Consider the following 57,671-nt stretch of genomic DNA (forward strand, 5'->3'; position numbering starts at 1 on the left):
TGGGGGCTGCGTCCCGGATGTCAAGCCCGGCCTTGCGGCCGCCCCTTCGGGGTTTGCAGGCTTGACATCCGGTCCGCAACCCCGTTTCGGCTTCATGTCACGGGGATGACCCGGTGTGGAATGGCCGCCTGCTGTGAGCCATCGGGTCGCCTTTCTCTCGGGTGGCTGGGGCTGATTTCGGTTCTGTCGTCTGGTGTTTGGTTTGGTCCGGCCGTCGAGTTCGTGTTGTTGGTCTGGGCTCGTTGGGTTGGGTTTGTGGGCGCGTTGGGGTTGCGCCCGGGCTTTCGTGCGCGGGCGTCATCGGGTGACCTCCGGGGTTCTTGGGGTGGGGATCAGTTCCCGGAGGTTGTCCCAGTAGGCGGCTGGTAGGGCTTTGCCGCCGGGTTGTGGTGTTCTTGTCTTGTCCATGTTGGACGGTGGGGTGAACATCGGGCGTCCTCGGCGCATGGTGATCGACCAGTGCTGGTCGTGGATCCTTCGGTGGTGGTGCGGGCAGAGCATCACCATGTTGTTGATCTCGGTGGGGCCACCGTCGACCCAGTGCTCGATGTGGTGGGCTTGCGGGGTGCCCGGCGGGCGGTCGCAGCTAGGGAACGCGCACACGCCGTCTCGTTGGAGGAGCGCTGCGCGGATGTGGGTGGGGGCGGTTCGTTGCGCGGTTCCCACGTCGAGGGGGAGGCTGTCGCTTCCGAGGACCATGGGCAGGACCTCGGCGTCGCAGGCGATGCGGCGGATGTTCTCGGGGGTGATGGACTGCTCGGTGGTCGTCAGGAGGCCGGGCATTTCGCTGGTCAGGCGGTTCTTGAGGTCGTCGAAGTCGATGGTGACCGTCAGGTGGGGGCGCTGGCCGCCGGTGCGCGGCATCTGGTCGGAGTCGAGGGCGAGGTCGACCATTGCCGCGAATCCGTCCGCGTTGCGCTGGCCGACCGTGCGGGGGTCCTTCTCGCCGTTGGTTTCCGGGCGCGGTGCGGCCAGGGGGCGGAGGGCCTCCACGAACTTCGCGCCGGTCTCGCGGTCCAGGCGGGCTTTGATGACCAGCATGCCGTCGCGGGCAGTTGCGTAGTGGAGTTCGCGAGCCTCGTGCTGGGCGCGTTCGTCCTGCAGCACTCCCTCGTGGTCGAACACGTACTTGATTCGTTCGGCCAGTTTTGCCAGGTCGCGCGGGCACATTCGGCGTGCGTTCTGGACCAGCAGCGCCTCGACCTCGTGCGCGCGGTGCTGGGCGGATTCAGGCAGTGCTCGAATGCAGCGCGTGATAATAGTCGCGTGTTCGATTCCCATCGTTCCTTCGGTCAAAGACTTGGCCGTGATGGGCAATTCAGCCGGCGACGGTTCGCTGTGCTCGTCCGAGCATGTGGTCACGCCGTTGGCGACTTGGATGCGGTTCTTGGCCTCGCGGGAATCGATGCGGAGCAAACCCTGCAGCCAGGCTTGAGTGGACCGTGCGCCCTGCTCGGCGAACAGGCGGCGACGGTCCGCTTCGGCGATGAGCGCCAGCTGCTCCATCCTCGCCTGCCGGATGGAGCGCTCGATCTCAGCAATCCGTGCAGTGAGCTCGACGTTGGAGTACGACGCCGCCTGCGATGACTCCACCCACGGTCCAACGACCGCAGCACCAGGCACGGACGCATCCGTGGGCGCGGTCGCAGCCACAACTGCCTCGGCGTTCGCGCCGGGAGTCGTGGTGAAGGTGGTCATCGGTTCCATGACTCAAGTATCCCAAGCATCGAACACAATTTCGAGCACTTAAGGGTCGCACGATCCGGTGATCCACGAGCGTCAGGCGGTTCACGCTGTGGCGAACCGCGCTGGTCAGATCTGAAAGTTCTTTCAGTGGGCCAGAATCAGCCGCGCGGAAACTGAAAGCGACACCAAACGACGGTCCGCCTAAGAACGACCCCGATCAGCCCAGCCTCGCTCCGGCCGGTCCTGCTCCAGCCGCCAACTCGCCGAACGCGCCCAACCACCAACAACGAAACCAAAACCAGCCTCAACCGCCCCGAAAACGGCCACCGCGAAGTCGAAGACGAGCAAAGCCGATCCCACACCAGGCCATCCCCGTGACATAAAGCCAAAACGGGGCTGCGGCCCGGATGTCAAGCCTGAAACCCCGAAGGGGCGGCCGCCAGGCCGGGCTTGACCTCCGGGACGCAGCCCCCACAATCCACCAAACACGGGGATGGCCCCACTGACAACGGAACACCCAAAAGTCCCAGCCACAACGGCAACAGAAAAGCAAACGACGAAAAGCCTTGCAGCCACGACCAAACCACGCTAGCCTCGCAACCGAGCCCCGGATGGGCCTACACATGGAGGTAGCGGCTTCTAAAGCCACCATCGAGCTGCGACACGAGTAAGTGTCCCGCATCTGGTTACGTCGGACTGCAAAGACGTGCGGTCCAACGTGCCTGCCTCCACGTCCCTGGCCCGCGGGGCTCCAGTGTGTCTGCATCTCGGTGCAAAACCTCCGATCGCTCAAGATCAGGAAAGGTGTGCATGACCGAGAAAGAGACAACCGACAACTTCGACGTCCGAGCCTTCAACAACCAGGTGATGGCGGAGTTCCGAAGGAACGAAGGAAAGCTGACCGGCTGGATGGAGGGCTGGTCGGTGTGCATCCTGACGACAACGGGTGCCCGCACCGGCAAGCGCAGGGAAACCCCGCTCGGCTACTTCGAGATCGAAGGTCAACCGCTGGTCGTGGCCTCGGTGATGGGTGGCCCGAAGAACCCGGCCTGGTACCACAACATCCGCAAGAACCCGCAGGTCACGGTCGAGACCGGCGCTGAAACCTACGAGGCGATCGCAACCATCGAGACCGGTGCGCGACGCGATCACCTCTTCGCCGCGGTGGCGGAGCAGAACGAGGGAATGCGCGAGTACCAGAGGAAGACGACGAGAGTCCTCCCGGTGGTCACCCTGCGCCGAATCGACCCGATGTCCACTCAGGACTCCCCGGGTGAGGAACGAGTCCGAGGTCTGGGCGATTTCCTGGTAGAAGCCCACGACTGGCTGCGCACGGAACTAGCGGAACTCCACCGCCAACTGGACGAGATCATCGAGGGCAACACCGACCCCGATCTCGTCCGCCCGAAGCCGAGCCTGGCCCAGCAACTGCGAACGCACTGCACGGAGTTCTGCGCAGCCCTGAAGCAGCACCACACCGGCGAAGACCAGGGCGCCTTCCCCATGCTGACCCAGCAGTTCCCAGACCTAGCCCCAGTGCTGGAAAGGCTCGGCGAGGAGCACGCCGTCGTATCCAGGCTGCAGAACGAGATCCGCCAGCTCGTCGACGAGTACGTACCGGGCAAGACCAACCCGGCGAAGCTGAAGAGCCACCTCGAGACCCTGACCCAAGACCTCGAAGCCCACTTCACCTACGAGGAGAAAACGATCGTCACCGCCCTCAACACCCTCGGCCCAGCCCCGAACATCCCGTGAGCCGGCCGAGGAATTGAGCGAAACGGCTCTGGCCGTCCCGGCGCTGCGCTAGGTTCGCCCGGCAGCTGATCTTGGGGGTTGATGGGCATGGGGGCAGGCGACCTGTCGGGAGCGGATTCCTCATCTGTCGAGGAGTTGCTCAACCGGGCGTTCGAGCGTCGTGAGCCGCTCTTGCTGGAAAACGACCAGGTGGTCCGAGCGTCGTTCATCGCCGAACTCGTGGTTGCGTCTTCTGAGCGCGGACCTGGCCCGGCTCTGGAGTTGATCGGCGCTCGGATCACCGGCGATGTGGATCTGTCGGACTGCTCGGTGTCCGTCCCGATGGTTTTCCGGAACTGCCGGTTCGAAGGCGATCTGGTGCTCGACGATGCCAGCACATCGCGGATCCACCTGGAGAACTGCGAGATCGGCACGGTTCGGGCCGCCCGGCTTCGATGCGAAGGGCCGCTGTGGCTTCGCAGACTGCGCAAGGCTGTTCACGTCGATCTGGAAGACGCGCGCATCGCTGGAGAAGTGGACCTGCAGGGCAGCAGGGTCAACAACACCAGCGGTATCGCGGTGAACCTCACGACCGCGCACATCGATGGTGATCTGGTCGTGAAGAACACCGATCTGCGCGGCACACTTCATCTCCCCGGGGCAGTGGTGAGCGGTGCCCTGCTGCTGGAGCTCGCGATAGCCGCCAATCCGGGCGGTGTCGCGGTCGATGGCACGTCAGCGAGCCTCTTTGGGATTGGACGCGAGAGGGGCCAGGTTCAACGGGAAGGTTCGGTTCGCCGGGGCACGGCTGGGCGGTGATCTGAACCTGCAGAGCGCGCAGCACGACCACCCCGATGCTTGCGCGATCGACTTCAGCGGTGCGGAGATTCGCGGTTCTGCCCATCTGCGTTCGGGTTTCTCCTGCCGCGGCGTTCTGGACTACCGGCACGCCACGATCACCGGTCAGCTCCGGCTGGACAGAGCGGCGATCACCTCCCCGCATTCGAGCTCGGGCATGGTGATCGCCCTGGACTGGGCGGGCATCGCTGGTGGGGTCGAGGCGACCGAACCCGTTGTGGTCGACGGGGTGATCAACCTCGTCGGTACTCGCGTCGGCGGTGTCTTCAGAATCCGGGACGGCCAGTTGACCGGGAGGGGAGGACGCGCGATCAACGCCGTCGCCGCATCGTTCGGTGCCGGTTTCCGGTTGGAAGGCGGGTCCAGGCTTTCGGGTGCGGTGCGCGTCGCGACCTGCACGATCAGCGGTGACGTGGTGCTCGACGGTGTCGAAGGCACGTCCTTCGACCTTTCGAACAGCACGGTCAGCGGTCTCGTGTCGATCTGCAACGGCAAGCTGATGTCCCAGGGCGGCGACGCCTTGCGCATCGCGACCAGCGAAGTGTCCGGCGACTTGAAGCTCGCCGGCTTGGAGCTGGCAGGGGATGGTTGCGAGCCCGAGGACGGTGGCGATGCGGGGAAGTCTTCGGTCGATCTGCTCGTTGCGACCGCGCACCTGTCCGACACGACGATCCGGGGTCGTCTGCATGCGGGGACGGGTTTTCGCTGTTCGGGTGAGGTTCGCCTCGTCAACCTGGTGGTACCGCACGTCACGTTCCACGGCGCCGTCCTGGAAGCACCTGGCGAGCTCGTGATCAGTGCTTCGAATCTGACGGTGGACACCGTGGTTCTCTCGAAGATCTCCGCGGACGGCGGCGTTGTGCTCGCGTCGTCGGAGATCAGGCACGTTCTGCGAATCACCGAAGCGGCGGTCACCGGTGGTGCGCGGAGGATGGACCTGGAGGAAGTGGGTTCGTTCTCGCTCGATCTGACCGGCACGACGGTCGGTCGGCAGCTGAACATGGCGGAGAGCTCTTTCGCGGACAAGGTCATCCTGGCGGATGCGGTGATCGGCCAGGACGTGCGGCTCGACGACGCCCAGCTCGGCGGGCGCAGCGGGTGTGCGCTCGATGCTGTCCGGCTCAAAGCCAGTGTGGTCCGACTGCTGCCCGCGGAAATGCCCGGAGGGGCGATTCGCTTGGCCAACGCGCAAGTCGGCTTGTTGGTGGATCGAGCGGCGGCGTGGCCACGAGAGCACGAGGTCGATCTGGCCGGGTTCAGCTACGAGCGGCTCACCGCAGAGGTGACGTTGCCGGAGCGTCTTTCGTGGCTCGAGCTCGCCACGCCGCAGTTCGTGCCGGGGCCGTACGAGCAGCTGGCGAACTGCCTGACCGCTGCGGGGGACAAGGATGGTGCGCGGACGGTCCGCTTGGCCGCCGTGAGGCGCTCTTATCGCGAGCCGGGGATGCGCGACACCCGGTCCGTCCGCCGGCGGGTCAGGTACGCGCTTCGCCGGGGATGGGGGTTTCTGCAGGATTCGGTGCTCGGTTACGGATATCGGCCTTCGCGAGCTGTGGTGCTGTTCGTGCTCCTCTGGGGGCTCGGCGGCGCGGCTTTCGCCTTGGGCAGCGGACCGTGTCTTCTCACCGGGGTGCCCGAACTCGGTCCATGCGCGGTCAAGGCCGACGAACACCCGGCGTGGGACCCGTTCTTGTACGCCTTGGACCTGCTCATCCCGCTCCTGGATCTCGGGCACGAGAAGGCGTGGGACGTGATCGGTCCGTCCAAGGCGGTCATGTGGGTGCTGATGGTTTCCGGGTGGGTGCTGGCCACCGCGATCATCGCAGCGGCCAGCAGAACCTTGCGCCGGAACTGATCGTTCGATGAAACCCCTGGGTGCTTAACGGGTCGTTGGGTGGGGTAGTGCGATGGGGGTTTGTCGGCTTTGGGCGGGCGGTGATGATGAAGGCTTTCGTGATGAAGGAGATCGGGCAGGTCGGGTTCGTGGACAAGGCCGTGCCGCGGCCCGGGGCCCGGGATGCTGTTGTGCGGACGACCAGTGCTCTCATCTGCACTTCGGATTCGCACACCGTCAGGGGCGGGATCGGGCCTCGGGAGGACTTGACGCTCGGTCACGAGGCTGTTGGCGTCGTGCACGAGGTCGGTGATGAGGTGCGGGACTTCCAGCCGGGGGATCGCGTTCTGGTCGGTGCGATCACTCCGGACTGGGGGAGTTCGGCGGCGCAGAACGGGCATCCTTCGCAGTCCGGTGAGCCGCTCGGCGGGTTCAAGTTCGCCAACCGCAAGGACGGGGTTTTCGCCGAGTACTTCCACGTCAACGACGCCGATGCGAATCTCGCGCGGATTCCGGCGGAGATTCCCGACGAGGCCGCCGTGTACTGCGCGGACATGCTCTCGACGGGGTTCGCCGGTGCGGAGAAGGGCAACATCCCGATCGGGGGGACCGTCGTCGTGATCGCGCAGGGGCCGGTCGGGTTGATGGCCACGGTGGGGGCGCGGCTCCGCGGGGCCGGGCTCGTCATCGGGGTGGAATCCGTTCCCAACAGGCAAGAACTCGCGCGGACCTACGGTGCCGACGAGATCGTGGACTTCACGAAGGAGGACGTCCTCGAGCGCGTCCAGGAGCTGACCGGGGGCGACGGGGCGGACACCGCGGTGGAGGCGCTCGGTGCCGACGCGACGTTCCAAACCGCTGTGAAGATCACCAAACCCGGCGGGACGATCTCCAACATCGGCTACTTCGGCGAAGGCGAGTTCGTGCGCATTCCCCGCGTCGAGTGGGGAGTGGGCATGGCGGAGAAGACGATCGCCACCGCGCTGTGCCCGGGCGGCAGGTTGCGCATGGAGCGGTTGCTGCGGGTGCTGCGGACCAACCGGGTCGATCCCACGCCCATGACCACCCACAAGTTCCGGTTCGACGAGATGGAACGGGCTTTCGAGGTCTCCGATCAGAAGATCGAGGACACCATCAAGGTCCTGGTCACCTTCTAGGCGCACGCCATGCTGGATCTCGACCCACCGCTCAGGCCGGTCCGCAGACCCGGAGGTTACCTGCCGCTCGAGGACCTCGGTCTCATCGGCGACGGTGCGGCGGCAGCGCTCGTCGGCCTCGACGGGTCGATCCCGTGGATGTGCGTTCCCCGCTTCGACTCCGACCCGCTGTTCTGCGGTCTGCTGGACCACGCGCGGGGCGGCCACTTCACCGTCCAGCCGGAGGGCCTGGTCCAGGCCAGGCAGCGGTACGAGCCGGACACCGCGGTGTTGACCACCGACCTGGCCAGCACCACGGGCGCGGTCCGCGTCACCGACGCGCTCGTGGTGCGGTCAGGGGCCGAGCTCGCCGACGACGCTCCAGCGCAGCGAGCCGAGCTCGTGCGATCCGCCGAGGTCCTGGACGGCGACGTCCGGCTGCGCGCGACCCTGCAACCCCGCGGCGGTGCGCAGGTCCGTCCGCTGTTCAGCGGCCTGGAACTGCACGTTCCCGGCCGGTCGGACCTGCGCCTGCACCTGCGTTCGAACCGCCCGCTCAACGGCCTGGACAGCACCCACGAGCTCCACCGCGGCGACCGGCTCGACCTGGTGCTGTCCTGGGGACGCATCCACCGCCACCACCGCCTCGACGCCGAGCGAATGCTGCGCGACACCGCCGACGCGTGGCGCAGGTGGATGGCGCACTTCGACTACGACGGCCCGGAAGAACCGCTGGTGCGCCGCGCCGCGATCACCCTGAAGCTGTGCGACGACTGGGTCAACGGTGCGCTGGTCGCCGCCCCGACGTCGTCGTTGCCCGCGCCGATCGGCGGGATCCGCAACTGGGACTACCGCTACACCTGGATCCGGGACGCGGCGTTCACCGTGTTCGCGATGCGCCGCGTCGGCTTCGGCGGCGAAGCCGACGCCTTCCTCGGCTGGGTCCTCGATGCCTTCGAGCAGAGCCGGATGCCGCGGATCATGTACACACTCGACGGCGGCCCGGTACCCGACGAGGTCGAGGACGCCGAGCTGGAGGGCTACCGGCGTTCGGCCCCGGTGAGGTGGGGGAACGGCGCGGCCGACCAGCGCCAGCACGACGTCTACGGCGAGGTGCTGGACTGCGCCGACCAGTGGCTGCGCGCGGGCGGAACGCTGGAGCCGGCGCTCAGAGCCGGTTTGACCCGGCTCGCCGACACCGCGGCGAAGGCGTGGCGGCAGCCGGACCAGGGCATCTGGGAGGTGCGCAGCGAAGGCCGGGTGTTCACCTACTCGGCCGGGATGTGCCAGGTCGCGTTGGATCGAGCCGCCGCGATCGGTGATCGCAACGGGCTGTCCGCGCAGGTCGCGAGCTGGCGGGCCGCGGCGGACAAGCTGCGCCAGCTCATCCTGGACCAGGCGTGGGACGAGCGCGCCCGGACTTTGCGCGAACACCTCGACGGCACCGGCGGTCTGGACGCGAGCTTGCTGGCGCTCCCGCTGCGCCAGGTCGTGCCGGTCGACCACCCGCGCATGATCGCCACCGCGGATGCCATCGCCGAGCGGCTGTCGGCCGGCGGCGGCTTGCTCTACCGGTACTTGCACGACCAGTCGGCGGACGGCTTGCCCGGTGACGAAGGCGCGTTCGTGCTGTGCAGCTTCTGGCTGGTCGACAACCTGGCGGGCCAGGGGCGGATCGAGGAGGCCGAGCAGCTGTACGCCTCGCTGTGCGCCAGGGCGAGCGCTCTCGGCTTGTTCTCGGAGCAGATCGATCCGACCACCGGTGCGTTCATGGGCAACTTCCCGCAGGCGTTCAGCCACATCGGCGTCATCGCCAGCGGGGTGATCCTCTCACGGGTGAAAGCGGGGCTGCGATGATCGATCGGCTCGTCATCTTCGGTGCCACGGGCGACCTCAGCGCCCGGTTCCTGCTGCCGGGACTGGCCGCGCTGCGGGCGGAGGGACACCTCGGGGATCGGTTCCAGCTGGTCGGTTCCGACCGCAGCGACTGGGACGACGGGCAGTTCCAGTCCTGGGCCGCCAGCCAGCTCGAACGTCACGGCGGCGGGTTGCCGACTGACGCGAGGAAGGCGGTCGTCGCTTCAGCCCGGTTCCAGCGGGCCGATGTCACCGACAGCGCCGACGTCGCTTCGGTCGTCGCCGGTGACGACCCCCTGGCCGTCTACCTCGCCCTTCCACCAGCGCTGTTCCCCTCCGCTGTCACCGCGCTGCACCGCGCGGAACTCCCGGCGGGCAGCCGGATCGTGCTCGAGAAGCCGTTCGGCGAAGACCTGGACAGCGCGGTGGAGCTGAACCGGCTGCTCGCCGAGCTCGTGCCTGAGGAGGCGGTGTACCGGGTCGACCACTTCCTGGCCATGACCACCGTCGCGAACGTGCTCAGCGCCCGGCTCGCCAACCGCGTGCTCGAACCGCTCTGGAACAGCACCCACATCGCCGAGGTGGAGATCGTCTGGGACGAGGACCTCGCGCTGGAGGGCAGGGCGGGGTACTACGACAGCGCCGGGGCGCTCAAGGACATGGTGCAGAACCACCTGCTGCAACTGCTCTGCCTGGTCGCGATGGAACCTCCGGTCAGCCTCGGCGAGCGCGATCTGCGCGACCGGAAGGTCGACGTGCTGCGCTCGGTGCGGCCGCTCACCGACGACGACGTCGTCCACCGCACGCGCCGCGCCCGCTACGCGGCCGGCCGGATCGACGACCACGACGTTCCCGCCTACGTCGACGAGGAAGGCGTGGACCCGGGACGCCGCACCGAGACGTTCGCCGAGGTCGAGCTCGAGATCGACAGCTGGCGCTGGTCGGGCACCAAGTTCCTGCTGCGCAGCGGAAAGGCGCTCGGCGCCGACCGCAAGGAGGTCACCGTGCGGTTCCGGCCGGTGCCGCACATCCCCTTCGGGCACGGCGGGGAAGTCCTGCCCAACGTGCTCCGGTTCGGGCTCGAGCCGGAAGGCCTGGCGCTCGACCTGACCGGAATGGGCCCGCACGCGCGCACTTTCGCTCCGTTCACGCTCACCGCGCGCATGGACCCACCCGATCTACCTCCCTACGGCCGGCTCCTGCTCGACGTGCTCACCGGCGATCCCGCCCTGTCCATCCGCGGCGATGAAGCCGAAGAGGCCTGGCGGGTCGTCACCCCCGTCCTGTCGGCCTGGGAACGGGATCTCGTTCCCCTCCAGGAATATCCGGCAGGTTCGCAGGGCCCGTCATGACCGGCACGGGGACGGGGGAGCGGCCCCGGGACCCGTGCCCCAGTCGGTGGGCGAATCGGACAGGCGGTAGTCGATGGTGCCGCCCGCGCGGACGCGCTCGAGGTCGATCCACACCTGCTCCTGCGGGGTGTTCGACGTGCGGACTTCGTCCACGTACTGAAGTTTCGCGCCGTCGGCGTTCGCCGCGGTGATGGTCAACGGCGCTCCACCGGGGATCCGCACCACTGCTTCGGTGAACCTCGGGGCGTTCAGCACGAACTGGCCGGTGCCCGGTGTCGCGGGGTACAGGCCGAGGGCGCTGAAGACGTACCAGGCCGACATCGTGCCCAGGTCGTCGTTGCCGGTCACCCCGTCGGGCGCGTTGGTGAACAACGTTTGCTGGGCGCGGACCACCGCCGAGGTCTTCGCCGGCCGGCCGATCAGCGAGTACATCCACGGCGCGTGCAGGTCCGGTTCGTTGTTGGGGTTGTAGCGGAACTGGCCGTAGTAGTCGTACGGGTCGATCACCCACTCCTCGCGGGCCGTGCGCGCCGGGTCCTGGACCAGCTGGTCGTGGGCGAAGAACGTGTCCAGCCGCTGCTCGGCTTGCTGCGCGCCGCCGACCGCGTCGAGCAGTCCCGGGACGTCCTGCTGCGTCAACCACTGGTACTGCCAAGCGGTTCCTTCGTGGAAACCCTTGTCGGAGACCGGTTCGTAGGGTTCGAACCAGGTCCCGTCGGCGTTCTTCGGGCGCGGGAAACCGGTGAAGCCGCGCTCGGCGTCGTGCACCGCCGGGTCCCAGACGTTGCGCCAGTTGCGTCCGCGTTCCGCCAGCTGCGCGGCGTCCTCCGCGCGTCCCAGCGCCCCGGCCATGACCGACAGCGAGCAGTCGGCCAACGCGTACTCCATGGTCGCCGAGCCGCCGTGCGCCGGGTCGACGTCCTGGCCCTTCTTCGGGAAGTCGGGGTCGTACTGCACGAATCCCTGCGACAGGTACGAGTCGTTGCCGGCCCGGCCTTCGAACTTCGAATCGGCCGGCGGGACCTCGTTGGCGTTGCGCCGCAACGCTTCGTAGGCCTGCTGCTCGCGTCCGTCCAGCGCGCCGAAGCGCCACAGGTCGACCAGGAACGGCGTGACCGGGTCGCCCGTCATGGTGTTCGTCTCGAAGTTCGCGTACGCCCAGCGCGGCAGCCAGCCGCCCTGCTCGTCGATCGCCAGCACGCTGCGCGCGATGTCCCGCGCGCGGTCCGGGGCCAGCAGCGCCAGCAGCTGGTTCTGCGTGCGGTAGGTGTCCCACAGCGAGAAGAACTGGTAGTAGGTCCAGTCCTCGGCCCGGTGGATCGCGTCGTCGAAGCCCCGGTACCGGCCGTCGGCGTCGGTGGCGGTCGACGGTTGCAGCAGGACGTGGTAGAGCGAGGTGTAGAAAACCGCTGTGTCGTCCGGAGTTCCGCCCGCCACCCGGATCCGGTCGAGTTCGCGGCTCCAGCGGTTCTGGGTCTGCTGGCGGATCTGGTCGAAGCCGCGCGAGCCCTCCGCGGCCAGGTTCGCGTCCGCGCCCGCAGCGTCCACATAGGATATCGAGGTTGTCGCGGTGACCTGGTCGTCGCCGAAGGTCAGCCACGCGCCGCGCAGGCCTTCACCGCCGGAGACCGAGCGGCGGTCGAACTGCCCGCCGTCGGGCTGCCACGTGCCGAAGGACTCCACCGGCTTGTCGAAGCGGGTGGTGAACCAGAGCGTGTAGTCCTCGCCGCCGCAGAAACCCTTGCTGCGCACCCAACCCCGCACCGTGCGGTCGTCGACCACCTCCAGCCCGCTGGCCTTGACCGGGTTGCGCACGTTGGCCTGCCCGACGTTGAGGAACACGTTCGCCGGACCGCCGTCGAACGTGTAGCGCTCGGCCCCGACGCGCGTGTCGGCCGTCGCCTCCACGTCGATGCCGCCGCGGTCGGTCAGCCGGGTCCGGTAGTAGCCCGCCTCGCCGACCTCGCCGTCGTGGGTGTAGGCCGAGGCGTACTGGTCCTGGTCGAAAGTGGACGGTGCGGTGATGTCGAAGTCGTGACCGGGGCCGGCGCCGATGCTGCCCGCCGTGGGCAGGGTCGAGACGAGGCCGCCCTGCTCCCAGCACCCCGCGCCGGAGAGGAAGAAGTGGCCGAAGCCCTTGATCCGGGCGTCGTCGTAGCGCCATCCCGCGTAGTGCGTGCCGATCGGGCTGACCTGCGTCATGCCGAACGGGGCGGCGGCGCCGGGGAACGTGTTGCCCTCGTCCTTGGTGCCGATGAAGGTGTTGACCGCGCGGACCGGGTCGGTGGGTTGCGCGGTGGCGGGCAGTGGGGTGGTGGTCAGCGCGGTCAACAGCAGCGCTGCGGTGGTCGCGAGCCGATGGCGGTGTGCTGGCACGAGCCCTCCACGACTTTGACAACGTTGTCAAACTTCGTTCGACCACCAGCCTAGGGCGATATCGGTGGTCCGCGGCAATCGTCCGGGTGAGTGATCCTCTTCGCCGGAGAGCTCTGACCTGCGCTAACGATCCGAATCCCGCGGTGCGTCGGAGCGTTCGCCGCGGAGCACCTCGATGCGGTCCGAGCCGGGGCGGGACATGACCCAGCTCGATCCGGTCAGCGACTTGGCGTGCTTCTTCAGCGGCGCCAAGCGGCTGGACACCTCGTCGTAGCCCGACACGGTGCTCGGCGTGCACACCAGCGTCGCCAGCGACAGGCTCACCGGCACGCCGCCCGCCGAGCGCTCCGGGTCGAGCACCAGCTCGGCCAGCGACACCAGGTCGTCCAGATCGGCCACCAGCAGGAAGTCGTCGCCGCCGACGTGCCCGACCTGCACCGAGCTCAGCGAGGTCGCCGCATCGGTCAGGCTGCGGCCGATGGCGCGGATCAGGTCGTCGCCGGCGGAGAAACCGGCCGTGTCGTTGACCGTCTTGAACCCGTCGATGTCCAGCCAGCTCACCGCGAAGACCTCGTCGGCGGCGATGCGCCGGGTGACGTCGCGGGCGATCGCGTCGCTGCCCGGCAGCCGGGTCAGCGGGTTCAGCGCCGCCGCCTCCTCCACCTTCAGCTCCGCCATGCCGCGGATCAGGTCGCCGGCGCGCACCGCGCCCAGGCAGCGGCCCAGCTCGTCGACCACGATCGCGTCGTCGTACATCCGGTTCTGGGCGGAGCCGGTGACCAGGCTCAGCGCCTCCATCGCGGTGGTCGCGGTGTTGACCACCCGAGGCTCGTCGGCCAGGCGCGAGGCCGGGCGCTTGGCGTGCAGCGCGTGGCCGTACGGGCCGGTCACCGCGAGCAGGAACCGGTTGCGGTCGATGGTCCACTGCGGCCGGTTCCGGTCGTCGACCAGCACCACACCGCTGATCTCCGGGTGGTCGGCCAGCACGCCGCGCACCTTGTCGGCGGTGACGTCGGTGGGCAGGATCGTCGCGGGGGACAGGAACTCGGTGACGCGGGGACCGCTGGCCAGCGAGCTGATCGGCGGACCGTGCGGATCGGTCACCTCCGCGGCCACCCCGGGCACGCTGCTGGCCGTCGGTGGCCGCCGCGCCGCGGGAGCGAGCAGGTTGCCCTGCACCAGGCGGACGCCGTTGCGGCGCAAGGTGGTCAGCTGGCGCTCGTTCTCCACGCCTTCGGCGACCAGCTGGCTGTCGGTGGACTCGCACAGGTGGCGCACCGACTCGACCACCGCGATCCGCGCCGGGCTGTCCGGCAGCTGCTGGACCACCCCGCGGTCCAGCTTGACCACGGCCGGGCCGATGTCGGCGATCAGGTTCAGCGGCACGTCGCCCTCGCCGACGCCGTCCAGCGCGATCTGGAACCCGTCGGCGCGCAGCTTGTCCACCCCGGCCAGCAGGTCGTCGGTGTTCAGCCGGGCGAACGGCGGGCCGATCTCCAGCGTCACCTCCTGCTCGCGGCGGCCGATCTCGCGCAGCCGCTCGCGCAGCAGGTCCAGCCGCTCGAGGTCGTGGATGACCGTGCCGCCGAAGATGTTCAGGTGCAGCGGCAGCAGCGACTCGTGCTCGGCGGCAGCGGTCAGCGCCGCAGTCGCCAACGCCACGTCCAGCTCGGTCAGCCGCCGTTGCCGGGCAGCCTCCTGGAACAGCTCTTGGACGTGCTTGCCAGCCGGTCGGGCCAATGCCTCGATCGCGACGATGGCTCCGGTCTTGATGTTGATCAACGGCTGGAACGCGAAGCGCACTTCGTCAACCAGCGCTAGCACGGAGTCGATGTTGCCCGCACTCATGCTGCTCCATCGACGGTGTTCACGACCTGTTCACCGACATCTCAGTTCCTCCTCCTCGGTGGAGGACCGCCTCTCCCCGCCGACCAACTTAGCGTGCTTGACCAGCACCGAACACGGGTTGCCGCAAGTGGGTGGCGGTTGACACAACAATTCGCAGCGCAACGACCACGGTGGGTGCCCGGTCTGCCGGAAAAGCCCAGGTCTCAGCTGCCGCCGAGGCCGTGGCGGGCGAGGCGGTGGCCGACCGACAACCCGCCCAGCGCCAGCCGGCGGCGGACGCGCCACGGCGCGCTCGCGAACAGGGCGGACATCGCCGCTGCCGTGCCGGCCGGATCGTCGTCGGGGGTCAGGAAGGCAGTGCGGTGGCGCTCGGCGAGCCCGAAGAACAGTTCGAAGAACTCCGGCACCTGCTCGGGCGGGAAGGACAGCAGCGCTTGGAGGGCCCGGTGGCGCAGCACGTGGCCGGTCACAGCGCGCGGTGGCCAGAGGATCGACCAGCCCGCGCGCGCCGCCGCAGCCGGGCCGGACGGCAACGCTGCGCTGATCGCCGCAGCCAACCACGGCGCGCGTTGCAGCGACGCGGCGATGCTGAACCCGCTGGCCGGGTGCACGAAACCGGCGGCCGCGCCGAACGGGATCACCCGCCCCGGCCGGGGCAGCGGGTCGTCGACCGGGAACCGCACCCGCTCCTCGGTGATCCGCTCCGACTCGTCCACCCCGGCGGCCGCGAGCCGCCCGGCCAGCCGCCTACGCAGCTGGGCCAGCGGCAGGGCGGGGCGCCGGGCTAGCGAGGTCTCCTCCAGCAGCACCCGGTCCGGCCCGACGTGCGCGGCGTAGAGGAACGTCGGCCAGCCGCCGCGCGTCTGCGGGGCCGGGCGCCAGTCCATGAACACGCCCGAGTCGCGGCTGCAGAACGGCTCGGCGGCCGCGGCGCTGACCACCCAGCCGACCGCGCTCTGCTGCGCGGGCGTGTGCGCCGGGCGGCCACCGGAGAGCGTGCGGGCCGCGCCGGTCGCGTCGACGACGACGGCCGCGGCGATCCGCCTGCCGTCCTTGAGCACCACCGTCGACCCGGTGGGGCCGTGCTCAGCGGCCTTCGCGCGCCCGGTGACCTCCGCGACGTCGTGGCGCCAGAGGTGCTTCCACAGCGCGGTGTTGTCCAGGACGGCGTACTGCCGGGCCCATTCGTGCCGGTGCGTGCCGTGCAGGGCCATCCGGTCCACGACCGAGGCCAGCGCGGTGCCGGGGACCGACGCGGGCAGCTCATCGCGCCACGAGCCGTAGGTGTGCGGCCACACGCGGCGCGGCGCCGGATCGACCAGCACGACCTCGAGGCCGGTGTCGCTGCAGGCCGCAGCCGCGGCCCGACCCGCCGGACCGCCGCCGACCACCACGACATCTGCCACGGTGGAATCAGATCACGACCGGCGCCACCCCCGCCGCCAGGGCACGGCCTCCGCCGTCGAACATCACACAGATCGAGTTCGGGTACTTCCACCAGCTAACGTGTGGCCATGCAGGATGCGCAGCTTCGGACCGGTCGGCGGAGCGGTCGTTCCGGCCCTCGTCGAGCCCCTGGTGACCTGGCCGCCAGCCCGTTCCGGGCGGATCGCGACCGGGTGTCCAGTTCGGCGTTCTTCGCCCGGCTGGGCGGGGTCACGCAGGTCGTCAGCCCCAGCGGTTCCGGCCTGCTGCTGCACAACCGGCTGACGCACAGCCTGAAGGTCGCCCAGGTCGCCCGCGCCATCGCCGAACGACTGGTCGCCGACCCCGTCGACCTGGCCAAGATGGACCGGCTGGGCGGCTGCGACCTCGACGTGGTGGAGGCCGCCGGGCTCGGGCACGACCTCGGCCACCCGCCGTTCGGGCACCTCGGCGAGAGCGTGCTGGACCGGCTCGCCCGGCAGCGGTTCGCGCTGCCCGACGGCTTCGAGGGCAACGCCCAGAGCTACCGCGTGGTGACCCGCATCGACGTCCGCGGCACCGACGGCGACGGCCTGGACCTGACCGCCGCGGTGCGCGCGGCGCTGCTGAAGTACCCGTGGACCCGGCTCTCCGAGCCCCAGCCGCACCCGCGGCACATGCCGGTGCCCCCGCGCGGTGCCTCCGAACCGGACGAGGCGCCGGGCACCGGGTCGGCGAAGTTCTCCTGCTACCGCACCGAGCTCGACGACATGGTCGACGCGCGGTCGCCGTTCCGGGGGCTGCTGGCGGACTGGCAGCAGACCGTCGAGGCGTCGGTCATGGACACCGCCGACGACATCGCCTACGCGATCCACGACCTGGAGGACTTCCACCGCGTCGGGATCCTGCAGCACACCAGCGTCTCCCACGAGCTGACCGAGTGGCTGGGGCACGCGGTGGAGTTCGCCGGCCGCTCCGACGCCGACCTCGCCGGTGAGGAACTGCGCCCCGGCTGCTCGCTGGAGCGGCTGCGCCGCCGCCTGCACGCCAAGGACGGGTGGATCGCCGACGACGAGGCGTTCGTCAGCGCGGTCAAGAAGGTCGTCGCGAACCTCGTCACCAAGCTGCTGGAAGTGCCCTTCGACCGCTCGCAGCAGGCCGAGCAGGCCGTCGCGGCGTTCTCCGGGGAGTGGACGCAGCGGCTGGTGGAGGGCATCCAGGTCGTCGAGGAGCCGCCGACGCGCTCCGGGCACGTCGCGCTGGCCGTCGAGCAGTGGCACGAGGTGCAGGTGCTGAAGTTCGTGCACCGACGGTTCGTGCTGCAGCGCCCGGACCTCGCGCTGCACCAGCGCGGCCAGGACCGGCTGCTGAGCAAGCTGGTGGAAGCGCTGGACAACTGGCTGATCGACCGCAGCGAGGCCGCCCGGCTGCCGCACCGGTTGCGCGACCTGTTCGACCGGGCCCGCGCCGAGCTCGTCGTGCTGCACCGCGACGCACCGGAACTGCTGGTGCAGCCGGGGGAGCAGGTCGAGCTGGACGCCGCGCACATGGAGCGGATGGCGCGCGGCCGAGCGGTGATCGACTTCGTCGCCTCGCTGACCGACGACCAGGCCGCCGCGCTGCTCGAGGCCCTCTCGGGCCGCACCACGCGGCTGTGGAACGACACGTTCGTGCTGTGAGCAGGGCCCGCGAGCTCCCCGGTGGGGGACGCGCCGTCGAGGTGGTGCCGGAGCGCGTGGCGGGCTGGTTCGACCGCTTCGCGGTGTCGCACGGCGGTGTCGAGCGCACCGTCGTGGAGCCGCGGCGGATCGAGGTGCGCGCGGGCGACGGCGGGCGGGCGGTCGTCGACGTGCCGTTCGGGCCGCTGCCCCCGCCGCACGGCGAGCAACCCGGGCTGGTGGTGCAGCCGCTGGTCGAGCACCTGGAGCAGCCGCGCCGGATCGGGCTGGTGCTGGTGCGGCTCGGCGCGCACAGCGTCGGCATCGCCCGCGGCGGCCGGATCGAGCGGTCCACCACCGGTCGGCACCTGGTGCACGGCCGGAACAAGGCGGGCGGCTGGTCGCAGCAGCGCTTCGCGCGACGCCGCGAAGGCCAGTCGCGGCGGTCGCTGGAGGACGCCGCCGACGCGGTGGCCCGGGTCCTGCTGCCGGTGCGCGACGAGCTCGACGCCGTCGTGCTGGGCGGTGACCGGCAGGCGCTCGACGTGCTGAAGGAGGACCGGCGGCTGGCCGACCTGCTGTCCTCGGCCGAGGACCGGGTGCTGGACGTGCCGGAACCGCGCCGCGCGGTGCTCGACGAAGCGGCCAAGCGCGCCACCGGGGTGGAGATCCAGGTCCACGACGGCGTGTGACCGAGGAGATGTGATCCGCTAATAATTCGGTGGACATCGCCCGTTACACTGGTTTCGTGGTCACCAAGCGTTTCGTGGTTCGCGTTCCCCGCGCCACCCCGTCGCTGATCCGCCCGCTCATCGATTAGCCGGGCCAATCAGCTTCTCCGCCCACCGCGGTTCCTCCCGGTGGGCGCGTTCGTGGAATCGCTCGACCACTACTCCCGGAGTTCCCCTTGATTTCTGCCACCGGCCTGGAGCTGCGCGCCGGTTCCCGCATCCTGCTCTCGGACGCCACGCTGCGCGTCCAGCCCGGCGACCGGATCGGCCTCGTCGGCCGCAACGGCGCGGGCAAGACGACCACCCTGCGAGTGCTGGCGGGGGAGGGCGAGCCCTACGCGGGCGAGGTGATCCGCCGCGGCGAGCTCGGCTACCTGCCGCAGGACCCGCGCGAAGGCGACCTCACCGTCTCGGCCAAGGACCGGGTGCTGTCCGCGCGCGGCCTGGACCAGCTGCTGCGGGACATGGAGAAGGCCCAGACGGCGATGGCCGAGCTGGCCGACGACCGCCAGCGCGACAAGGCGATCGCCCGCTACGGCCGGCTGGAGGAGCGCTTCGGCGCGCGCGGCGGGTACGCCGCGGAGAGCGAGGCCGGGCGGATCTGCAGCAACCTCGGACTGCCCGACCGGGTGCTCGAGCAGCCGCTGAGCACTCTTTCCGGTGGTCAGCGCCGTCGCGTCGAGCTGGCCCGGATCCTGTTCGCGGCCTCCGAGGCCGGTCCGGGCGGCCGTTCGGCCAGCACGCTGCTGCTCGACGAACCGACCAACCACCTCGACGCCGACTCGATCAACTGGCTGCGCGACTTCCTCAAGGCCCACGACGGCGGGCTGGTGGTGATCAGCCACGACGTGGACCTGCTGGCCGCGGTGGTCAACAAGGTGTGGTTCCTGGACGCGATCCGCGGCGAGGCCGACGTCTACAACATGGACTGGGCCCGCTACCAGGACGCCCGCGCGGCCGACGAGAAGCGCCGCCGCCGCGAGCGCGCCAACGCGGAGAAGAAGGCCTCCACGCTGATGGCGCAGGCCGACAAGATGCGCGCCAAGGCCACCAAGGCGGTCGCCGCGCAGAACATGGCCCGCCGCGCGGAGAAGCTGCTGGCCGAGGCCGAGACCGAGCAGGCCCAGGAGAAGGTCGCCAAGATCCGCTTCCCGGATCCGGCGTCGTGCGGGCGAACCCCGCTGACCGCCGACGGCCTGTCGAAGTCCTACGGTTCGCTGGAGATCTTCAGCGGTGTCGACCTCGCGGTGGACCGCGGTTCGCGGGTCGTCGTGCTCGGCCTCAACGGTGCTGGCAAGACCACCCTGCTGCGCCTGCTGGGCGGCGTCGAGAAGCCCGACTCGGGCGCGGTCGTCCCAGGTCACGGGCTGCGCATCGGCTACTTCGCGCAGGAGCACGAAACGCTGGACCACAACGCCTCGGTTTGGGAGAACATCCGCAGCGCCGCCCCGGACGCCCCGGAGCAGCAGCTGCGCACCCTGCTGGGCGCGTTCCTGTTCCAGGGCGAGCAGCTGCAGCAGCCGGCCGGAACGCTCTCCGGTGGTGAGAAGACGCGGTTGGCGCTGGCCGGACTGGTCTCCAGCGCGGCCAACGTGCTGCTGCTGGACGAGCCGACCAACAACCTCGACCCGGCCAGCCGCGAGCAGGTGCTCGACGCGCTGCGCAGCTTCACCGGCGCGGTCGTCCTGGTCACGCACGACCCGGGTGCGGTGCAGGCGTTGGAACCGGAACGGGTCATCCTGCTGCCCGACGGAACCGAAGACCACTGGTCGGAGGACTACCTGGACCTCGTCCAGCTCGCCTAGCAGGCACGGCCGACCAGAGTCGCACTACTGCGGATGGATTAGTGCTTTCCGGTGATCGCCGGGCGGTCATCTCGGCCATTGGCCGATCTTTTTTCCATGATCGCCTGGCGTTCCCGCCTTTCCTGTTCGATCATTGCGCTGACAGGGGTCGCGAGGCCCGACCTGCTCAGAGGGAAGGCGGGGACACCGTGGCTGAGCTGAAGAAAGGTGCGCGCATCACAGGGAGTGCGCGGGACAAGCTTGCCAGTGACCTGAGGAAGAAGTACGAGAAGGGGGCTAGCATCCGCGCGCTCGCGGAAGCGACCGGCCGGTCGTACGGCTTCGTGCACCGGGTGCTGAGCGAATCAGGTGTGCAGCTGCGCGGTCGTGGGGGCGCGACTCGTTCCAAGAAGAAGTGAGCTCGGCGGCCATCGGCCGCAGGGCCTGTCGGTGATCACCTCGCGCAGGTGATCCGAGCGGCTGACGCCGCTTCCGCGGTGCGCGGACGCAGGCTCTCAGCGAGGAGGTCCGCTTGGCGGAGTCGATGGTGGACGCCGACCTGCTGGATCGTGGCGGTGTGGGGCTCACGATCCGAGGTCGGCGGGCCACGATCACCTTGAACCGCCCGGACGTGCTCAACGCGCAGACACCGCACACCTGGCAGGCGCTCCGGGAGATCGGTCGATGCCTGGACGCGGAGGTCCGGGTCGTGGTGCTGCGCGGCGCCGGCCGGGCGTTCTCGGCCGGGCTGGATCGGCGGCTGTTCACCGCCGCCGAGGTCGACGGGGCGCCGGGGCTGGCCGCGCTGGCCCAGCGCCCCACCGAACAAGCCGACGCCGAGATCGCCGGCTTCCAACAGGGGTTCAGCTGGTTGCGCGAACCCGACCGGGTCACCATCGCGGCAGTCCGGGGGCCCGCGATAGGTGCTGGATTCCAGCTGGCGTTGGCGTGCGACCTCAGAGTGGTCGCCGCCGACGTCAGCTTCCGCATGGCCGAGACCGGACTGGGTCTCGTGCCCGATCTGGGCGGCACGCTGCCGCTGGTCAGAACCGTCGGATACGCGCGGGCGGTGGAGATCTGCCTGACCGGGCGCGAAGTGCGCGCCGAGGAGGCGCTGCGGCTCGGACTGGTCAACTCGGTGGTCGAACCGGACCGGCTCGACGCGGCGGTCGACGAACTGGCCGCAGCCGTCGAGCAACCGCCGCTCGGCGCGGTGCGCGAAACGCTGGCGCTGCTGGTGCAGGCCGACGAAGCGGTCGACCCCGAACAACAGCTGGCAGCGGAGCGAGCCGCCCAACTCCGCCGCATCGCGGAAATCGCCGCGCAGTCCGACTGATTCTCAGAACTCGTCTTCGATCCTGGTTTGTGCTCTTTTGCTTGTATTCGCCGCCAGGCGAATAGCCCACTCTCGCTACCCGCGCCCCGCAAAAGGGGTTCAAGGACAGGGCTTGGTTTTTCAGAGCAGGCCTGGGACTCGTTTGCCGTAGTGCTCGAGGTTCGCGGCGTTGGCTTCGTCGCCGCCCACCGTGTTCGAGCTGCGCCAGACCGGGAGGTCGACGCCTTCGGTCGCAGCCTGGTCGAACAGCTCGACCAGCAGCAAGTTCCACAGGAACGCGTTGGCCATCGATGACAGCGGGGCCGTCACCGGGGCGTCGGCCGGGTAGCTGGCGTCGCCGCCCGGCACCAGGGTGTCCAGCACGATCTCGGCCTCTTCGGCCAGCGTGGTCCCGGCGCGCTTGGGGGCTTCGGCGCTCGCCGTCGGCGAGGTGATCGCGATGACCGGCGATCCCGCCGTTCGGGCGATTCGGGCCAGTTCCACCGGATAGGGGTTCACCCCGGAGTTGGAGAACACCACCAGCGCGTCCACTCCGCCCTGGAACCCGGCCCCGGTGAGGATCTCCTCGGCCAGGCCGGTGCGCCGTTCGGTCCGGGTGCTGGGCACCGCGCCGTGCAGCGGCAGCAGGTCGTGGTGGTAGAGCGGCCGGACCGCGGAAAGACCGCCCGCCCGGTAGAAGGTCTCCATCACCCCGGCCAGCGAGTGGCCCGCCCCGGCCGTGCACACCAGGCCGTCCGCGCGGATCGCGGTGAGCAGCCGCTCGGCTGCGGTGCGCAGGTTCTCGGCGTTGTGCGCGCCGATCTTCCGCAGGTGTTCGAGCATGTGCGCGGCGTGGCCGGGCGCGGTTTCCGACATTCGGGGCTCCTGTGGGAGAGCGGAACGGACGTAAGGTCTATACCAATTTGATGACGCGGCGGTCAAGGACCGCTTCCACCACTGGTGTGGTGCGCGGGTAGGGTGTTGATCAGCGACCGAGATCGAGGGGATGCATGCCGCAGCGAGGCAACCGCAGAGAACTGCTCGCCGACGCCGCAATCGAGGTGCTGGCGCGCGAGGGAGGTCGTGGGCTGACCCACCGCGCGATCGATCGCGAGGCGGAAGTTCCCGAGGGCACCACGAAGAACTACTTCCCGACGCGCAGCGCGCTGTTCCTGGCCGTCGCGCGCTACCTGGCCGCTCAGCACACCGCCGCGCTCGAGGCGCTGTGCAGCGAGATTCCCGCCGACGTCAGCTCCGAGGACATCACCGCGCTGTACGCGGCGATGCTGCGCCGGATGGCCACCAGCGCGCGATCGCAGTTCCTGGCGCTGTTCGAGCTGCACCTGGAAGCCGTTCGGAACCCCGAGGTGAGCACCGCGCTGAGTGCGATCACCCAGGCCAATGTCGACACCGCCGTGCAACTGCACAGCGCGGTGGGGCGGCGGATCAGCCGGCGCGGCGCCGGGTTGCTCGACGCCGGGATGCTCGGCGTGGCGCTGTCGATGCTCAGCCTTCCCGAGGACCTGGTCTCCGAGCTCGGACTGGACGACGCCGACGTGGTGGCGCGGGCGTTATTGGCGCTCGGTTCGCCGCAGGGCGGACCGGCGATCGGGGTGCTGCGGGGCGCTGCCGGCTGAGCCGGTGGCGCTTCGAGGCCGCGCGGCGACGCACGGTAGCCTTCTGGGGGACGAGATCTGGGCAGGGGCGTCCTGGGGGTCGCCCACGATCGAAGTGGATGCAGGGAACGCATGTCGAATCCAGCACAAGTCGAGCCCGGCCCGCTAGGAGAACCGCCCGCGGTGGTGTTCGCCCGCCTCGCCGACGTCCCGGTCGACGCCCTGGACAAGCTGATCGAGGCGACCCACGAGGTCTACGACGACCTGAACAAGGTGCTCGGCCATCCCTACTGGGGTGATCTGGTGTACCACCAGGGCGCGGCCATGAAGGCGTTGAAGGAAGCGCGGATCTGCATGGAGGGGCTGCGCGCCGAGGCCGTCGGCGCGCGCAACACCGAACTGGGCGTCACCGTCACCACCGCGGTCGTCGACGGCGAACGGCACTACGCGCAGACCGAGGACGACAAGGCCGAGCTGGTGGACAAGGTGCTGCGCCCGCAGCAGCCGGGTGCCAGCCACCTCTACGTCTGGGACCGGCCGCACCAGGATCCCGAGGCGCCCGGCCCGTACCTGCAGGTGCGGATCGTCACCGACGTCGAGGACGAAGTCGGCGTCCTGAACTTCACCGAGGAGAGCGAGGACGGCGAAATGACGTCCTGGCACACCCTCAACCCGGCGCCTTCGCCGGAAGCCCCCGCACTGCCCTTCGACGCGGGGAGCACGCTGAAGTTCCCGCGCAACGCGGTGCTGCCCTTCCGCGAACTCCGCGCTGCGCTGGACGAATTCACCCGAACTGGGCAGCAGCCGGAGGCCGTGCAGTGGCAGCCCGCGCGCTGGGGCGACCTGTAGCTCAGCCGTAGATCCCCTGGACCGCTCGGCCGGCGATGGTCGTGACGATCTTGAACGCCTTCATCGCCTCGGTCATGCTCGGCGCGTCGAAGCCGACTCGTCGCACGTCCAGCTGATCCACGGTCGGGATCACCGCGGCGGCGGCCGCCAGGTGCGCGGCGTCGAACTCCACCTCTACGCGGTGCGGTCGCACGTCGCCGTCGGTGCGCCCGGCCTGGCGCATGCCCTCGGTCGCCGCGGTGCGGATGTCGGCCGCGGTGCGGGCCGGTGGGCGGCAGATCGCGGCGTAGCGGCTGACGCACTCCTTGATCACCACGCGGTGCGCCGACGGTGCGTAGTCGGCGGCTTCGGCGCAGGCCCGGTCGTCGCCGGTGACCAGCAGGACGGGGACTCCGTGCTCGGCGGCCAGTGCAGCGTTCAGCCCGCCTTCGCCCGCCGGGCGGCCGTCGAGCCAGACGCCGGTGATCGAGTTCTCCAGGTAGGTGTGCGACAGCACGCCCTCCTCGCCCGCCCGCGCGTGGTAGCCGAGGAACACCACACCGTCCACATCGGACTCGATGCCCTGCATCATGGACAGCGGCTTGTGCCGCCCGGTCAGCAGCACCGCGCGCTCGTCGAGGTCCTCCAGCAGCAGGTTGCGCTGCGAGGAGTGCGCTTCGTTGACCAGCACGTCCGTCGCGCCCGCGGCGCACAGGCCTTCGACGCAGGCGTTGACGTCGCCGGTGAACAACCTCCGGAAGCGCTGCCACTGCTCGGTTCCGGGCACCACGTCATCGGTCCAGGTGACTCCGGTGACGCCTTCCATGTCAGCTGAGAGCAAGATCCGCACGACGGCCAATCTAGGCGCGTTGTCCAGGCTTTCGGGGTGTGGCGCGCCGATCGGGTAACGGTTCGGTTCCGCTCGGTGACGCCGGGTGGCGACAACTCGTGGTTAACCATTGACGAACAGTGTCCGAAGGTGGTTCCTTTCTCTCACTCGCCGCGAAGGAGGGGGTCACAAGTGGGCAGACGACTCGTCGCGCTCTGGGCCGTGCTGCTGGTGGGCTTGCTGGCGCCGGTGCCCGCGTCGGCACAGGACGCGAAGCCGCAGGGCGCCACGCTGCGCATCGGGCTGCAGCAGCAGATCGATTCGCTCAACCCGTTCCTGGGCTACACGCTCGCCGCCACCGACATCTTCCGGGCCATCTACCCGACGCTGACCACCTACAGCGCCGACGACTTCTCCGTGCAGCCGGAGCTGGCCGAGAAGTGGGAGACCTCGCCGGACAAGCTCACCTGGACCTTCCACATCCGGCCCGGCGTCAAGTGGTCCGACGGCCAACCGGTGACCGCGCGCGACGCCGCCTACACCTACAACCGGATGATGACCGATCCGGCCGCCAGCACCGCAAACGGCAACTTCGTGGAGAACTTCGACACCGTCACCGCACCGGACGACGGCACGCTGGTGATCCGCACCAAGACGCCGCAGGCGACGATGCTGGCCATCGACGCGCCGATCGTGCCCGAACACGTGTGGTCCAAGGTCACCAACGTCGAGGAGTTCACCAACGACCAGATGCCGGTGGTCGGCAGCGGACCGTTCGTGCTCACCGGCTACCGCACCGAGCAGGACGTCACGCTGACCGCCAACCCGGACTTCTGGCGCGGTGCGCCGAAGGTCGCCGAACTGCAGTTCATCCAGTTCAAGAACAGCGACGCCGCGGTGCAGGCGCTGCGCAAGGGCGACGTCGACCTGGTGCAGAAGCTGACCCCCGCGCAGTTCGACGCGCTGGCCGGCGAGTCCGACATCAAGCAGGTCAAGGGCCAGGGCCGGCGCTTCTTCGAGCTGATCCTCAACCCCGGCGCCAGCAACAGCAACAACGAGCCGATCGGCACCGGGCACCCGGCGCTGAAGGACGTGCGGGTGCGGCAGGCCATCGACCACGCGATCGACCGGCAGGCGCTGGTCGACCGGGTGATGGGCGGCTACGCCGACGTCGGCGGCGGTTACCTGCCGCCGATCTTCAGCGACTACCGCTGGAATCCGCCGCAGCCGCGCGGGTTCGACCTGGCCGAGGCCAACCGGATGCTCGACGAGGCCGGCTACCAGCGCGGCCCGGACGGCGTCCGGCGCACCCCGCAGGGCGAACCGCTCGACTTCGACTTCGTGCTGCACGGCAGCCGTTCGGAGGACAACCAGGTCGGTGAGTTCGTCAAGCGGTGGCTGGACGAGCTGGGCATCCGCGTGGAGCTGCAACCGGTTTCGGACAACCAGCTCAACGACCGCACCACCGCCGGTGACTTCGACATGGTGATCAGCGGCTGGTCGGCCAACCCCGACCCGGACTACGTGCTGCGGCTGCAGACCTGCGGCGCGCGGCCCAGCCCCGACGGCGGCGGGAACACCGACACCTTCCTGTGCGACAAGCAGTACGACGAGCTCTACAACCGGCAGCTCGGCGAGTTCGACAAGGCCGCGCGCGTCGACCTGGTCAACCAGGCGCAGGCCCGGTTCTACGACCAGGCGGCCGGGCTGATCCTCTTCTACCAGAACTCGCTGGAGGCCTACCGCACCGACCGCTACGCCGGTTTCACCCTGCAGCCCAAGGACAACGGGGTCATCGTGGCGCAGCAGGGCTACTGGGGTTACCTCGGCGCGGAGCCCACCGAGGAGGCGATCAGCGGGTCCTCGGGCACCGACTACAGCACCGTCGCGTGGGTGCTCGGCGGGGCCGTGGTGCTGGTCGGCGTCGTGGTGGCGCTGGTGATCGTCCGCCGCCGGGCGACCGCCGACACCAGGGAGTGAACCGTGTCCGATCTGCTTGCCACCGTTCCGGAACAGGACTCGCCCAGCGGCGGCCGCCGCCGGTTCGCCCGCTACCTGGGCGGCAAGGTCGGCGGCGGCCTGGTGAGCCTGTTCCTGGTGGCGGTGCTGGGTTTCTTCCTGTTCCGGGTGATCCCGGGCGACCCGGTGCGCACCATGACGCGCGGGGCACCGGTCAGCGAGCAGCAGATCCAGGTGCTGCGCGAGCGGTTCGGCCTGGACCAGCCGCTGTGGAAGCAGTTCCTGGACTTCATCGGCAACCTGCTGCGCGGTGACCTCGGCACCTCCTACACCTACAGCCGCCCGGTCGGGGACCTGATCGTCGAGCGGATCGGCCCCACCGTGCTGCTGGTGGGCACCGCGACGGCGCTCGCGGTGGTGCTGGGGCTGTGGATGGGTTCCCGCGCGGCGTGGCGGCACGGCGGCGCGTTCGACAAGACCTCGACGTCGGTGGCGCTGACGCTGTGGTCGGTGCCGACGTTCTGGCTCGGGCTGATCGTGCTGATGGCCTTCGGCGTCGGGGTCGGTCCGATCCCGGGGCTGTTCCCGGTCGGCGGGATCTCCTCCCCGGACACCCCGCCCGAGTTCCTGCCGCAGCTGCTCGACGTGGCGCACCACCTGGTGCTGCCGTCGCTGACCATGGTCGCGGTGATCTACGCCGAGTACCTGATGGTGATGCGGTCGTCGCTGCTGGAGGAGATGGGCGAGGACTACCTGACCACTGCCCGCGCCAAGGGGCTCCGAGAGGACCTGGTGCGCCGCAGGCACGCCGTGCCCAACGCGATGCTGCCGACGGTCACGCTGATCTTCCTGCGGCTGGGGCTGGTGGTCGGCGGGGCGATCACGGTGGAGACGGTGTTCTCCTGGCCCGGTCTGGGGCTGCTGACCTTCGAGGCGCTGCGGGTGCCGGATCTGCCGCTGCTGCAAGGGATCTTCATCGTGCTGGCGGGGAGCGTGGTGGTGATGAACGTGCTGGCCGAGCTGCTCTACCGGGTGCTGGACCCGAGGGTGCGGGAATCATGACCGCCACCGCCAACCAGATCGTCCGGGCCCGGCGCCGAGCGCGGCTGGGTGAGGCGTGGCGGGTGTTCCGCGCCGACCGGGCCGGGCTGTTCGGGCTCGTGGTGCTGGTCGTCGCCGCCCTGATGGCGGTGCTCGCGCCGCTGCTCACCGACGCCTCCGGACTCGACGTCACGCGGGTGAGCGGGGAGCCGTTGCAGGCGCCCAGCGGCGATTACTGGCTCGGCACCGATGAATCCGGTCGTTCCGTGCTGCTGCTGACCTGGTGGGGCGCGCGGGTGTCGCTGGTGGTCGGGCTCGCGGCGGCGCTGCTGTCGGTGCTGATCGGTGCGCTGGTCGGGGTCCTCGCGGCGCACTTCGGCGGGTGGACCTCGCGAATCCTGCTGCGGTTCACCGACTTCTTCCTGGTGCTGCCCGCCCTGGTGCTGGCGATCGCGCTGTCCACGGTGCTCGAGCGCGGGTTGTGGACGATCGTGCTGGCGATCGGGGTGACGTCCTGGCCGCCGACGGCGCGCATGGTGCGGGCCCAGACGCTGACGATCGAAACCCGCCCGTACATCGAGCGGGCGCGGGCTCTGGGCGCCGGGCACGGGCACATCATCGGTCGGCACGTGCTGCCTGCCGTGCTGCCGCTGGTGTTCGCCAACACGACGCTGGCGGTGGCCAGCTCGATCATCGCCGAGTCCACGCTGTCGTTCCTGGGGCTCGGCGACCCGAGCCTGGTGTCGTGGGGCTCGATGCTGAAGTCGGCGATGGACACCGGCGCGGTCACCGGCGGCGCCTGGTGGTACCTCCTGCCGCCCGGTGTGGGGATCGTGGTGGTGGTGCTCGCCTTCACGCTGTGCGGGCGGGCGTTGGAGACGGTGTTCAACCCGAGGCTGCGGGGGCGGCGGTGAGTCCGATTCTGCAACTGCGCGACGTGTCGGTGACCTACCCGGGAGCGGGCGAAGCCGCCGTGCGGGGCGTGAGCCTGAGCCTCGGTGAAGGCGAAACCCTCGGTCTGGCGGGCGAATCCGGCTGCGGGAAGACGAGCCTGGCGATGTCGGTGCTGCGGCTGCTGCCGAGCTCGGCGCGCGTCGAGGGGCAGATCCTGCTGGACGGCGAGGACGTGCGCGCGATGACCTTCGGGCAGCTGCGCGCGGTGCGCTGGGCGGATGCCTCGGTGGTGTTCCAGGGCGCGATGCACGCGCTGAACCCGGTGCACACGATCGGCGACCAGATCGCCGAGCCGATCAAGCTGCACGGCAGCGCGGAGGACCCGCAGGCGCGGGTCGCGGAGCTGCTGGCGCAGGTGGAGCTGCCCGCGGACCGGGCGAACGCCTACCCGCACGAGCTCTCCGGTGGGCAGAAGCAGCGGGTCATGATCGCGATGGCGCTGGCGTGCGAGCCGCGGCTGGTGATCGCCGACGAGCCCACCACCGCGCTGGACGTCGTGGTGCAGGCGCAGATCCTGGAGCTGATGCGGCGCCTGGTCGCCGAACGCGGCATCGCGCTGGTGATGATCAGCCACGACCTGTCGGTGCTGTCGGCCAGCTGCTCCCAGCTCGCGGTGATGTACCAGGGGCGCGTGGTGGAGCACGGCCCGTCCCGGCAGGTGATGACGAGGCCGCAGCACGAGCACAGCAAGGCGCTGGCCGACGCGTTCCCGACCGTCGGTGATCCGGACTTCCGGCTGACCGAGAGCGCGTCGCGCGGGTCCGCGCTGCTGGAAGCCGAGGGCGTCGAGGTCGACTTCACGGGCCGGTCGGGACGCGTCGTGCACGCCGTGCGCGGGGTGGACCTGGCGGTGGAGGAGAAGGAGATCGTCGCGCTGGTCGGGCAGTCCGGCTCCGGCAAGACGACGCTCGCGCGGACCCTGCTGGGCTTGCAGCAGCCGACCGGGGGAGCGGTGCGCTACGACGGGGTGCCGCTGCCGACCAGCACCTCGGGACTGCGCGACTACCGCAGGCAGGTGCAGCTGGTGCTGCAGGATCCGACGGGGGCGCTCAACCCGCGGCACACCGTGTACGAGGCGGTGGCCGAAGGTCTGCGCATCCACGGGATCGCCGACGACGAGCGCGGTCGGGTGGCCGCGGCGTTGGAGGCGGCTGAGCTGCGTCCGGCGGAGAAGTTCTTCGGCCGGCTGCCGCAGGAGCTCTCGGGTGGTCAGCGGCAGCGCGTGGTGATCGCGGGCGCGCTGGTGCTGGAGCCGAAGGTGCTGATCGCCGACGAGCCGGTGGCCTCGCTGGACGCGACCGTGCGCGGGGAGATCCTGTCGCTGCTGCTGCGCCTGCGGGTGGAGCGGGACCTGTCGACGCTGGTGATCACCCACGACCTCGGCCTGGCGTGGAACATCGCGGACCGGGTGGCGGTGATGTACCAGGGCGAGCTGGTCGAGGTCGGCCCGGTCGAGCAGGTCCTCCTCGACCCCCAGCACGACTACACCAAGACCCTCCTGGCCGCGGTGCCCTCCGTCGAACGCCGCGTGGCGTAGGGCCTGCAGGAGGTCCGGTTTCCGCTGGTCAGGTCCCGTGAGTACTTTCTGGTGCCATAGCCCCACAAAGTGCTCACGGGGCCTGACCAGGTGCTGCTGAGGTCAATCCAGGCTTTCCACCACTGCTGGGTGGCCTGGGCGGTCGGCTTTGACGACGTAGTCCGCGAGGTGTTCCGGGGCGACTTCGCCGGTGTAGCGGTGGAAGGCCAGGAGGGTCCAGCGGTCCGGTTCCGGGGTTCGGCGGTGGAGGGCCGCTTCCGGGAGCCAGAGGTGGACGGTGAAGTCGAAGGGCAGGCCCGCGCCGAGCAGGAGCGGTCCGTCCACAATGGCCACTGCTCGGTCCGGGAGCTGGACGCGGGGCAGGCGCGGGGAGCGGTCCGCCTCGGCGTCCCAGAGCGCGGGGAGGACTCGGCCGTTCCCGCTGTCGGACAACGGATCCAGCACTTCCCGGGTCAGGCCGCGCAGGTCGTACCAGCTCTCGTAGTACGAGTCCGGGTCGTGGTGGCCGTGCTCCAGGCGCAGCGACGCCGGGCGGAGGTAGTCCGCCATGCGCACCCGGACCACTTCGCGGCCCCGGGTGCGCAGCGGCTCGACCAGGGCGTCGGCGAGGTCGCCGGTGCCGGCGGCCGGGGCGCCGTCCACCGCGATCCGCGCCCAGCGGCGGGGGAGCGCGTCGATGCGGTCGACCACTTCCGCCGCCAGCAGCTCGGGCGTCACGGGTCGAACTCGCACGTGCACTCCTCCTGTCCAGCCGCTGACGCTATCAACTACGCAGCTGCGGCCAGGAATTCCCGCAGGTGCGCCAGGACCTGCTCGGGGCGCTCCTCGGGCAGGAAGTGCCCGCAGTCGGCGATCTCGGCGCAGGTCGGGTTCTCCGCGTAGTCGCGCCAGATCTCGCGCATCGGCAGCTTCGCGGGCAGACCCGCCGATCCCCACAGCGCCAGCACCGGCATGGTCAGCTTGCGGCCCGCGTCGGCGTTGTCGTGCTCGTCGTCGAGCGGGGCGGCGCGGTAGTCGTCGAACCCGGCGCGCAGCGCTCCCGGTGCGGAGAACGCGCGCACGTACTCGTCGATCGCCGCGGGCTCCAGACCGTGCCGGTTCACCGTCCAGCGCTCGAAGAAGTAGCCGAGGTAGCCCGCGATGTCGTTGCCGGCCAGGCGTTCCGGCAGGTCGGGCTGCAGGTGGAAGAACCAGTGCCAGTACGCCGTCGCGGCTTCGGCGTTCACCCGCCGCCACATCTCGCGGGTCGGCACGATGTCCAGCACCGCCAACCGGTCGACCTGGTCCGGCCGGTCCAGGCCCCAGCGGTGCGCCACCCGCGCGCCGCGGTCGTGGCCGACGACGCTGACCGACTCGAAGCCCAGCGCCGACACCAGCTCGGCCATGTCGGTGGCCATCGTGCGCTTGTCGTAGCCGTCGCGCGGCTTGTCGGTAAGGCCGTATCCGCGCAGGTCGGGTGCGATCACGGTGTGCGTGCGGGCCAGCTCCGGGATCACCTTGCGCCAGCAGTGGCTGGTCTGCGGCCAGCCGTGCAGCAGCACCAGGCCCGGCCCGCTGCCCGCGCTCGTGTAGTGCACACGTAGGCCGTTGACCAGGGCAACTCCGTCGGAGGGCATCGATCGACTCCATTTCTAACTGCCTAAGGGGGTTAGAATTAGGATGCTAGATCGACGACGGCGGGAGGGGCAAGGGTGAGCGACTGGATCTGGGACGGCGGGCGGCTCTGCCTCGACCTGGTCAACACGCTGCGCGACCGCTACCGCGAAGGCCGGGAACTGCTGGTGGCACCGGACCTGCTGGCCGAATGGCTGCGCGAAGTCGGCCTCGGCACGTCCGCTCCGACGGACGAGCACGTGTCGACCGCGCGGGAGCTCCGCGAGGCGATCGATCGCGCCGTGCACGCCCGCGCCCAGGGTTCGCCCATCGCGGCACCCGATGTGGAGCTGATCAACGAGGTCGCCCGAGGTGAGAACCCCGCGATCCAGCTGCGCGTGAGCTCGGACGGATCAGTGGCGGCATTCCGCCCCGCCCCGCAGGATCCGGTGAGCGCGGCGCTGGCGGCGGTGGCCGTCGACGCGATCGAACTGCTCGCGGCGGAGCCGTTCCCCCGAGTCGCGGTCTGCGCGTACCACCGCTGCGGACTCCGCTTCCTGGACACCTCCCCGGCGCGAAACCGCCAGTGGTGCTCGATGGCGCGCTGCGGAAACCGGGCGAAAGCCCGCCAGCATTACGCCCGCCGAACCGGCTCCTGAGCCTCCTGGCTCCCGCGATCCGCAAATTCCATTGAAATCGGACGTCTGATTTCCATTGAATTTGCGTTCCTGGGACCGGGGGGTCAGAGGAGGGCTGGTTGGAGGATGGAGAGGCGTTGGGCGTCGGTGTCCAGTTCGGCTGCGACTCCGAGCGGGATGGTGCGCTGCGCGACGCAGTGGCCGAAGCCGAGCTCCCACAGGATGGGCACGCCCAGGCCGCCCAGCAGGTCCGACATCACCGCGCGGACCTCCTCCAGCGGGCCGCACTCGGTCCACGAGCCGAGTGCGATGCCCGCGGCGTGGTCGAACCAGCCCGCGCGCAGCAGCTGGGTGACGAACCTGTCCAGCTGGTAGGGCTTCTCGGTGATGTCCTCCAGCATCGCGATGCCGCGTTCCGGCGGGGTCGGCGCGTCAGGGGCGCCGAGCGAACCCGCGACGATGCTGAGGTTGCCGCCGTACGTCGTGCCGCGGGCGCGTCCGCGCACCAGGGCGTCCGCGGTGGAGCGGGTCAGGATGGTGACCGACTCGGGCTGGAACAGGGTGCGGCGCAAGTGCTCCCGCGCCGCGGGGTCCTCGGTGAACGCCTGCGTGGCGACCATCGGCCCGAACACCGTGACCAGGCCGAGCTGGGTGGCGACGGCGTCGTGCAGCGCGGTGATGTCGCTGGAGCCGGTGAACACCTTCGGTCCGGCCGCGGTCATCGCCGTCCAGTCCAGGTGGTCCAGGACCCGCATGCTGCCGTAGCCGCCGCGCGCGCAGAACACCGCGGTCACGTCCGGATCGCACCACGCGTCCTGCAGGTCGGCGGCCCGGTCGGCGTCGTTGCCCGCCAGGTGCGGCAGTCGCGGGTGGCGGTCTAGGACGTGCTTGCCGACGCGCGGCTCCAAGCCCCAGGCGCGCAGGTGGGCGAGCCCGCTTTCGAGCAGCTCCTCGGGCACCGGGCCAGCTGGGGCGACGACCGCCACCGCATCACCGGCGCGCAACCTCGGCGGGCGACGTAGTTCGCGCATGCTCATCGGCCTGCTCCATCCCGCGATCTTGACAACCGGCGGTGAGAGTATCGGTACCGGGCGCGGCGCGCTGCAGTTCGCCAACGGCGAACACGGGTGAAACAGGTGGTCGGCGGGCGGGTTCTGCGGGTAGACCGGCACCTGGTGCGGCGGTGTCGAACAAAACGGGGGCCACTCGCGCACCGCGTGCGCTCGGTGGCCTAGTGTCGGAGGGGTCATGGCTCGTGTCATCCACGTCTTCCGTCAACCCGACCGATTCGTCGCCGGAACGGTCGGGGAACCCGGTGAGCGCACCTTCTACCTGCAGGCGTCCGAGGACGTCCGCACGGTGAGCGTGCAGCTCGAGAAGCAGCAGGTGTCGGTGCTCGCCGAACGCATCGGCGCGCTGCTGGAGGAAGTGCAGCGGCGCTTCCACGCCGACCTGCCCAACCAGACCCCCGACGAGCTCGTCGACACCGAACCCCTGGCGGTGCCGGTCGACGAGGAGTTCCGGGTCGGGACCATGGGGCTGGGCTGGGACGCCGAGACCGAGGCGGTGGTGGTCGAACTGCTGGCCGTCACCGAGGAGGAGCTCGATGAGTCGGTGGTCCTCGACGACACAGAGGAAGGCCCCGACGCCTTGCGGGTCTTCCTCAGCCCCGCGCACGCGCGGGCGTTCGCCGAGCGCGCCGAGCGCGTCATCAACGCCGGTCGCAAGCCCTGCCCGCTGTGCTCCGAACCGCTGGACCCCAGCGGCCACATCTGCCCGCGCCAGAACGGTTACCGCCGCTCGGAAGAGGTCTGAGGCGCGTGCGCGCCGGTGATCCAGCGGTTCGCGAACTGCTCCTGCACGGCGAGTTGGACGTCCAGGGGCGGTTGGTCGAGGCGTCGAACGCGACGTTGTTCTGCGGGATCGCGAGCGACGGGCTGAGCGCCGAGTGCGTCTACAAGCCGGTGCGCGGGGAACGTCCGCTGTGGGACTTCCCGGACGGCACGCTGGCCGGGCGCGAGGTCGGCTCCTACCTGCTGTCCGAGGCGATCGGCTGGGACCTGATCCCGCCGACGGTGCTGCGCGACGGCCCGTTCGGGCCGGGCATGGTGCAGCTGTGGGTGGACGTCGAGCAGGACTCCGAGCTGGTCGACATCGTCGCCCCGGACGAGGTGCCGGAAGGCTGGCTTCCGGTGCTGCGCGCCCAGGACCACCACGGTGATCCGGTGGTGCTGGCGCACGCCGACCACGAACAGCTGCGGCGCCTCGCGGTGCTCGACGTGGTGATCAACAACGCCGACCGCAAGGGCGGGCACATCCTGCACGCCCCGGACGGCCGGGTGCAGGGCGTGGACCACGGCGTCAGCCTGAACACCGACGACAAGCTGCGCACCGTGCTGTGGGGCTGGATCGGCGAGCCGCTGCCGGAGGACGCCGTCGACCGGCTCGGCGAGCTGCGCGCCCTTCTGGAGGGCGACCTGGCCGCCCAGTTGGCCGAGCACATCACGCCGAAGGAAGTCCAGGCGATCAGCACCCGAATCGAACGCCTGCTGGAGTCCGGGACCTTCCCGGCCCCCTCCGACGAGTGGCCGGCGATCCCCTGGCCCGCGTTCTGATCTCCGCAGTTTCAATTGAAACTGCGATCCGCCGTGCCTGGGATCCGCAGTTTCAATTGAAACTGTGCTATTCGGCGCGCTGCGGGGTCCGGTGGGGGCAGGGCAATCTGGGGTGGTGCGAACCGAGTACCAGCCGCTGAAGATCCAGTCCTCCTACGCCGACCGCCTGCACTCACCGCTGCCCAGCTTCCGGGACGTGATGCGGTTGATGTGGACCGGCGGGTTCCGGGGGAGGGTGGAGGACGCCGACCGGATCCCGGTGCTGCGCAGCGGACTGGCGCCGATCGCCACCCAGGACACCGCGCTGAGCTGGGTCGGGCACGCCACGTACGTGCTGCGGATGGGCGGGGCCACGGTGCTCACCGACCCGGTGTGGTCGTTGCGGATCCCCGGCGTGCCGCGGCGGCTGACCCCGCCGGGCGTGGCCTTCAGCGAGCTGCCGCCGATCGACGCGGTGGTGATCAGCCACAACCACTACGACCACCTGGACGCCCCGACGATCCAGCGGCTGCCGCGCTCGACGCCGGTGCTGGTGCCCGCCGGGCTGGGACGCTGGTTCCGGCGGCGCGGGTTCACCGAGGTCGTCGAGCTGGACTGGTGGCAGTCGGCGGAGGTGGCCGGGCTGACCTTCGACTTCGCCCCGGCCCGGCACTGGAGCCGCCGAGGCCCCCGCGACACCTGCCGGAGCCTGTGGGGCAGCTGGGTGATCACCGGGCCGGACCACCGCGTCTACTTCGCCGGCGACACCGGCTACGGGCCGCACTTCGCCGAGATCGCGCAGCGCTACCCGGGCATCGACGTGGCGATGGTGCCGATCGGCGCGTACGACCCGCGCTGGTTCATGAAGCCGGTGCACATGGATCCGGAGGAGGCTGTCCAGGCGGTGGCGGACCTGGGCGCGACCTGCGCGGCGACGATGCACTGGGGAACGTTCGTCCTGACCCGCGAACCGGTCGTGGAGCCGCTGAACCGGATCCGCAAGGCCTGGCGCGAAGCGGGCCGGGACCCGCAGCAGCTCTGGGACCTCGCCATCGGCGAATCCCGCGTCCTCCGCCCCTGACCTGCGACGCCGCAGGTCTCAGTGGGGTTCCGCGTCCTGGCCGCGGCTCGTCGAGTGCCTGCGGAAGGGCCATTGGTGGACCGGGCGCTGCAGGAGGTCGTCCGGCGGGTCGGGGAGGCGGGGCGGGGCGCCGGTGAAGTGCGCGATGAGCACGATCCGGTCCTGGCCGCCGATGTAGACGACGGCATCGAGGCAGGCCGGGTCGGCTAGGACCGCGGGCAGGAGCGCCTGTTCGGTGTGGGCGAGCAGGTCGGCCTGTCGGCCCGGCTGGGCGCGGGCTTCCCACATGAGGGTGTCGGGTGTCTGGGTCATGGCGGCTCCCCGAGGAGGGTGGTGCCCGGCGGTTCGAGTTCGCCGGGAGCGAGGTGCGGTGGTCAGGCTTGCGCCCGAAGCGGGGGGATGGTGGGGACTTCGGGGGCGTTGCGGATGTCGTCCACCGTCAGCTTGAAACTCTCCGGGTAGGCGTCCCGACGGGTGCGGCGGGCGGGCTCGCTGGTGCGCCAGCAGTACAGGCACTGCTCGCACTGGTAGACCTCCCAGCACCCGGCGACCGGGGAGGTGTGGAGCAGGTCGAGGGCGGTGTGGCCGCAGCGCGGGCACTCGGTGGGCGCGGCGTTCTCGGTGGTCATGGCGATGGGTTCTCCTCTCGGATGCGGGGGCGGGGCGGTCACTTCTTGGCGAGCTGCTGCAGCTTGGTGATCCACTCACCCATCTCGGGCAGGTCGCGGACCTGGTTGCCGTAGTTGCCGCGCTGGTCCGGTGCTGCCGGCGTGGTCGCGTCGATGATGAGCTTGTCCGTCACACCCGGGGTGTTGGCCTGCGGCGCGAGCTCCAGGACGGGCATGTTGGGGACGGTGATCAGGTCCCCGCTGGGGTTCATCTTGGTGGACAGCGCCCACATCACCTGCGGAAGGTTGAACGGGTCGACGTCCTCGTCGACGACGATCACGGTGGCGGCGTAGCCGAGGCCGTGCGGGGTGGTCAGCACGCGCAGGCCGACGGCCTTGGCGAAGCCGCCGTAGCGCTTCTTGGTGGAGACGATGACGACCAGGCCGTGCGTGTACGTGGCGTTGACCGCCTGGACCTCGGGGAAGGCCCGCTTGAGCTGCTCGTACAGCGGGGCGCAGGTGTTGGCGGCCATCAGGTAGTCGATCTCGGTCCACGGCATGCCGAGGTAGAGGTGCTCGAAGACCGGGTTGGACCGGTAGGAGATCTTGTCGATCCGGATGACGGTCATGTTGCGGCCGCCGGAGTAGTGGCCGGTGAACTCGCCGAAGGGCCCTTCGATCTCGCGCTTGCGGCCTTCGATCACGCCCTCGACGACGACCTCGGAGCCCCACGGCACGGGCAGCCCGGTCAGCGGTGCCTCGGCGATCGGCGCGGGGGCGCCGCGCAGCGCGCCGGCCAGCTCGTACTCGTTCTGGTCGTACTCCATGGGGGTGGAGGCGACGATGGAGATCACCGGGTCGTTGCCGAGGGTGATGGCGATGGGCAGGTCCTCGCCCCTCTCCTCGGCCTTGTGCAGGTGCTGGGCGATGTCGTGCATGGGCACCGGCTGCAGCGCCAGCTTGCGCTTGCCCTTGACCTCGATGCGGTAGACGCCGACGTTCTGCTTGCCCGAGTTCTCCGGGTCGTCGGGATCCTTGGAGACCACCGCGGCCTTGTCCAGGTAGAAGCCGCCGTCGCCGTCGTTGAGCCGGATCAGCGGCAGGACGTCGAAGATGTTGATGTCCTCGCCCTCGACGGAGTTCTCCGCCCACGGCGGGTTGTCGCGCCACTCGGGCTCGACCGGGAACTTCGCCCAGCGGCGGATGAACTCGTCCACCTGGTCCTTCGTGGAGGAGTTCTTGTCCATGCCCAGGGCCAGCGCGTGGTTGGCCCACGAGCCGTGCACGTTCATCGCGATGCGGGCATCGGTGAAGCCGTGGACGTTGTCGAAGTACAGCGCCGGGGCGGCGTCCCCGAGGCGCGGGGCGGCGTTGGCGGCGGCAGCGATGTCCGGCTCGGGCATCACCTCGTCGCCGATGTGGAGCAGCTGTCCCTCGTCTTCGAGGGTCCGCAGGAAGCTGCGCAAGTCGTCGTAGGCCATGGGAACTCCTTGGATCTGCTGCGGGGGTGGCGTCGACCGGGGATCAGACCGAGGCCAGCACGTGGGCGGGCCGCTGCTCGCGGGCGGCTCGCATGCCGGCCCAGCGGCGGGCCGAGGGCGCGGGCAGGTCGAACTGGTCCAGGACGCGGGCGGTGATGTGCTCGACGATGTCGTCGACGGACTCGGGGTGGTTGTAGAAGGCGGGCATCGGCGGCACCATCTGCGCTCCCATGCGGGTGAGCGCGAGCATGTTCTCCAGGTGGATCTCGCTCAGCGGTGTCTCGCGGGGCAGCAGGACCAGCTTGCGGCGCTCTTTGAGCACCACGTCCGCGGCCCGTGCGACCAGCCCGTCGGCGTAGCCGGCCCGGATCCCGGCGAGCGTCTTCATCGAGCACGGGGCGATGATCATGCCGTCGGTGCGGAAGGACCCGGAGGCGATGGCGGCGCCTTGGTCGTCGGGGCTGTGCGCGACGTCGGCGAGCTCGCCGACCTCGCCGACGGACATGCCGCACTCCAGCTCCAGCGTGGTGCGCGCCCACCGGGAGAGCACCAGGTGGGTCTCGACGTCCGGCAGTTCGCGCAGTGCTTGGAGCAGGCGGACGCCGAAGACCGCTCCCGTCGCCCCTGTCATGCCCACGATCAACCTCATGGTGCGCCTCTCCTCCGCTCGTGGTCCTGGTGGCGATCGACGTGAGCTTTTTCGGTCAGCGACGCGGCGCCCGCGGTCTGGTGGCGCAACGGGGGTGGGACACTCTGACCAGCTCCGTCGCATTCCACGTTAGGTGCGGATCAACCAGATCCCGCCGCAAGCTCTGGACAGACCATGGACCGAATTGGACAGGATCGCATCACCGACGTCCCGTTCCGGCCCTCGCCAGGAGGACCGCCGGGCGTCGAGGTGTGGGACTTCGACCGGCTCGTCGAACGCGCCACCGGTCACGGGCTGGACCTGCACCGGCCGCTGCGCGCCGAGTTCCACCACCTGATCACCGTCCGCTCCGGAACCCTGCGGACCTGGTTGGACGGCCCCGAACACGAGCTGCGGCCAGGCGAGTGGCTGTGGATCCGCCCCGGCCAGGTGTACCGCTTCCCCCACGGCACCGGCGGCGCCGAAGGGGTGGTCCTGCTGTTCACCCCCGGCTTCCTCGACGCGGCCACCCTCAGCACCGCCCACCTCGACCCGCCCTACCCGGACCGGCCGCTCGTCCCCGACCAGCCCGAGGACGCAGCCGCACTCCGGGCGACCCTCGACCTGCTCCAGGACGCCTACCGGCGCATCGGTGCACTGCCCCTCGATGCCCACATCACCCTCGTGCGGCACCTGCTGGCGGCCCTGGTCGTGCGCTTGGGGCACCTCCACGGCCGCGAGCACCTCCGCCCGGGTACCCACGGCAACGACACGTTCCACCGGTTCCACCAGGCCGTGGAACGCGACTTCGCCGCCGCACGCCAGGTCGCGGACTACGCCGCCGCTCTCGGCTACAGCCCCCGAACCCTCACCCGCGCCTGCCTGGAGGTCACCGGGCGCACCGCCAAGCAGTACCTCGACGACCGCGTCGCCCTGGAGGCCAAGCGACTCCTGGTGCACACCGCCCTCGCCCCCGCTCAGGTCGCCGACCAGCTCGGATTCACCTCCGCGACGGTCTTCACCAAGTTCTTCCGCCGCTGCACCGGTGAGACCCCCACGGCCTTCCGCAGCCGTGCGCGCACCGGGAAGTGATCGGCCGCGGCTTCACGGCTGCTCCGCCCGGTCGTGGTGGGCGGGGGACTCGGTGCCCGAGTAGGCGTAGTAGGCCGACTGCTGCTGGGGCAGGCCGACGAAGCCGAGCAGGCGGACGGTGAACTCCTCGTAGAAGTCGTCCACCGTGCGCGGGATGTTGTAGAAGGTCGGGATCATCGGGTAGACGATGGCGCCCGCTTCCGTCACCTGGGTGAGGTTGCGCAGGTGGATGAGGTTGAAGGGGGTCTCGCGCACGCACAGCACCAGCGGGCGCCGCTCCTTCAGCGTCACGTCGGCGGCCCGCTCGATCAGCGTGTTCGCCGTGCCGTTCGCGATCCGGGCGGCCACCCCCAGCGCGCACGGCACCAGCAGCATCCCCCAGGACGGGTAGCTCCCGGACGTCGGCCCGCCGGCCAGGTCGTCCGGGTCCCAGGCGACCACCTTGTCCCCGGTCGGCCGCCCGCCCAGCACGAGATCGGCCGCCGGCCCGTCCGGATCCCGGCCGGTCTCGTGCGCGATCAGCTGGCGCCCGGCCTGCGAGACCAGCAGATCGATCCGCCCGACCCGCTCGTCCCGGACCAGGGCCTCCAGCACGAACCGGGCCATCCGGGTACCGCCCGCGCCGGTGACCGCCAACGTGATGCACCGCTGCTCCGCCATCCGCCCATCCCTTCGGCTCCCAGCGGTCGGCCAGGACACCTGCGGCGACCGCACCGAAGGGGATCGGAACAAGCACCCCGGGTGATCGCAAGAAGACGACACCGAACGGGTCGGACCAGGTGCTGACGCGGTCCGACCCCCGGCTTGCTGCAGCAGGCCGTGGGCGAGTTCCGCAAATTCAATGGAAATCGGATGTCCAATTTCCATTGAATTTGCGTCCTGTCCGGTCTGCGACCGCGAAACCTCGTTGAAATCGCTCAGTCGACGAGGGCTTGGTAGACGAGTTGGTGGAGTTGGGGGCGGATCGGGTGGGTGCTGGAGGGCATCAGCTGGGTGAGGAAGAGGACCGTCAGGTCTTCCGCCGGGTCCACCCAGAACGCCGTGCTGGCCAGGCCGCCCCAGGCGAACTCGCCCGCTGAGCTGGGCACCTTGCTCGCCACCGGGTCGTCCACCACCGAGAAGCCCAAGCCGAAGCCCTTGCCCGCGTGGGCCGACTCGGAGAACGAGTCCAGCGCCATCGTCTCCAGGTCCGCTCCGCCGGGCAGGTGGTTGCGGGTCATGTAGTCCACGGTGCGGCTGCCCAGCAGGCGGGCGCCGTCCAGTTCGCCCTTGCGCAGCAGCATCTGGCTGAACCGGTGGTAGTCGCGCGCCGAGGAGAACAGCCCGCCACCTCCGGACAGGGCCTTGGGCAGTTCGAAGGCGGCCGCGTGGACCTCGTCGTGGTGCGGGTGGCGGCGGGCCCGGCCCTGCGGGTCGGCCACGTACAGGGTCGCCAGCCGGTCGGCGTCGGCGCGGTCCACCGCGAACCCGGTGTCGGTCATGCCCAGCGGTTCGAAGATGCGGGTGCGGAAGAACTCGTCGAGGGTCTGCCCGGAGACGACCTCGACGATCCGGCCGAGCACGTCGGTGGCCACCGAGTAGTTCCAGGCCGTGCCGGGGTCGAACAGCAGCGGCAGCGACGCCCACTCGTCGCAGCAGCCGGCCAGGTCCAGGCCGTCGGCCATGCCGTGCTCGAACCCGGCGCGCCGGTAGAGCTCGTCGACCGGGTGCAGGTGGTTGAAGGCGTAGGTGAGCCCGGAGGTGTGGGTCAGCAGGTGCCATATCCGCATCTCCTCGACGGCCGGGCGGGTCTGCGGCGCGCGGGCGGTGCCGCCGGTGTAGACCCGCAGGTCGGCGAAGGACGGGATGAAGTCGCTGACCGGATCGGTGAGCTGGAAGGCGCCTTCCTCGAGCAGCATCATGATCGCCGTCGAGGTGATCGGCTTGGTCATCGAGTAGATCCGGAACAGGGTGTCCGGCCGCACCGGGGCGCTGGTCTCGACGTCGCGCATGCCGTGCGTGCCCAGGTGCGCGATCTTGCCGTGCCGCGCGACCAGGACCAGCCAGCCGGGCAGCTCGCCGGTGTCGACGTAGCGCGCGAAGTGCCGGTCGATGCGCTGCAGCCGGGTCGCGTCGAAGCCGACTTCGCCGGGGTCAACCTCGATCTCCACGCTCACTGGGGCCTCCTCGCGACATCGTTCATCGGGCTCACGCCGTGTTTCTACACGGTGCGAACGGTCTCGAGGAGAGTCCGGCATGTGAAAAGTTCTCGCTCTCGCGGCGTGCACCGGCCTCGCCGGGTAGCGTCGGACGGGTGACGAACCCGACCCCACCCCCTGGTTTGCCCCGCACGGCGGGGGAGTTGCGGGCCAGCGGCCACGCTCCGCGCAGCGTGAAGGCCGAGGTGCGCGCGAACCTGCTGGCCTCGCTGCGCTCCGGCCGCGCGCTGTGGCCCGGCATCGTCGGCTTCGACCAGACCGTGCTTCCGCAGCTGGAACGCGCCCTGATCGCCGGGCACGACGTGGTGCTGCTCGGCGAGCGCGGGCAGGGCAAGACGCGACTGCTGCGCAGCCTCACCGAACTGCTGGACGAGTGGACGCCGGTCATCGAAGGGTCGGAGCTGGGCGAGCACCCGCTGCAGCCGATCACCCCGGTCTCCCGGCGGCGGGCCGCCGAGCTCGGCGACGAGCTGCCGGTGGTCTGGCGGCACCGCAGCGAGCGCTACGCGGAGAAGCTGGCCACCCCGGACACCTCGGTCGGTGACCTGGTCGGCGACGTCGACCCGGTGAAGGTCGCCGAGGGCCGGTCGCTGGGCGATCCGGAGACCATCCACTTCGGACTCGTGCCCCGCGCGCACCGCGGCATCGTGACCGTCAACGAGCTGCCGGACCTGGCCGAGCGCATCCAGGTCGCGCTGCTGAACGTGATGGAGGAGCGCGACATCCAGATCCGCGGCTACAGCCTGCGGCTGCCGCTGGACGTGCTGCTGGTCGCCACCGCCAACCCCGAGGACTACACCAACCGGGGCCGGATCATCACCCCGCTCAAGGACCGCTTCGGCGCGGAGATCCGCACCCACTACCCGCTGGACGTCGACGACGAGGTGGCGCTGGTGCGCCAGGAGGCGGACCTGCCCGCCGAGGTCGGCGACCACCTGCTGGAGGTGCTGGCCCGGTTCGTCGGCCACCTGCGCGAATCCACCGCGGTGGACCAGCGTTCCGGGGTGTCGGCCCGGTTCGCCATCGCCGCTGCCGAGACCGTCTCCGCCGCCGCGCTGCACCGCGCCGCGATCACCGGCGAGCACCCGGCGGTGGCGCGCCCGGTCGATCTGGAGGCGGTGCCCGCGGTGCTGCGCGGGAAGATCGAGTTCGAGGCCGGCGAGGAGGGCCGCGAGGACGAGCTGCTCGGCTACCTCCTGCGCCGTTCGGTCGCCGACACCGCGCGCGGCCTGTTCGCCGGCCTGGACCTGCAGTCGCTGGCCCTGGCCGTGGCTGACGGCCACCCGGTGGCCACCGGCGAGCGCGTGTCCGGGCACGATGTGCTGACCGCGCTGCCGGAGCTGCCGGTGCTGCACCAGGTCGCCGAACGGCTCGAGGTGCGGGCCGGTGATCCGCCCGGGCGCATCGCCAGCGCGGTGGAGCTGGCGCTGGAATCGCTGTTCCTGGCCAAGAAGCTCGGCAAGGACGCCGAGGACGACCGGTCGGTGTACAGCTGATGTCCCGGCGGTTCCGGTACAACGCCTGGCACGGCGGGGCCGATCCCCTGGAACCGCCGGTGGACCTGCGCGCCGCGCTGGACCAGATCGGCCGCGACGTCATGGAAGGCGCCTCGCCGCGCTCCGCGCTCGAGGAGCTGCTGCGCACCGGCACCCGCGACGCCTCGGGGCTCGACGATCTGACCCGGCGGCTGTGGCAGCGGCGCAGCGAGCTGCAGCGACGCCACCGCCTCGACGGCACGATGTCCGAGGTGCGGCGGCTGCTGGACCGGGCGCTGGAGCAGGAGCGGCTCGCGCTGGCGGCCGACACCGGCGAGGACGCGCGGTTCCGCGAGCTCCAGCTCGACGCGCTGCCGCCGGACGTGGCCGGTCAGGTCGCGGAGCTGGCCAACTACGACTGGCGTTCCCAGGACGCGCGCGAGACCTTCGAGGAGATCCAGCAGATGCTGGGCACGGAGTTCCTCGAGCAGCGCTTCCAGGGCGTCAAGCAGGCGATGGAGCAGGTCACGCCCGAGGACGTCGAGCGCGTGCGGGAGATGCTCGACGACCTGTCGTCGCTGCTGGCCGCGCACGCCCGCGGCGATGACGACGTGCCGCAGAAGTTCGACGAGTTCATGGCGCGGCACGGGGAGTTCTTCCCGGAGAACCCGCGCAACGTCGACGAGCTGATCGACGCGCTCGCCGCGCGGTCGGCCGCAGCCCAGCGCCTGCTGAACTCGATGAACGCGCAGCAGCGCGACGAGCTGATGGCGTTGTCCCAGCAGGCCTTCGGCGATCCGCGCATCGCGCAGGCGCTGCAGCGGCTGGACCAGCAGTTGCAGCAGTTGCGGCCGGGTGAGGACTGGAGCGGTCGGGCGCGGTTCCGCGGCAACCAGCCGATGGGGCTGGCGGAGGCTACGGCGGCGATGGCCGAGCTCGGCGAGATGGACCAGCTGGCCGAGCAGCTGGGGCAGTCGTACCCGGGCGCGAGCCTCGCCGACATCGACCTGGAAGCGCTGGAACGGCAGCTCGGACCGCAAGCCGTGGTGGACGCCCAGCGGTTGTCGGAGATCGAACGGCAGCTGCGCGAACAGGGCCTGCTCCAACGCGCGCCGGACGGAAGCCTGCGCCTGAGCCCGCGCGCGATGCGGCGACTCGGCGAAACCGCGCTGCGCTCGGTGGTCTCGCAGCTGCGCTCGCGGCGCGGTGAGCGCGACACCGACCGCGCGGGTGCGGCGGGGGAGCTCACCGGCACCACGCGGCAGTGGAGCTACGGCGACTCCGAGCCGTGGGACGCCTCGCGGACGGTGCGCAACGCGGTGCTGCGCCGCGCGGCCGAAGGGCCGGAGTCGCCGCAGCTGGACATCGCCGACCTGGAGGTCGCCGAAACCGAGCAGCGCTCGCGGGCGGCCGTGGTGCTGTGCGTGGACACGTCGTGGTCGATGGTGCAGGACGGTCGCTGGGTGCCGATGAAGCGCACCGCCCTGGCGCTGCACCACCTGGTGTCCACCAGGTACCGCTCCGACGCGCTTCAACTGGTCACCTTCGGCCGCTACGCGTCCACTGTGGACGTCGCCGGGCTGGCCGCGCTGGAAGGCGTCTGGGAGCAGGGCACGAACCTGCACCACGCGCTCCTGCTCGCCGGTCGCCACCTGCGCCGGAACCCGGACGCCAAACCGGTGGTCCTGGTCGTCACCGACGGGGAGCCCACCGCCCACCTGGAACCCGACGGCGAAGCGGTCTTCCAGTACCCGCCGGACCCGCACACCCTCGCGGTCACCTTGTCCGAAGTGGACTCCCTGGCCCGCTTGGGCACCACGCTGAGCGTGTTCATGCTCGGCGAAGATCCCCGCCTCGCGGCCTTCGTGGACCTGCTGGCCCGACGTGGCGGCGGCCGGGTCCTGGCGCCCTCCGCCGATGGCTTGGGTGCCGCCGTGGTCGGCGACTACCTCCGCACCAAACGCCGCCGCTGACCCGTCGATCCGGTGACCGTCCGACCTGCGCGGACCGGCTTTAGATCACTCGGTCGGGATGGTGGTGGTCGGTTCCGGTTCCGGGGTCGGGGTGCGGCGGGCTCGTTTGTGGGGGAGGGCCTTGTTGTGGACTCCGGAGAGGAGTTCGTGGAGGCCGTAGTGCTTCGGGTGGCGGTAGAGGGCCACGCAGAACACCACGAACAGCACGCCGCTCGCCGCGAGGACCAGGAACGCGATCAGCAGCAGTTGGGAGGCGCCGGCGATCGTCCGCAGCACCTCCACCGGCTCGTCCACCAGGGCGTGGGCGCCGCCGAGCAGGATCTCGCCCGGGAGGCTGAGCACTGCCAGCACCGCTGCCGTCATCGTCGCCGCGATCGGCAGCATCGGCAGGGCGAGCAGCAGTGCGCGGACCAGCAGGCGCCACGGTGCGGGGCGTTCGTCCTCGGGGCCGACGAGCTTCAGCAGCAGCAACCTCTTGCCCGGCGTGCCGCCGAGGGCCCAGGGCAGCAGGACGTAGTACACCACCAGCGTCAGCAGCAGGCCGAGGAACAGGCTCGGGCCTAGGAACAGCGAGGACACCAGGGTGCAGAACAGCATCGCGAACGGCAGGATCGACAGGTCGACCAGGAAGGCGGCCAGGCGCCGGCCCAGCGGAACCGGGCGGCGGGCCAGGGCTTCGTCGTCGATGGAGTCCAGGGCGGGCAGCCAGCGGGTCACCGGACCGGCCATCCACCAGCCGAGCATCGCGCCGCCGGTGTTGGTGATCACGTCGTCGACGTCGGCCAACCGGTACGGGCACGGGTAGAGGCCCCACACGCCGGTGTACTGGGTGAACTCGAAGAACAGCGATGCCGCCAGGCCGATCGCGGCGGTGGCCGCGAAGCCGCGCTTGAAGTGGTAGCGCAGGTACATGCCCAGCGGCACCAGCATCACCACGTTCAGCAGCGCCTGCCGCACGCCCGCGTTGTGCAGGACGAGCGCGCTGAAGCTGACCTCGCCGCCGGCTTCCTTCCAGATGTCGCCGAAGGTGTTGCCGGGTGCCAGCTGCGGCTCCGCCATCTTCCGGTACTTCACGCACACGTCCACCGCCGACGAGGGCAGCGGGATCAGGGTCATGAAGAACGCGGTGAGCGCGTAGAACAGGAAGCTGTAGAAGGAGAGCGTGCGCCAGCTCGACATGATGCCGTGCCGCCGGTAGGTGACCACCGCGGCGGGCAGGAACAGGACGAGCGCGAGCAACGGGAAGATGAGCGCCGCTGTCTTGATGGGCAGCAGGTGAACGCTTGACACGGAACACGACTATACGGTCATCGGTTTCGCCGTCCGCCGACTGTCCTGAGTGAACCTTCCGGTCGTCGCGGGACGTGTGGAGGTGTTGGGAACAACGCGGTTTGGCCCTGCGGAGGTGTCAGGGAGATCGCGGGAGCAGGGTGTCCAGGCTGTCCGGGAACTGGGTCGATCCGTGGTCGAAGGCGGTGTCGAAGTCGTTGGGGGACAACTGCTTCCGCGCTTCGGCGGTGATCCGGTCGACGTCGCCGCGTTCGGCCGGTGGAAGGGGCGCGCCGACCGAGGCGCGGGCCGCAGCCGCGGCGCCGAGCAGGCGGGCGGCCTGCTCCGGGGTGGTCGAGGTGCCTGCCAGGCCTTCGAGGGTCAGGGCGATCGCTCGGGGATCGGCGATTCGGCGGGCGATCCGGTGGGCGGCGAGGTGGTGTTCGCGGGCTTCGTCGAGGTCGCCGCGTTGTTCGGCGAGGAAGCCGAGTTCGGCGAGGATCAGCGTGTTGCCCGGCTCGAACTCCACCTGGCGGTGCCATTCGAGCACGCGGCGCAGGTGCTCCTCGACTTCGGCGAAGCGCCCTTCGCGGCGCGCCCCCAGCGCCAGGCCGGTTTCGGCGTACATCTCGGCAGGCGTGAAACCGCGCTCGGCCGCCAAGCGCATCGACCGCGCGTGCAGCTCGCGCGCTCGCGGGTAGTCGTGCTTGAGCAGTGCGACCCGGCCGAGCCAGGACGTTTGGTAGGCCACCTCCGCCCACAAGCCGATGCTCTCCGCGCCCCGCAGGGCTTCGGTGTGGTGACGCTCGGCGCTGGCGTAGTCGCCGGTGATCCCGGCGATCGTGCCCAGCGCGTACGACGCCTGCGCCAAGCCCCAGCGATCACCGGTGGCGCGGAACAGCTCGGCGCTGCGCTCGGCATCGCGGGAGGCCGCGTCGAGGTCACCGCGGGCCATCAGGTGCGATGAGCGGTCGCTCAGCGCCGCCGCCAGCCCCCAGCGGTCCTCCAGCGCGGTGAACTCCTCGACCAGTTCGCCGATCGCCGCCTCGGACGCCGCCAGGTCCGCGATCGTGTACTGCGCGTGCGCGAGGAACCAGCGGGCCCGGGCGCGCTGGGCGCGATCGTCGATGTCCCGCCACGCCTCGACGTGGTCCACCGGCTCGCCGGTCAGCAACGCGATCCCCGCGTACCACGCGGCGGCGTCGGTCCGGGCCGAGCCCGAGCCGGCCAGCGCCGCCGCGAGCGACTGCCGGGCCTCGCTGAGCCTGCCGCGCAGGAACCAGTACCAGGCCAGCGAGGTGACCAGCCGCAACGCCAGCTCCGGCGAGGCGTCGTCGAGCGCAGCGCGCAGATTGGTCGCCTCGGCGTCCAGCAGTTCGAGCCATCGTCGCTGGTCAGGGCCGCGCAGCTGGGCTTCGGCCTGCTCGGCGAGGGCTGCGTAGTGCTCGTTGCGCCGCTGCCGCACGATGTCGTGCTCCTCGGCTTCGCGCAGCCGCTGCGAGCAGTAGGCGGCGACGCTGTCCAGCAGCCGGTAGCGGAGCTCGCCGGTAGCGGACTCCGCCGCGACCACCAGCGAGCGGTCCACCAGCCGGGCCAGCAGGTCCAGCACCTCGGCCGGGCGGACACCGTCGCCGGAGCACACCGCTTCGGCGGTGGACAGCGTGCAGCCGTCGCGGTGGACGGCCAAGCGGCGCAACACGATTCGCTCCGCTGTGGGCAGCAGCTGCCAGCTCCAGTCGATCATCGCGTGCAGGGTCCGCTGGCGCTCCGGCGCATCGCGGTGGCCGGAGTTCAGCAGCGCGAACCGATCGTCCAACCTGGACTCGAGAGCTTTCGCCCCGAGGACGCGGATCCGGGTGGCTGCCAGCTCCAGCGCCAGCGGAATGCCGTCGAGGCGGCGGCAGATCGCCGCCACCGAAGCGGAGTTGGAGGTGTCGACGTCGAAACCGGGTGACGTGGCGGCGGCTCGCGCGGTGAACAGCTGGACGGCGGCCGAGGTGCGGACGGCGTCGACGTCGGCGCCCGCATCGGGCACGGCCAGCGGAGGTACCGGCAGCAGGGTCTCGCCCGCGATGCCCAGCGCTTCCCGGCTGGTGGCGAGGATCCGCAGCCCCGGCACCTTCCGCAGCAGCCGCGCGGCCATCGTCGCCGCGGAGGTGATCACGTGCTCGCAGTTGTCCAGCACCAGCAGGACTTCCTTCGCGCGCAACGCGTCCACCAGCGGATCCGCCGTCGACAGCGCGGCCTCCTGCACGTCCAGCGCGGCGAGCACGGCGTGCTCCAGCGGGCAGGCGCCCGCCTCGGGCTGGATCCCGGCCAGCTCGACCAGCCACACGCCGTCCCGGAACGCCGCGCTGCGGGCCGATTCGATCGCCAGCCGAGTCTTGCCCACACCGCCCGGCCCGGTCAGCGTGACCAGCCGGGACGACGCGAGCAGCGCCAGCACCCGGGCGCTCTCGCCGTCCCGCCCGACCAGATCGGTCAGCGGGGTCGGCAAGTTGTGCGCGGCGGCGGGCGGGGGAGCGAGCGAGGTGTCCTGGGACAGCACGGCCTGCTGGAGTTCGACCAGCTCCGGGCTCGGGTCGATGCCCAGCTCATCGGCCAGCCGTTCCCGCAGGTCCGCGAGGCTGGCCAGCGCCTCGTTCTGCCGCCCGGCGCGGTAGAGCGCCCGGACTTGCAGCGCGCGCAGTCGTTCCCGCAGCGGGTTCGCGGCCACCAGCTCGCCGAGCTCACCGATGAGCGCGGCGTGCTCGCCCAGCTCCAATCGGGTTTCGGCGAACTCCTCCAGCGCGTCGAGGTGCTCCTCGGCCAGGCGGTGGCGGGCGGCCTGCACGAACGGCTCGTCGGCGAAGTCGGCGAACGCCGAGCCCCGCCACAGCCCCAACGCATCGGCGAGCAGTGCCCGTCGTGCATCGGGCGAGGCCGTGGTGCGGGCCTGCGCAAGGAGACTGCGGAAGCGGTGCGCGTCGACGGCGTCCTGGTCGACGGCCAGCGCGTAACCGGCGGGGCGGTACGTCACGAGCTCGCGGCCGATGGCCTTGCGCAGCTGGGAGACCTTCGTCTGCAGCGTGTTCGTCGGCTTGCCGGGAGGCTCGGCGCCCCACAGGGCGTCGACCAGGCGATCCGCCGACACCGGCCCGTCGTGCGCGAGCAGCGCGGCGAGCAGGACGCGGACCTTGGCCTCGGGAACGACGACCGGTTCACCCCCGGCGGTCCACACCTCCAACGGCCCGAGCACTCCGAAACGCACGACCTCACCTTAGCCAGCACCCCCGACCGACCGCCCTCGAAGCGGCGGGCGGGGGCCTACCGCCCGCGGTTTCAGCTGTGCTGGTGGGCGGCGGCGTATTCCTCGTCGGTGACCGGTTCGAGCCAGGTGGTGCCGTCGCTATCTTCGGTGCCTTCGAGCATGGCGATGTGGCTCATGCAGGTGGTGCTGGTGCCGCCGTGCCAGTGCTCCTCGCCGGGCGGGGTCCACACGGTGTCGCCGGCGCGCATGCGGATCACCTGGCCGTCGCGGTTGACGACGTAGCCGACGCCTTCGGTGACGTGCAGGGCCTGGCCGTTGGCGTGGGAGTGCCAGTTGGTGCGGGCACCCGGGGTGAACCGGACCAGGGCTGCGATCAGCCGCGACGGCGGCTGCGCCTTCTGGATCGGGGTGACGTGCACATCACCGGTGAATGCGGTGGACGGGGCCTTGGCGGTGTCGTTGACCTGGGTGTGTTCCACGATGTTCTCCTTGGTCGGGTGGGTTGGTCCGATGTGGACTCGTCACCGGTCGAAGACCTGCTTGGCGACTGCCATCGCGGCCATCGCCCGGGGCCAGCCCGCGTAGAAGGCCAGGTGGGTGATCGCTTCGACCAGCTCGGCCTCGGTGTTGTCGTTCTCCTTGGCCAGGCCGAGGTGGTAGACCAGCTGCTCGGTGTTGCCGTTGGTGGTCAGGGCGGCGACGGTGACCAGGCTGCGCTCCTTCGGGGTCAGTTCGGTGCGCTTCCACACCTCGCCGAAGAGCACGTCGTCGGTGAAGTGCACCAGCCCCGGTGCGAAGTCGCCGAACATCTTCTCCGCTCCGGAGGGTGCCCGGTCGGTGTTCTCATCGGTCACGACGTCGTCCTCTCTGGACTGTCCTCTGTGGATCACTTGTTCTGGCGGGGTTGCCGGCCGACGGCTGCCGGGCTCGGCGCTGACCAGCGGCCGGGGGCCTGCGGTGCTCGATGTCGTCACGCCTCGAGGGAACGCCCACCTGCGCGAACGCGGGAGGTCGCATCGTTCCGGGTTCTGGCAGAACCCCCCTCGCCCCGGGGTTCGGTCGTACCGTTCATGGCATGAGCGCCAAGAGCAGCGAGGTCCGCGACTTCCTGGTCACCCGCCGGGCCAAGATCACCCCGGAGCAGGCCGGCCTGACCGTCTACGGCGGCAACCGCCGGGTCCCCGGCCTGCGCCGCGAAGAGGTCGCGATGCTCGCGGGCGTGTCCGCCGACTACTACACCCGGCTGGAGAAGGGGAACCTCGCCGGAGCCTCCGACAGCGTCCTCGACGCCATCGCCGCCGCGCTCCAGCTCGACGAAGCCGAACGCGTCTACCTGTTCGACCTCGCCCGCGCCGCGAACGCCGCAGGCCGCCCCCAGGCCAGGTCGGGGCAGCGCCGGCGGGCCCCGCAGCGGGTCAGCCCGATCGTGCAGCAGATCATCGACTCGATGACCACCACGGTCGCGTTCGTCCGCAACGGCCGCCTGGACATCCTCGCCACCAACCCGCTCGCCCGAGCGCTGTACTCACCCGTCTTCGACAGCCCCACGCGCACCAGCGAGCACACGCCACCCAACCTCGCCCGGTTCGGCTTCCTCGACCCCGCCGCGCACGACTACTTCCCCGACTACGACGCCTCCTGCCGCACCTCGGTCGCGATCCTGCGCACCGAAGCCGGCCGCGACCCCCACGACAAGGGCCTGTCCGACCTCATCGGCGAGCTGTGCACCCGCAGCGAGGACTTCCGCACCCGGTGGGCCGCCCACGACGTCCGCCTGCACCGCACCGGCGTCAAGGGATTCCGCCACCCCGCCGTCGGCGAGCTCACCCTCAACTTCGAGGCCATGCAGCTCACCACCGACACCAGCCTCACCCTCACCGCCTACACCGCCGACCCCGGCTCGCCCTCCGCCGAGTCGCTCCAACTCCTCGCCAGCTGGGCCGCGACCGAGCTCAGCGCCGCGCCGGGCGGTCAGTGACCGGCACTCCTTCCACCGCGACCCTCAGCCGATCGTGCGCGGACCGTGAGCGGGCCCGAGCAGGGTGGACGTCGACGGAAGGAGTTGCGATGAACCAGAAGACGGTGTCCGTGCTCGGGCTCGGAGACATGGGATCGGCGCTGGCGAGCGCGCTGCTCGCGGCGGGTCACCAGGTCGCGGTCTGGAACCGCACGGCGGCCAAGGCCGAACCGCTGGTGGCCAAGGGTGCGACCAGCGCGGGCACAGCCGCCGAGGCGATCCTGGCCTCCCGCCTCGTGGTGGTCTGCCTGCTCGACTACGACTCGGTGAGCCAGACCTTGGCCCCGCACACCGACGTGCTCGCCGGGCGCACCCTGGTGAACCTGACCAACGGCACGCCCGGCCAGGCCCGCGAGATGGCCGCTTGGGCGGCCGACCACGGCGCCGACTACCTCGACGGCGGCATCATGGCGGTCCCGCCGATGATCGCCACCCCGGAGGCGTTCGTGCTCTACAGCGGCCCGAGCGGGGCTTTCGAAGCCTGGCGGCCGGTGCTTAACGTCTTCGGCGAGAGCAAGTACGTCGGTGACGACCCGGGTTCCGCGGCGCTGCAGGACCTCGCGCTGCTCTCCGGCATGTACGGGACGATCGCGGGAACCCTGCACGCCTTCGCCCTGATCCGCTCGGCGGGCGGCTCGACGCGGGAGTTCGCCCCGCTGCTGAACCGCTGGTTGCAGGGCATGAACGGCTGGCCGGTGGCGGCGGCGGAGCAGATCGACACCGGCGACTACGGCAAGGACGTGGTCTCCAACCTCGGCATGCAGGAAGCCGGGTACGTCAACCACTTCATCGCGGCGGAGGAGCAGGGCATCAGCGCCGAACTGCTCACGCCCCTGCACGCGCTGATGAAGCGCCGGGTCGCCGACGGCCACGCCGACGAAGACCTCACCGGCGTCATCGAACTCCTCAAGCGCTGAAACCCCTTGGAGAACAACATGAACCAGTCGGTCACCTTGATCGGTCTGGGGCCGATGGGGCAGGCGATGGTCAACGTCCTGCTGGAGGACGGGCACCCGGTGACGGTGTGGAACCGGACCGCGAGCCGTGCCGATGGCGTGGTCGCGCGCGGTGCCGTGCTCGCCGCGACCCCGGCGGAGGCGGTGGGTGCTAGCGATTTGGTGTTGCTGAGCCTGACCGATTACGCGGCGATGTACGACATCCTCGGCCCGGTCGAGGACCTGACCGGCAAGGTGGTCGTCAACCTCAGCTCGGACACCCCGGACCGGGCCCGCGAGGCGGCGACCTGGATCGAGCAGCGCGGCGGGCGGTTCCTCACCGGCGGCGTGCTGGCTTCCGCGGAGCTCGTCGGCGCAGAACCGGCCAAGGTGTTCTACAGCGGTCCGGCGGAACTCCTGGAAGCCCACGAGCAGACGTTGCGGCTGATCGGGAAACCCCACCACGTGGGCACCGACCCCGGGCTGGCGCAGCTCTACTACCTGGCGCACATCGACCTCTTCCTGGTCACCCTGGCGGCGTACCTGCACGCCACCGCGCTGGTCGGCTCGGCAGGGGTGTCCGCGCAGGAGTTCCTGCCCTGGGTGGTGGCGAACCTCGAGACGAATCCGCTGGTGCTGCCCGCTGCGGCCGCGCAGATCGACAGCGGCGAGCACCCCGGCGAGCTGGGCACCGCCCGGATGATGGGCGCCAGCGCCGACCACCTTCTGGAAGCCAGCCGCGCGGCGGGAATCGACGCTGAACTGCCCGGCGCGATCAAGGCGCACTACGACCGGGCAATCGCGTCCGGTCTGGGCGAGGGCAGCTGGACCGGCCTCATCGACGTGATCCGCAACGCGCGGTGACGGCCCGCCGTTCGAACGAAATTCCCTTGGAGAACAACATGAATCAGCCAGTCACCCTGATCGGTCTCGGACCGATGGGGCAGGCGATGGTCAACTCCCTGCTCGATGCCGGACACCCGGTCACGGTGTGGAACCGGACTGCGAGCCGTGCCGATGCTGTGGTCGCGCGCGGTGCTGCTCGCGCCGAGACTCCCGCCGACGCCGTGCGGGCCAGCGATTTGGTGTTGCTGAGCCTGACCGATTACGCGGCGATGTACGACATCCTCGGCCCGGTCGAGGACCTCGGCGGCAAGGTGGTCGTCAACCTCAGCTCGGACAGCCCGGTGGTGACCCGCGAGGCGGCGAAGTGGGTCGAGCAGCGCGGTGCCCGGTTCCTGACCGGTGGTGTCATGGTGCCTGCGCCGATGGTCGGTACCGAGGCGTCCTACGTCTACTGCAGCGGGCCGAAGGACGTTTTCGACGCGCACGAGAAGACGTTGGGGATCATCGGGAAACCGCACCACATGGGCGCGGATCCCGGTCTGGCGCAGCTGTTCTACCAGGCGAACCTGGACGTCTTCCTGACCTCGCTGTCGGCCTTCCTGCACGGGGCGGCGCTGCTCGGCTCGGCCGGGGTGCCTGCGAAGGACTTCGCACCGTGGGCGGCGGAGGTCTTCCAGCTCGTGGTCCACTTCCTGCCGGAATCCGCCGAGCAGGTCGACAACGACGACCATCCCGGTCACCTGAGCACGGCCACGATGATGGGCGCGACCGCCGACCACATCGTGGCGGCCAGCGGGGAGGCGGGCATCGACCTGGACCTGCCCCGCGCGATCAAGGCCCATTACGACCGCGCCATCGCGGCCGGCAAGGGCGGTGACAACTGGACCCGTCTGATCGACGGCATCCGCAACCCCAGCTAGGTTCCCAGGATCGTGAGTACTTTGGGGCGCTATAGCAACCCAAAGTACTCACGACCCACCTCGCAACCCGCACCGGCGCACTTGGTCGCTGCGTAGGGGGAGCGGAAGGTTTGCGTCCAGCGCAGGGGGATCAGCTGAACACCGGCTGCAGCGGTGCGGATCGTTGCAGGCGCAGCGCTACCAGCAGCAGGAGCGCTCCGCACGTCGCCGAGACGGTGGTGAATCCGGCGGCGAGCACCGCGACGACGGCAGCGATGGCGATGACCACACCTGCCGAGGCGCGTCCGGGAGTGCGAGGACCAGGGCTGATGGGGCCGCGCTCGAAACGGCCCGCCCAGGTGGTCAGCGGGACGAGGACCAGCGCGATCCCGACCAGCCACAGGGGGCGGGTCAGCCACCACGAGGTGCCGAGCGGCTCCGGCCACGGGGATCCCAGCGCCAGCAGCCCGGCGGCGAGCAGCGCGAGTGCGGGCATGTGCCAGAGGTAGGCGGTCAGCGAATGCTTGCCGATCACGTCGACGGCGGCGCGCAACCGCGGTCGGCTCACGAGCACCGCGAGACGCGCGCTGACCAGCGACAACAGGCACACCTGGACGACGCCGAGCAGCACCAGGTTGATGGTCGGCGGGTTGAGGTTGGCCAGCATGTCGGCGGGATAGGGGCCGGCGGTGGTGCTGGTCAGCAGCAGCGCGAACGCGCCGAGCGCCATGCCCAGCAGCTGGCCGTGGGACCGGAACCGGAACCAGCCGTCGGCGTACCAGAACCCGATCTGCTGGACGGCCAGCCAGACGAAGGCGAGGTTGGCGAACCCGATCGCGGGCGAACCGGTGGTGATCGACAGCAGGTCGACACCGATCGCGGCCGAGACGAGCAGCGCCAGCGTCGCCCGCGGTGCTCGCTCGTGCAGCCGGGACAGCAGCGGCACCAGGGCGGAAGTTCCGAGGTAGACACCGATGAACCACATCGGTTGGCTCAGCCGGAAACCCAGCTGCGCCAACAGGTCCGGCGAAACACCTGCCGCGCTCGCCACCGCCAGCGCACCGGCGATCACGGCGAAGGCGACGAGAGCGGGCCGGGCGAGCCGGGTCAGGCGGACCCGGATGAAGTCGGCCGGTGCCGCACCAGCACTGCGCATCCGGCGCCACTGGGTGATGCCCGCGAACCCGCCGACGACGAAGAACAGCGGCATCACCTGGACGATCCAGGAAACCGGCGTGAACCACGGCTGGTTCTCCAGCGCATTCGTGATCTGAATTCCCGACGGGCCGATCTCGATGCCCGCCATCGTCGCGTGCAGGACGACGACCACCACCAGGCAACCGGCCCTGACCAGGTCGAGAACCCGGTCCCGGGACGCCCCTGGAGCGGCGGTCGGTGCCGGTGCAGAAAACGTGCGCGTAGCAGCCACTTTCGCTTCTCCCCAGTGAAGAAGTCCGGACGAATTCCGGACTGGAGGAGCGTATGAATCCAGCGACCCGCACCGCGTCCATCCGCGGAGCGCATTCGAACCCCCTACCGCGGTAGGGGGTGATCAATCCCGGGTACGGTCAGCTGCCGTTGGCCGAGACCAGGCCGCATTCGTAGGCGACGATGACGGCCTGCACCCGGTCGCGGATGTCCAGCTTGCCGATGATGCGGCTGACGTGGCTCTTCACGGTCTGCTCGGCGATGAACAGCGCGTCGGCGATCTCGCCGTTGGTGAGCCCCTGCGCGACGAGCACCAGCACCTCGCGCTCCCGTTCGGTGAGCGCGGCCAGGCGGGGTGCGGTGGCCGGGCGCGGCGGGGCGGAGCGGGCGAAGTGCTCGATCATCCGGCGCGTCACCGTCGGCGCCAGCAGCCCGTCACCCGCGGCGACCACCCGCACGGCCGAGACGAGGTCGGCGGGAAGTGCGTCCTTGAGCAGGAATCCGCTGGCCCCGGCCCGGATCGCTTCGTAGACGTAGTCGTCGATGTCGAAGGTCGTCAGCATCAGCACGCGGGGCACGTGCTCGACGGCGGCGGGCGGGTTCACCAGCTGCCGGGTCGTGTCGATCCCGTTGAGCACCGGCATCCGCACGTCCATCACGACGACGTCCGGGTGGCGGGCGTGCGAGATCTCGATCGCCCGGGCGCCGTTGTCCGCCTCGCCCACCACTTCCATGTCCGGCTGGGCGCCGAGCAGGGCGGCGAACCCGGCCCGCACCATCGCCTGGTCGTCGACGACGAGAACCTTGATGGTCATCGGACTTCCCGCTCCCGCGCATCGTCGCCCACGTGCAGTGGGAGAACCGCTCGTACTTCGTAGCCGCCGCCGTCGAGCTGTCCGAAGTGGACGCTGCCGCCGACGACCGAGGCCCGCTCCTGCATGCCGACGAGGCCGTGCCCACCGCCCGGCACCGGCGACACCACCCGTTCCGGAGCGCCGTTGCGCACGACGATCGTCAGCTCACCGCCGGAGCGGGTGAACTGCACTTCGGTGGGTGCACCGGGGGCGTGCCTGGTCACGTTGCTCAACGCCTCCTGCACGATGCGGAACGCAGAGATACCGGCGATTTCGCTGCCCGCCCCGTCTTCCAGCAACTCCTCGCCGTGCGCAGTGACGTCCATCCCCGCGCGGCGAGCGCTGTCGATCAGCTCCGGAACGCGGGCCCAGCCCGGCTGCGGGAGGAGTTCGCCGCCGCTCCGGTCGTCCCGCAGAACCCCCAGCACGCTGCGCATCTCGCGCAACGCCTGCCGGGACGCCGCCGCCATCTCGT

The 57,671-nt window shown here is 70.4% G+C and carries 50 protein-coding genes (1 of these 50 running past the window's edge); 28 read left to right on the forward strand and 22 right to left on the reverse strand.

The annotated features are described in order from the left end of the window. Positions 1–297: 297 nt before the first annotated feature. Positions 298–1,707, reverse strand: a complete 1,410-nt coding sequence (locus OU415_RS20960; protein ID WP_270950622.1) for an HNH endonuclease signature motif containing protein — start codon at positions 1,705–1,707, stop codon at positions 298–300. Positions 1,708–2,496: 789 nt separating this feature from the next. Here OU415_RS20960 and OU415_RS20965 point away from each other — a divergent pair. The 6 genes from OU415_RS20965 to OU415_RS20990 all read left to right on the forward strand — a co-directional run bounded on the left by OU415_RS20965 (position 2,497) and on the right by OU415_RS20990 (position 10,457). Further along, positions 2,497–3,441, forward strand: coding sequence for a nitroreductase/quinone reductase family protein (locus OU415_RS20965; protein WP_270950623.1), 945 nt, complete (start codon positions 2,497–2,499; stop codon positions 3,439–3,441). A gap of 87 nt (positions 3,442–3,528) precedes the next feature. Beyond that, positions 3,529–4,239 (forward strand): hypothetical protein, encoded by a 711-nt coding sequence (locus OU415_RS20970; RefSeq protein ID WP_270950624.1) that lies wholly within the window; start codon positions 3,529–3,531, stop codon positions 4,237–4,239. Next, positions 4,175–6,133, forward strand: a complete 1,959-nt coding sequence (locus OU415_RS20975; protein ID WP_270950625.1) for a hypothetical protein — start codon at positions 4,175–4,177, stop codon at positions 6,131–6,133. The genes OU415_RS20970 and OU415_RS20975 overlap by 65 nt, the downstream gene beginning before the upstream one ends. A gap of 101 nt (positions 6,134–6,234) precedes the next feature. Next, positions 6,235–7,269, forward strand: coding sequence for an NAD(P)-dependent alcohol dehydrogenase (locus OU415_RS20980; protein WP_270950626.1), 1,035 nt, complete (start codon positions 6,235–6,237; stop codon positions 7,267–7,269). Positions 7,270–7,278: 9 nt separating this feature from the next. Continuing rightward, entirely contained in the window at positions 7,279–9,105 is a 1,827-nt protein-coding gene (locus tag OU415_RS20985) for a glycoside hydrolase family 15 protein (protein ID WP_270950627.1), read from the forward strand. Further along, positions 9,102–10,457 carry a glucose-6-phosphate dehydrogenase gene (locus OU415_RS20990; protein ID WP_270950628.1) on the forward strand — a complete coding sequence of 452 codons (1,356 nt, stop codon included), beginning with the start codon at positions 9,102–9,104 and terminating at the stop codon, positions 10,455–10,457. The genes OU415_RS20985 and OU415_RS20990 overlap by 4 nt, the downstream gene beginning before the upstream one ends. On the opposite strand, the gene OU415_RS20995 is transcribed toward OU415_RS20990, so the two are convergent. The 3 genes from OU415_RS20995 to OU415_RS21005 all read right to left on the reverse strand — a co-directional run bounded on the left by OU415_RS20995 (position 10,452) and on the right by OU415_RS21005 (position 16,087). After that, positions 10,452–12,833 (reverse strand): GH92 family glycosyl hydrolase, encoded by a 2,382-nt coding sequence (locus OU415_RS20995; RefSeq protein ID WP_270950629.1) that lies wholly within the window; start codon positions 12,831–12,833, stop codon positions 10,452–10,454. The genes OU415_RS20990 and OU415_RS20995 overlap by 6 nt on opposite strands. Positions 12,834–12,956: 123 nt before the next feature. Next, positions 12,957–14,681: a GGDEF domain-containing protein gene (locus OU415_RS21000; protein ID WP_270950630.1), complete on the reverse strand. Its 1,725-nt coding sequence runs from the start codon at positions 14,679–14,681 to the stop codon at positions 12,957–12,959. A 203-nt stretch (positions 14,682–14,884) separates the two neighbouring features. Beyond that, the gene (locus tag OU415_RS21005; protein WP_270950631.1) at positions 14,885–16,087 is read right to left on the reverse strand and encodes a lycopene cyclase family protein; all 1,203 of its coding nucleotides are present in this window, start codon (positions 16,085–16,087) and stop codon (positions 14,885–14,887) included. Between the two features lie 108 nt (positions 16,088–16,195). Here OU415_RS21005 and OU415_RS21010 point away from each other — a divergent pair, with 108 nt between their 5' ends. From OU415_RS21010 to OU415_RS21030, 5 genes are all read left to right on the forward strand, one after another. Next, entirely contained in the window at positions 16,196–17,764 is a 1,569-nt protein-coding gene (locus tag OU415_RS21010) for a deoxyguanosinetriphosphate triphosphohydrolase family protein (RefSeq protein WP_270950632.1), read from the forward strand. Then, positions 17,761–18,435 (forward strand): acVLRF1 family peptidyl-tRNA hydrolase, encoded by a 675-nt coding sequence (locus tag OU415_RS21015; protein WP_270950633.1) that lies wholly within the window; start codon positions 17,761–17,763, stop codon positions 18,433–18,435. Before OU415_RS21010 ends, OU415_RS21015 begins: the two co-directional genes overlap by 4 nt. A gap of 215 nt (positions 18,436–18,650) precedes the next feature. After that, entirely contained in the window at positions 18,651–20,279 is a 1,629-nt protein-coding gene (locus OU415_RS21020) for an ABC-F family ATP-binding cassette domain-containing protein (RefSeq protein ID WP_270950634.1), read from the forward strand. Between the two features lie 188 nt (positions 20,280–20,467). Beyond that, complete coding sequence (locus OU415_RS21025) at positions 20,468–20,677, forward strand: helix-turn-helix domain-containing protein (protein ID WP_010310662.1); 210 nt, start codon at positions 20,468–20,470, stop codon at positions 20,675–20,677. 113 nt (positions 20,678–20,790) lie between these two features. Further along, positions 20,791–21,594 carry an enoyl-CoA hydratase/isomerase family protein gene (locus OU415_RS21030; RefSeq protein ID WP_333778341.1) on the forward strand — a complete coding sequence of 268 codons (804 nt, stop codon included), beginning with the start codon at positions 20,791–20,793 and terminating at the stop codon, positions 21,592–21,594. A gap of 120 nt (positions 21,595–21,714) precedes the next feature. Here the strand turns inward: OU415_RS21030 and OU415_RS21035 are convergent, their stop codons facing one another. Next, positions 21,715–22,449 carry a sugar isomerase domain-containing protein gene (locus OU415_RS21035; protein WP_408641880.1) on the reverse strand — a complete coding sequence of 245 codons (735 nt, stop codon included), beginning with the start codon at positions 22,447–22,449 and terminating at the stop codon, positions 21,715–21,717. Positions 22,450–22,583: 134 nt separating this feature from the next. Between OU415_RS21035 and OU415_RS21040 the strand changes: the two genes are divergently transcribed. Together OU415_RS21040 and OU415_RS21045 are read left to right on the forward strand one after the other, a co-directional pair. Further along, a complete protein-coding gene (locus tag OU415_RS21040; protein WP_270950635.1) occupies positions 22,584–23,210 on the forward strand; it encodes a TetR/AcrR family transcriptional regulator in 627 nt (208 codons plus the stop codon). 111 nt (positions 23,211–23,321) lie between these two features. Further along, positions 23,322–24,038, forward strand: coding sequence for an Imm1 family immunity protein (locus OU415_RS21045; protein ID WP_270950636.1), 717 nt, complete (start codon positions 23,322–23,324; stop codon positions 24,036–24,038). A 1-nt stretch (position 24,039) separates the two neighbouring features. On the opposite strand, the gene OU415_RS21050 is transcribed toward OU415_RS21045, so the two are convergent. Continuing rightward, entirely contained in the window at positions 24,040–24,867 is an 828-nt protein-coding gene (locus tag OU415_RS21050) for a M55 family metallopeptidase (protein ID WP_270950637.1), read from the reverse strand. 171 nt (positions 24,868–25,038) lie between these two features. On the opposite strand from OU415_RS21050, the gene OU415_RS21055 reads away from it, so the two are divergent. Genes OU415_RS21055 through OU415_RS21070 form a run of 4 tightly spaced genes read left to right on the forward strand, consistent with a single transcriptional unit; the run spans position 25,039 to position 30,337 of the window. After that, positions 25,039–26,826, forward strand: a complete 1,788-nt coding sequence (locus OU415_RS21055; protein ID WP_270950638.1) for an ABC transporter substrate-binding protein — start codon at positions 25,039–25,041, stop codon at positions 26,824–26,826. Positions 26,827–26,829: 3 nt separating this feature from the next. Continuing rightward, entirely contained in the window at positions 26,830–27,867 is a 1,038-nt protein-coding gene (locus OU415_RS21060) for an ABC transporter permease (RefSeq protein ID WP_408641881.1), read from the forward strand. Further along, positions 27,864–28,760, forward strand: coding sequence for an ABC transporter permease (locus OU415_RS21065; RefSeq protein ID WP_270950639.1), 897 nt, complete (start codon positions 27,864–27,866; stop codon positions 28,758–28,760). The genes OU415_RS21060 and OU415_RS21065 overlap by 4 nt, the downstream gene beginning before the upstream one ends. Further along, positions 28,757–30,337 (forward strand): dipeptide ABC transporter ATP-binding protein, encoded by a 1,581-nt coding sequence (locus OU415_RS21070; RefSeq protein WP_270950640.1) that lies wholly within the window; start codon positions 28,757–28,759, stop codon positions 30,335–30,337. Before OU415_RS21065 ends, OU415_RS21070 begins: the two co-directional genes overlap by 4 nt. Positions 30,338–30,439: 102 nt before the next feature. Here OU415_RS21070 and OU415_RS21075 read toward each other — a convergent pair whose 3' ends face one another. Beyond that, positions 30,440–31,069: a nucleoside/nucleotide kinase family protein gene (locus OU415_RS21075; RefSeq protein ID WP_270950641.1), complete on the reverse strand. Its 630-nt coding sequence runs from the start codon at positions 31,067–31,069 to the stop codon at positions 30,440–30,442. Between the two features lie 35 nt (positions 31,070–31,104). Beyond that, positions 31,105–31,953 carry an alpha/beta fold hydrolase gene (locus OU415_RS21080; protein ID WP_270950642.1) on the reverse strand — a complete coding sequence of 283 codons (849 nt, stop codon included), beginning with the start codon at positions 31,951–31,953 and terminating at the stop codon, positions 31,105–31,107. A 75-nt stretch (positions 31,954–32,028) separates the two neighbouring features. On the opposite strand from OU415_RS21080, the gene OU415_RS21085 reads away from it, so the two are divergent. Further along, positions 32,029–32,589, forward strand: coding sequence for a CGNR zinc finger domain-containing protein (locus OU415_RS21085; protein WP_270950643.1), 561 nt, complete (start codon positions 32,029–32,031; stop codon positions 32,587–32,589). Between the two features lie 83 nt (positions 32,590–32,672). Here OU415_RS21085 and OU415_RS21090 read toward each other — a convergent pair whose 3' ends face one another. Continuing rightward, positions 32,673–33,605: a S66 peptidase family protein gene (locus OU415_RS21090; protein WP_270950644.1), complete on the reverse strand. Its 933-nt coding sequence runs from the start codon at positions 33,603–33,605 to the stop codon at positions 32,673–32,675. 211 nt (positions 33,606–33,816) lie between these two features. Here OU415_RS21090 and OU415_RS21095 point away from each other — a divergent pair, with 211 nt between their 5' ends. From OU415_RS21095 to OU415_RS21105, 3 genes are all read left to right on the forward strand, one after another. After that, positions 33,817–34,383 carry a DUF3090 domain-containing protein gene (locus OU415_RS21095; protein ID WP_270950645.1) on the forward strand — a complete coding sequence of 189 codons (567 nt, stop codon included), beginning with the start codon at positions 33,817–33,819 and terminating at the stop codon, positions 34,381–34,383. Positions 34,384–34,388: 5 nt separating this feature from the next. Next, on the forward strand, positions 34,389–35,183 hold the full coding sequence (locus OU415_RS21100; RefSeq protein WP_270950646.1) for an SCO1664 family protein: 795 nt from the start codon (positions 34,389–34,391) through the stop codon (positions 35,181–35,183). A 115-nt stretch (positions 35,184–35,298) separates the two neighbouring features. Further along, positions 35,299–36,243, forward strand: a complete 945-nt coding sequence (locus tag OU415_RS21105; protein WP_270950647.1) for an MBL fold metallo-hydrolase — start codon at positions 35,299–35,301, stop codon at positions 36,241–36,243. Positions 36,244–36,261: 18 nt separating this feature from the next. Here OU415_RS21105 and OU415_RS21110 read toward each other — a convergent pair whose 3' ends face one another. From OU415_RS21110 to OU415_RS21125, 4 genes are all read right to left on the reverse strand, one after another. Then, the gene (locus OU415_RS21110; protein WP_270950648.1) at positions 36,262–36,555 is read right to left on the reverse strand and encodes a hypothetical protein; all 294 of its coding nucleotides are present in this window, start codon (positions 36,553–36,555) and stop codon (positions 36,262–36,264) included. A gap of 62 nt (positions 36,556–36,617) precedes the next feature. Then, entirely contained in the window at positions 36,618–36,872 is a 255-nt protein-coding gene (locus OU415_RS21115; protein ID WP_270950649.1) for a non-oxidative hydroxyarylic acid decarboxylases subunit D, read from the reverse strand. A gap of 38 nt (positions 36,873–36,910) precedes the next feature. Continuing rightward, complete coding sequence (locus OU415_RS21120) at positions 36,911–38,332, reverse strand: non-oxidative hydroxyarylic acid decarboxylases subunit C (protein ID WP_270950650.1); 1,422 nt, start codon at positions 38,330–38,332, stop codon at positions 36,911–36,913. Between the two features lie 43 nt (positions 38,333–38,375). Then, complete coding sequence (locus OU415_RS21125) at positions 38,376–38,981, reverse strand: non-oxidative hydroxyarylic acid decarboxylases subunit B (protein ID WP_270950651.1); 606 nt, start codon at positions 38,979–38,981, stop codon at positions 38,376–38,378. 174 nt (positions 38,982–39,155) lie between these two features. Between OU415_RS21125 and OU415_RS21130 the strand changes: the two genes are divergently transcribed. Continuing rightward, positions 39,156–40,052 (forward strand): helix-turn-helix transcriptional regulator, encoded by an 897-nt coding sequence (locus tag OU415_RS21130; protein ID WP_270950652.1) that lies wholly within the window; start codon positions 39,156–39,158, stop codon positions 40,050–40,052. Between the two features lie 12 nt (positions 40,053–40,064). Here OU415_RS21130 and OU415_RS21135 read toward each other — a convergent pair whose 3' ends face one another. Together OU415_RS21135 and OU415_RS21140 are read right to left on the reverse strand one after the other, a co-directional pair. Continuing rightward, positions 40,065–40,712, reverse strand: coding sequence for a UbiX family flavin prenyltransferase (locus OU415_RS21135; protein WP_270950653.1), 648 nt, complete (start codon positions 40,710–40,712; stop codon positions 40,065–40,067). Positions 40,713–40,969: 257 nt separating this feature from the next. Beyond that, entirely contained in the window at positions 40,970–42,208 is a 1,239-nt protein-coding gene (locus tag OU415_RS21140) for a serine hydrolase domain-containing protein (RefSeq protein WP_270950654.1), read from the reverse strand. A gap of 137 nt (positions 42,209–42,345) precedes the next feature. Between OU415_RS21140 and OU415_RS21145 the strand changes: the two genes are divergently transcribed. Both OU415_RS21145 and OU415_RS21150 read left to right on the forward strand, forming a co-directional pair. Continuing rightward, on the forward strand, positions 42,346–43,746 hold the full coding sequence (locus tag OU415_RS21145) for an ATP-binding protein (protein ID WP_270950655.1): 1,401 nt from the start codon (positions 42,346–42,348) through the stop codon (positions 43,744–43,746). Next, complete coding sequence (locus OU415_RS21150) at positions 43,746–45,698, forward strand: vWA domain-containing protein (RefSeq protein ID WP_270950656.1); 1,953 nt, start codon at positions 43,746–43,748, stop codon at positions 45,696–45,698. The genes OU415_RS21145 and OU415_RS21150 overlap by 1 nt, the downstream gene beginning before the upstream one ends. A gap of 45 nt (positions 45,699–45,743) precedes the next feature. On the opposite strand, the gene OU415_RS21155 is transcribed toward OU415_RS21150, so the two are convergent. The 4 genes from OU415_RS21155 to OU415_RS21170 form a co-directional block, all read right to left on the reverse strand. Beyond that, complete coding sequence (locus OU415_RS21155; protein WP_270950657.1) at positions 45,744–46,988, reverse strand: VanZ family protein; 1,245 nt, start codon at positions 46,986–46,988, stop codon at positions 45,744–45,746. 118 nt (positions 46,989–47,106) lie between these two features. After that, positions 47,107–50,217 carry a BTAD domain-containing putative transcriptional regulator gene (locus OU415_RS21160; protein WP_270950658.1) on the reverse strand — a complete coding sequence of 1,037 codons (3,111 nt, stop codon included), beginning with the start codon at positions 50,215–50,217 and terminating at the stop codon, positions 47,107–47,109. 71 nt (positions 50,218–50,288) lie between these two features. After that, on the reverse strand, positions 50,289–50,696 hold the full coding sequence (locus OU415_RS21165) for a (R)-mandelonitrile lyase (protein WP_270950659.1): 408 nt from the start codon (positions 50,694–50,696) through the stop codon (positions 50,289–50,291). A gap of 42 nt (positions 50,697–50,738) precedes the next feature. Continuing rightward, positions 50,739–51,071, reverse strand: coding sequence for a carboxymuconolactone decarboxylase family protein (locus tag OU415_RS21170; RefSeq protein WP_270950660.1), 333 nt, complete (start codon positions 51,069–51,071; stop codon positions 50,739–50,741). A gap of 221 nt (positions 51,072–51,292) precedes the next feature. Here OU415_RS21170 and OU415_RS21175 point away from each other — a divergent pair, with 221 nt between their 5' ends. Genes OU415_RS21175 through OU415_RS21190 form a run of 4 tightly spaced genes read left to right on the forward strand, consistent with a single transcriptional unit; the run spans position 51,293 to position 54,935 of the window. Then, entirely contained in the window at positions 51,293–52,195 is a 903-nt protein-coding gene (locus OU415_RS21175) for a helix-turn-helix transcriptional regulator (RefSeq protein ID WP_270950661.1), read from the forward strand. Then, complete coding sequence (locus tag OU415_RS21180; RefSeq protein ID WP_270950662.1) at positions 52,192–53,151, forward strand: NAD(P)-dependent oxidoreductase; 960 nt, start codon at positions 52,192–52,194, stop codon at positions 53,149–53,151. Before OU415_RS21175 ends, OU415_RS21180 begins: the two co-directional genes overlap by 4 nt. Positions 53,152–53,169: 18 nt before the next feature. After that, positions 53,170–54,033 carry an NAD(P)-dependent oxidoreductase gene (locus OU415_RS21185; RefSeq protein ID WP_270950663.1) on the forward strand — a complete coding sequence of 288 codons (864 nt, stop codon included), beginning with the start codon at positions 53,170–53,172 and terminating at the stop codon, positions 54,031–54,033. A 38-nt stretch (positions 54,034–54,071) separates the two neighbouring features. Next, entirely contained in the window at positions 54,072–54,935 is an 864-nt protein-coding gene (locus tag OU415_RS21190) for an NAD(P)-dependent oxidoreductase (protein ID WP_270950664.1), read from the forward strand. Positions 54,936–55,065: 130 nt separating this feature from the next. On the opposite strand, the gene OU415_RS21195 is transcribed toward OU415_RS21190, so the two are convergent. The 3 genes from OU415_RS21195 to OU415_RS21205 all read right to left on the reverse strand — a co-directional run. Beyond that, a complete protein-coding gene (locus tag OU415_RS21195; RefSeq protein WP_270950665.1) occupies positions 55,066–56,343 on the reverse strand; it encodes an acyltransferase family protein in 1,278 nt (425 codons plus the stop codon). Positions 56,344–56,482: 139 nt separating this feature from the next. Further along, complete coding sequence (locus OU415_RS21200; protein WP_270950666.1) at positions 56,483–57,157, reverse strand: response regulator; 675 nt, start codon at positions 57,155–57,157, stop codon at positions 56,483–56,485. Further along, positions 57,154–57,671, reverse strand: the 3' end of a protein-coding gene (locus OU415_RS21205) for a sensor histidine kinase (protein WP_270950667.1). It continues 730 nt past the right edge of the window; 518 of the gene's 1,248 nt are visible here — the last part of the coding sequence; the start codon falls outside the window, past its right edge — the gene reads right to left on this strand; it ends in the stop codon at positions 57,154–57,156. Before OU415_RS21205 ends, OU415_RS21200 begins: the two co-directional genes overlap by 4 nt.

This window comes from Saccharopolyspora oryzae (assembly GCF_027853915.1).
GTDB classification, from domain to species: domain Bacteria; phylum Actinomycetota; class Actinomycetes; order Mycobacteriales; family Pseudonocardiaceae; genus Saccharopolyspora; species Saccharopolyspora oryzae.

What these genes read in the sequence shown, in the direction of transcription:
- OU415_RS21130 (WP_270950652.1), top strand. Translation starts at nt 39,156, where the DNA reads ATGGACCGAATTGGACAGGATCGCATCACCGACGTCCCGTTCCGGCCC.
- OU415_RS21115 (WP_270950649.1), bottom strand. Translation starts at nt 36,872, where the DNA reads ATGACCACCGAGAACGCCGCGCCCACCGAGTGCCCGCGCTGCGGCCAC.
- OU415_RS21035 (WP_408641880.1), bottom strand. Translation starts at nt 22,449, where the DNA reads ATGTCGGAAACCGCGCCCGGCCACGCCGCGCACATGCTCGAACACCTG.
- OU415_RS21185 (WP_270950663.1), top strand. Translation starts at nt 53,170, where the DNA reads ATGAACCAGTCGGTCACCTTGATCGGTCTGGGGCCGATGGGGCAGGCG.
- OU415_RS21080 (WP_270950642.1), bottom strand. Translation starts at nt 31,953, where the DNA reads ATGCCCTCCGACGGAGTTGCCCTGGTCAACGGCCTACGTGTGCACTAC.
- OU415_RS21090 (WP_270950644.1), bottom strand. Translation starts at nt 33,605, where the DNA reads ATGAGCATGCGCGAACTACGTCGCCCGCCGAGGTTGCGCGCCGGTGAT.
- OU415_RS20985 (WP_270950627.1), top strand. Translation starts at nt 7,279, where the DNA reads ATGCTGGATCTCGACCCACCGCTCAGGCCGGTCCGCAGACCCGGAGGT.
- OU415_RS21120 (WP_270950650.1), bottom strand. Translation starts at nt 38,332, where the DNA reads ATGGCCTACGACGACTTGCGCAGCTTCCTGCGGACCCTCGAAGACGAG.
- OU415_RS21200 (WP_270950666.1), bottom strand. Translation starts at nt 57,157, where the DNA reads ATGACCATCAAGGTTCTCGTCGTCGACGACCAGGCGATGGTGCGGGCC.
- OU415_RS21065 (WP_270950639.1), top strand. Translation starts at nt 27,864, where the DNA reads ATGACCGCCACCGCCAACCAGATCGTCCGGGCCCGGCGCCGAGCGCGG.
- OU415_RS21095 (WP_270950645.1), top strand. Translation starts at nt 33,817, where the DNA reads ATGGCTCGTGTCATCCACGTCTTCCGTCAACCCGACCGATTCGTCGCC.
- OU415_RS20965 (WP_270950623.1), top strand. Translation starts at nt 2,497, where the DNA reads ATGACCGAGAAAGAGACAACCGACAACTTCGACGTCCGAGCCTTCAAC.
- OU415_RS21125 (WP_270950651.1), bottom strand. Translation starts at nt 38,981, where the DNA reads ATGAGGTTGATCGTGGGCATGACAGGGGCGACGGGAGCGGTCTTCGGC.
- OU415_RS21110 (WP_270950648.1), bottom strand. Translation starts at nt 36,555, where the DNA reads ATGACCCAGACACCCGACACCCTCATGTGGGAAGCCCGCGCCCAGCCG.
- OU415_RS21175 (WP_270950661.1), top strand. Translation starts at nt 51,293, where the DNA reads ATGAGCGCCAAGAGCAGCGAGGTCCGCGACTTCCTGGTCACCCGCCGG.
- OU415_RS20970 (WP_270950624.1), top strand. Translation starts at nt 3,529, where the DNA reads ATGGGGGCAGGCGACCTGTCGGGAGCGGATTCCTCATCTGTCGAGGAG.
- OU415_RS21000 (WP_270950630.1), bottom strand. Translation starts at nt 14,681, where the DNA reads ATGAGTGCGGGCAACATCGACTCCGTGCTAGCGCTGGTTGACGAAGTG.
- OU415_RS21010 (WP_270950632.1), top strand. Translation starts at nt 16,196, where the DNA reads ATGCAGGATGCGCAGCTTCGGACCGGTCGGCGGAGCGGTCGTTCCGGC.
- OU415_RS21045 (WP_270950636.1), top strand. Translation starts at nt 23,322, where the DNA reads ATGTCGAATCCAGCACAAGTCGAGCCCGGCCCGCTAGGAGAACCGCCC.
- OU415_RS21040 (WP_270950635.1), top strand. Translation starts at nt 22,584, where the DNA reads ATGCCGCAGCGAGGCAACCGCAGAGAACTGCTCGCCGACGCCGCAATC.
- OU415_RS21190 (WP_270950664.1), top strand. Translation starts at nt 54,072, where the DNA reads ATGAATCAGCCAGTCACCCTGATCGGTCTCGGACCGATGGGGCAGGCG.
- OU415_RS21135 (WP_270950653.1), bottom strand. Translation starts at nt 40,712, where the DNA reads ATGGCGGAGCAGCGGTGCATCACGTTGGCGGTCACCGGCGCGGGCGGT.
- OU415_RS20990 (WP_270950628.1), top strand. Translation starts at nt 9,102, where the DNA reads ATGATCGATCGGCTCGTCATCTTCGGTGCCACGGGCGACCTCAGCGCC.
- OU415_RS20980 (WP_270950626.1), top strand. Translation starts at nt 6,235, where the DNA reads ATGAAGGAGATCGGGCAGGTCGGGTTCGTGGACAAGGCCGTGCCGCGG.
- OU415_RS20960 (WP_270950622.1), bottom strand. Translation starts at nt 1,707, where the DNA reads ATGGAACCGATGACCACCTTCACCACGACTCCCGGCGCGAACGCCGAG.
- OU415_RS21150 (WP_270950656.1), top strand. Translation starts at nt 43,746, where the DNA reads ATGTCCCGGCGGTTCCGGTACAACGCCTGGCACGGCGGGGCCGATCCC.